This is a genomic window from Candidatus Binatia bacterium (assembly GCA_036493895.1).
Lineage (GTDB): Bacteria > Desulfobacterota > Binatia > UBA1149 > CAITLU01 > DATNBU01.
Window position 1 is genome coordinate 57546 of sequence record DASXOZ010000072.1, and the last position, 56276, is coordinate 113821.

Genomic DNA, 56276 nt, shown 5'->3' on the forward strand with positions numbered 1-56276 from the left:
TGCGCGTAGGGTAGTTCAGCTCGCCCGGCCCCGAGCCGCGGCGACCGAACGTCTGCAGCAACGAGCCGTCGCCGCCGGTCGCGAACACGGCATGTGCAAGAGTGTCGACGACGTAGAGACGGTGCGTGGCGCGGCTCCACGCGAGCCCGGTCGGGCGCTGCAGCGTGTGGTCGCCGATGCTGCGGCTCGCGGCGAGGAACTTGCCGGAAGCATCGAACGAGAACAGCGCGCCGCTGGAATCGGAAACCCAAAGCCGGCCGCCGTCATCGAATGCGACGTCGACCGGCGACTGCAGGTGCTCGCGCTCACTGCCCGTCAGGCGCACGTAAGCCGAGGAGGAGGACTTGCCGCCCGTGTCGGCGGCCAGCAGGTGCACGCAGCGGCAGCCGGTATCGGCCACCGCGATGCGGCCGTCGGCGGAAATGGACATTGCCACGGGCAGTACGAAAGAATCGTCGCCGGAGCGGGTGCCGAACGCCAGCGCTCCGAGGACGGTAGCGGCGTTGGCATCGCGCACGACGCCGGAGAGCGCGTGCAGGTAGCGGATTCGCGCTTGCTGCGGCGGCGCCGGCCACTGCAGCGGCACCGTCGGTGTCTTCGTCGTCGGAGTCCAGCTCGACTGGCAACCGGCAACGACGATCATGCCCGCGGCGGCGGCAAGCACGGCGAGCAGCGTGCCCGCCGTGCGGGCGCGAAGTTCGCGAAGCGGCGCTCCGGACGGGAACGGTCCCGGCGTGCCGCCTTGCGGCCGTTTGCCCGACATCCTGTTCACGCTCGCATCCATTTCACAGAAGCTGCCGCTTGATGTTGATCGAGATCAACTCGTGGTCGCGCCGGAAACTCTCGGGCAGCGACGATGGCGGGGCGGTCGACACGACGCCGGTATGGCTGTCGGAGCCGTAGGCGGTGGCCGTCAGGCTGAGATCGAGCTTGCCGATATGCCAGATGATCGAGGAATTGGCCGACCACGCGTTGCTGTCGGTCAGTCCCGAGATGTTCGAGTAGGAACCGCCGATGGCCAGCACGAGATTGCGGCTGAAGAGCTGCTTGGTGATCGTGCCCGAGACCGTGATGATTCTTTCGTAGTACCGCGGCGTCGTGTAGGGCGCCTCTCCTCCGAGGAAGTGACGGTCGAGGAATGTCGCCGTCGTGTACGTCGTGATCGTGCGGGTGATCGGGCCCACGTACTGCAGCTCGGCGCGCCACGCGTCGTACGGATTGCTCGCCCATTCCAGGCGCTGGTACTCGCCGCGGGCGCGCACGGGGCCGTACAGCAGGCGCACTCCGGTGGAATAACTGTCGGAGTCGATCGGGGTGCCCGGATAGACGCCGCTCAGCACGCTGGAGCGCACGGCGGTGTAGCGAAAATACGGCGTCACGAGCTGGTTGAACAGCTCGACGCTGGCACTGCCGGTGCCGTCGTCGGTCTGCAGCTCGTACTCGCCGGTGCTCTGCGAGTAGCTGAGGTAGAAATCGTAGCTGCCGGGTACGACGAATTCGACGGGCAGCGAGAGGATCTGGACCTCGAACGGCTCGACCAGCGTGTTGACGAAATAATGGACGCCCTCCACCAGCTGGATCGTCTCGAACGGAGGGATCGGCGAACGCAGCAGCACGACGATCGACGAGGGATCGACGTCCGTGCGCCGCAGCGTGAACGTTCCCGGCACCGCGGTGCCCGTGTAAGGGTCGGCCACGACGTCGGTCATGCCGTGGTTGTCGAAATCGCTGCGCTCGAAGCTGCCGCCGACGAGCACGCGCCCGTGCGGGACCTGCTTCGTGTACTGGACGTCCACGCCGTTCGACAGCTCGGTGGAGTTGCCTCCGCTGGTGTCGTGCACGTCGCGAAGGAAGCGGTAGGTGGTGTCGACGCTTTCGTAGAGCCGGTTGACGACGTCGAACCGCGCGCTGTTGCCGTCGTCGGAATAGTGGCGGTCCGGCAGCGTGATGGGACCTGGGTTGGCGATGTCGCTGGTGTCGTCGTGCATCCGCCATTCGAGGTCGGTGCGGAAGTTCCACGGCAGGTACAGCGAGAACAGCTCCCACCACGCAAGCTGCTTGGTGTCGTAGCTGTTCTGGTTGTCCTGCTTCTGGTCGAAGGTGTTGTCGGAGAAGTTCGACGACAGCGTCGCTTTCTTCAGGTCGATCACGTTGCCGACCAGTGATTCGAGGGAGCTGCCGTCCAGTCCGTTGGAGTCGGTGTACCACGACGGGTGGACCGAGCCGTTGAACGTGAGCTGCCGGCCGCTCTCCCAGCGCTTGAAGTACTCGCCGTCGACGAGCACGCGCTGGACGTCCGAGTTGCTGCCGGTCGTGTTCATCTGCGAATCGAGGAAGCCGGCATCGAAGAACCACGGTTTGCGCCGATAACGAAGGCTCACCCCGTAGTCGTCGGCGACGTTGTTGTGCGACGCCGCAGCCTGCTGCGGATACACGGGCTCGTAGCGCGTGGCGAACGTGAGGAGGTTGTACGGATGATCCGGCAGCAGCGTCACGCGCGCGTCGTATTCGAGGCCTTCGCCGATGTCCCATCCCGTCGAGCCGAGGACCGAGCTGTCGTAACGCTCCTGCTTGACGGCGCCGCCGAGCGACAGCCGGTAGCGAAGAAAGCGCGGGTCGTACGAATAGCCTTCGGTCGACAGCGTGAGCTTCTCGCGGATGAACGCGTCGTTCCAGGTGCTGTTCGGCGAGATGCCGTGGCTGTCGTCGTTTTCCCACGAGGCGAACGTCTCGAACCACGCGTGGTTCTCGATCGAGTGCGGCGCGAACAGGCTCCAGTCCCATTGCGCGAACGCGTCGCGAGGCGTGGCGGCGAGCAGCGCGCACGCTGTCGCTGCGGCGAGCGCGGCGACGGCAGGACGGCGTATCCTGTCGCGCGCCCGCGTCATCGCAGCAGGTTCTCCTTGTCGCTCTGGTGCGGGTCATGGCAATCGGTGCAGCGCTTGTCGGCGTCGGCGTGGGCAGGCTCGTCGGCAAGAGTTTCGGCTTCGTGACAGCCGTGGCAGATGTCGTTCAGCTTGCCGGCAAGGATCCCGGGATAGGGACCGCTGTGGGGATCATGGCAGTCGAGGCACTCGCCGGATTCGAACGGGTCGTGAAGGACCTTCTTGTCGGGCCCGAACGTGTGGCAGTTGCGGCACAGCTTGTCCTTCGGAAGCACCAGCGTGTTGGACGCGACCGACTGGTGGCACGCGCTGCAGAGCCTGGCCGCGTAGGGTCCGTGCTCGCGGTACGAAGCGCGCATCGGAACCGGCGCCGAAGCGTTCTTTGCGGCACCGGCCGGCGCCGGCGCTGCCGGCGGCGGCACGCCGTCGAAGAACGTGCTGAGGGTCCGGTAACGCGTCGCGGGATCGCACGCCGTGCAGGCGAGCAGCAGTGCCAGCACTGCGATACCCGCGAAGCGAAACGATGCCACGACGGACGCCCCGCGTCGCTACTTGCCGGCGGGCGCGGGTGCAGGCGCGGGTGCGGCGGCGGCCTTGGCGCGGCGTTCTTCGATCTGCCGGAGCAGATCCGCCTCCGTGGGATACTGTGCTCCTTCCTGGTGTCCGAACCCGTAGACGTTGACCCGGTGCGGCCCGAACTGGCTGGTGACGAGCACGAGATAGTCGACGTGAAATCCCGGCTGGACGTACTCGCGCAGCAGTCCCACGTCGTCGTAGTCGATCGCGACTTTGGCGGGAAGGTCGAGGTTTCCCGGTCCCTGGCCCGGGCCGCCGAAGAACGTCGCGAGATGTCCGCCGGGCATGAAGATCTGCACGTTGTTGAACGCCGCGTCGACGGCGTAGACGAGCCCGTCGCGGTCGACGGCGACGCCTTTCGGACGTGCGAAGTGCCCGAGGTTGTCGCCGAGCCGGCCGAACGCGGCGATGTACTTTCCGTCGCGGTCGAGCTTGACGACCTGGAAGCGCGCGACGTCGGTGACGTAGAGAAAGCCGCTGGTGTCGAACGCGAGGTTGGTCGGGCGCGACAGCCGTGCGTCGCCCTCCGACTTGTCACCGAAGCTGGAGACCTGGCTGCCCGAGGCGATGTCGAAGACGACGATGCGGCCGTGGTCGAAGTCCGCGACATAGAGACGGCCGCCGAATGCCGCGGCATCGACCGGCTTCCAGTCGCCAGGTTGGCCGTAGGCTCGGACGAACTGGTCACCCCGATCGAAGGCGACGACCTGGCCGCGCACCGGATCGGTGACGTACCTGGTGCCGTCCTGGCCGATGCTGATGTTGATCGGCTGCCGCAGCGCCCCCTGGCCCGTAGCGCCGGCCAGGTAGGAGAACGTTTTCGCCTTCAGGTCGAAGACGGCGACGGTCGAATTGGTGTCGCAGGCATAGATGCGGCCGTCGGCCATCGCGACGCCGTAAGGTTTGTCGACGATGAGATCCTGCTTTTCGCCGATGACGAAGCGGTTGAAGGCCGACTGCCTCTCGATGTCCTTCAGGCCGGTGAACGACGTCAGGTACTGAATGCGCGGCAGGTCCGGCGCCGGCGGAAAGAATACCGGCGCCTGTGTCGCAGGTCTGGTTGCGCTGCAGCCCGCCAGGACCAGGGCGCCGAGGAGGCTCGCTACCAACCGACTTCGCGCTGCACAACCCACGTCCGTCCCTCTCTTTCGTCCCGAGCCGCGTCGTCGCTGCGCGAGGCCTCGTGCCGGCGGTTGCCCGAAGTCGTCTGTGCCGTCGAGCCTTCGTGGCCCGGGACGCGAAACGACGCCGTTGCTTGGCGCGCCATTCATCTACAGACCGGCTATCGTATCCCAGGAAGCGCAGCCGCAACCATCGCCGGCCTGTGGGCGCGGCGGCGGCTGGTAGACGCAAAGCGGGTCTTCGGCCAGCGCATCGCCGGTGGCGGCATAGGCACGTCCGCGCGAGCCGCCGCAGACTTCGTTCCAGCAACAGACGCCGCAGCGGCCGCCGAACAACTCGGGACGGCGAAGATCGCGAAGCAATGGCGCGTTGCGATAAATGTCGAGGATGTCGCGTTCACGCACGCTTCCCGCGACGACCGGCAGGAAGCCCGACGGCATCACCTCGCCCTTCCACGACACGAACAGGATGCCGTTGCCGTCGCGCATGCCGGCTCCGGCCACGGCCGCATCGGGCCCCTGGCCCCGCATTTCGAGCATCACGCGACGGACCATCGGAGCCTCGGTTGCCGACGTCACCAGGCCCAGATCGTGGCGCTGTGCGGCAACCCAGTGCAGCAACTCTTCGGCCTGCGCTGGTTCGATCTGCGGCAGCGAAGAGCCGCGCCCCGTGGTCACGAGGAAGAACAGGCTCCAGCGCTTTGCCTTCATGTCGCGCACGCGCTCGGCAATCGCCGGCATGTCGGCGAGCGTGTCGGCCGTGACCAGCGTATTGACCTGCAGCGCAATGCCGGCCTCGGCGATGTGAGCGGCGGCTTTCATCGTCAGCTCGAAGCAGCCCGGAATGCCGCGAAGCGCGTCGTGGCGCGGCGGGTCCGAGCCGTCGAGGCTGAGCGACATCGCACCGACCCCGCGGCGGGCAAGCTCGAGGATGACTTCCCGCGTCAGCTTCGGCGTGGCGCTCGGCGCCACGTCGACGTGGAGGCCGAGGCTTTTCGCAAAATCGAGAATCTCCCAGAAGTCGGGCCGTTCGAGCGGATCACCACCGGTGAGCACCACGGCAGGAGTGGGACGCGCGGTCGCAAGCGACCGCAGCACGTCGAACGCTTCCTCGGTCGACAGCTCGCCGGGCAGGCGCTGGTGCAGGGCTTCTGCCCGGCAATGCTTGCAGGCAAGCGCGCAGGCCCTGGTCAGCTCCCAGTAGACTCGCCTCGGCGCGTCATCATAGCGGCGGATCCTGCCGTCCTCGGGATGAGAGCCGGGATGACCGGTCGCCGCGGCGGCCGGTCGCGAATGACCGGTCGCAGGGGCAGCCGGTCGCAAAGGTCGAGCGGAAATGTCCGTGGTGACAGCAGTCATGAGTCACCCGAAGCCAGAGTCGTGCCACCGAACGGCTGGCGCCGTTCCGCGATCTGGCAAAGCAGTGCAGGTCTGCGAATCCGCGAGGTCATCGGCTGTCGGCAGGTGTCGGCAGAAGGCTGCGCTCTGTTGCGTCTCTCCTAAATCAGAGAATCCGTGCCGCGCTTTTCCCATCCATGATAAGTTCCAGGATCGCGGGGGCGTCTAAGCCCTGACATTTCACGGACCTGCCTAAGGGCACGGATCTTGCGAATCCGGCGCCAGCCACGAAGCTGCAAACTCGGCCCCGGGTGTTCTGGGGCCACTTCAGATCGGCAAGGAGGAGCCGGCCATGACGAACCATAAATGCGCCATCGCGACCGCTCCTGCCTCTGCCGGTACAAAGAAGGTGGGTCCCATGACTCCACGACGCCGGTTCCTGCTGTCCCGCCGCACAGTCCTGTCGCTCGTCGCCGGTATCGCGATCCCGATGCTCGCCACCGGCCCGGCCGCTGCATTCTACCCGCCGGACGGGGCGAAGCCCGACGGCTCGGGCGGCTACATGATCCCCGCAGACGGGATGTGTGTGATCGGCATCAACGGCGACGGCACTGCCACCGGCGGCACGATGCAGGTCGACTGGTCGATCACCAATGCGCGCGACTGCGCGGCGTATACGAAGTCCGCCGACAGCTCGGTCGACCTCAAGTCGATGACGACGCAGGCCGCTTGCACGAACGCGGGCAGCGCGGGCAACGACGGCTACAAGCACGTATGGTCGACCAGCATCTGCTACGACACCGTCAACAGCCGCGGAATCTCCCGCGTCGACCTCGATAATACCGCCGGCATGTGCACGTCGCTCGGCGGCACCATCGTGACGACGGGCAAGTGCGTCGCCTACGGATGGATCTACCGTAATCGCAAGGCCGACGGCACGTTGCCGGTTTCCGGCAGCGGCATCAGCACCACCAGCGGCGTACAGTTCAGCGACGGCCTCGGCTTCTGCGCGACGACGATGCGCATGACGAGCGCGTCCTACAGTTCCACCGCCACCTGTCCGTCCTTCCACAACAGTGCGACGACGTCTCCGGGCGAGTGGCCGGCCTGCGCGAGCGTTGCCGCTCCTGGCGGCTGCCAGACGCAGACGGCGTACGACCTCGGCCTCGGCTGGACGTTCACTTCACCGAACTGCCTGTTCACGTACGGCGTCAAGGGTGCCATCAATGCGACGGCGACCAATGCCGATGGCTCGACACTGTCGGCCGGCACGGTCGTCGACCTCACGGCGTACACGAGCCAGGCCGGCTGTCTCGTGCACGGCTTCGTATGGGACAACTGGCTGCCGAACGCGACGACGACGCTCGAAGACAACTCGGGCAATTTCACCGGCATTCCGGTCGGCTCCAAGATCCGCCGCCTCGACGCCCACACGACGATCGCCAACGGCGGCGGCAACTACTACAGCGGCACCGGTGCGATCTGCACGAAGTGCCACACCGACCAGTCGCGCTCCTACGCCGAGCGCAACAAGCCCGGATACGTGAAGACCGGGCACCGCATGGCCGGTGACGCGACCGGCGAGCCGTTCCAGCCCTTCTTCACAGCGTCCAACTCGGATTGGGGACTTCAGGGTGTCGAGTGTGCGATGTGCCACAGCACCGCCAAGCCCGCCCGCGACGACCTGATCCAGGTCGTCACTGCCGGAATCGTCGGACCGCCGCCGGCAGGTGCGCCGAAGAGCGCCAGCGGTCACAACCAGACCGAAGAAGGCTCGCACGTGATGGACGTCTGCTACACGTGCCACGGGCAGGCCGCCTCGCCGAGCTCGGTCAATCCCGCGACCGTGATCCCTGTCTCGCACGGTGAGTTCAAGCTGACGGGCAAGGGTCTGAAACCCATCGTCAACATGTTCCTCAACAGCCCGCATGCGCAGTACTCGGGAAACAGCGACAAGGTCGATATCGGCAACAAGACCAAGTACCACAGCTTCTTCGTCGGTTACGTCTGCCGCGACGCGAACAGCATCGGCGGCGGCAACGAGCTGGGCACGATCGTCCGCAACGGCGTCAAGCAGTCGATTCCGCTCGTCGACACCGCCACCAACCCGGCTTGCACGAATCCCGCCGACGGCGGCGCGACCAGCGGCGCCGGAGGCTTCTGGGTTCCGGAAGGCGAAACCGTCGTTGCCGGCGGCTCTCCACCGGACACCGCGCAGGGCAACTGCTCCACCTGCCACGATGTGCACTGGAGCCTCAACGACACGAGCGCGAAGGCCGAGCCTCTGCGCCGCGAGTGCGACACCTGCCACGAGAAGAACCTCGCGATCATCAAGCACCCCGCGGGCACCGGAACTCCGCTCCAGGACGTGGCGACCGATCCGGCCGAGGCGTGCGTGTCGTGCCACATGCCGAACCGCGAGCACCTGTTCCGCATCAACGTGAATGCCGCCTACTCGGCGTTCCCGGACGCCTCGCTCGCCGACACGACGCTCAACACGTCGCCCGACGGCACCTACACCAACGCAGCGTGGGTCGACCTCGACCAGGCTTGCGGACAGTGCCACGGCGGCGGAACCAGCCAGGCTTCGACCACAGGCAGCAGCACGGCCGGCTCGCCGGTCGTCACGGTGGCCTCGATTTCCGGCTTCACGGCCGGCCAGAGAGTCGCCGTCGGCGGCACCTTCGAAAGCCACATCCTGTCGATCGGCGCGGGCAGCCTCACGCTTGCGACCAGTGCGACCGATACGCTCGCCGCCGCCACCGTCGTCCAGAACCCGACCAAGGGCGGCGGCTACATGACCAAGACGACGCTGGCGACCAAGGCTGCCGGCATGCACAACGACGCGCCGACGGTGTACTTCGGCTACACGTACGGGTCGTCGTCCATGATTCTCAAGGTCAACGCGACGCAGACGATCTGCCTCAACACCTGCGACGTCTACGATTGGGACTGGGGCGACGGCACCGCGCACGGCTCGGGCGTGACGTCCACCCATACGTACGCGGCCGGCGGAACCTTCGCGGTCACGCTGACAGTGACGGACTTCGGTGCCGGTCCGGGCTCGAAGACCAAGAACATCAAGATCACGCAGGTCGACAATCCGCCGACGGTGGCCGGAGTGTGCGCGTTCAACGCGAACACCTGGACCGAGATGGTGAGCGACCTGTCCAGCGACGACATCGGCCTTGCCAAGGTGACGGTGAACTGGGGCGACGGCAGCACGGTCGCATCCGATACGACTTCGCCGTACGGGCCTTTCACCCACGTCTACCTGGTTCCCGGAACGTTCACGGTGTCGCACACGGCGTACGACACGATCGGGCAGCAGAAGACGCAGGCGGCGGCATCCTGCCCGGCAGCGACGCCGTCACCGTTCAAGATCAGCGGCACGGTGTTCGCACCGAACGGCACCACTCCTCTGGCGTCCGCCGTGGTCCAGGCGATCCGCATGGGAGTCGTCGTCAAGGGTGTCTACACCGATGCGACCGGGGCGTACTCGATGACGGGTCTTACTCCCGGTGCCTACTCGCTGAAGGTGTCCAAGTCGCTTTACACCTTCGCGTTCCCGGCGGCTTCGAAGACCGTCGGACCCGACCAGCCCGGCACGAACATCACTGCGGTGACCGGCCCGTGAGCGCGCGGAGGGAACGGCGATGAAGTCGAACATGACGCATACGGACACAAGCGAAGCGAAGCGCGCGACAGGAATGGAGAGAGCGATGAGCGCAGCACGAGTGAAATTCGAAGCCCGCAGCGGCCAGGATCGAAATTCCGCAGCCCGCAGCGGCGAGGATCGAAATTCCGCAGCCCGACAGGGCGAGGATCCAAAGGGAGGACGAGCCATGACTAAAGTCACGAAAGGAATGCTGATCGCCGCCTTGGGGCTCGGCCTCGGATCGGGTGCTTCCACCGCGATGGCGTTCGACGGGTCCTACACTCCCGGAGCGGGCATCCTCAACACGGTGCACGACCTCGGACACGCGCACGACGGCATGAACTACACCGCGATGCCGGCCGACAGCCTCAATCGCGTGTGCATCTTCTGCCACGCGCCGCACAACACCTACCGCCTGAGCCCCGCCAACGGCGGCCCGGGCGTGGGCGGCGGACCGCAGGCTCCGGACGCGTTCGACTACCTGCCGCTGTGGAACCACGAGCCCACAGGGAATGCTGGATCGTACACGATGTACCAGAACGGTCCCGGAGCTCCGACCGTCGGAGCGAAGGCATCGCAGGCGATCCAGGAGGGAACGATGAATCCCGGCGGAGCCTCGCTGCTGTGCCTGAGCTGCCATGACGGCAGCGTGGCGGTGAACTCCTACGGCAACACCAGCCAGCTGACCAGGTCGCAGAGCAGCGGCGGCGCGACCATCGGTGTCCAGTACGTCATCGGCCAGGACAACTACCTCGGAAACCACCATCCGATCGGGTTCAACTACGACGACGTGCAGGCGGCCGACATCGGCATCCGCCAGGCCGACACGGCAACGCTCGGAAGTGCCGGCACGGTGCGCGACCACCTGCTCGGAACGGGCAACACGCAGATGGAATGCGCGACCTGCCATTCCGTGCACAACAAGGGCAACACCGGCGAGACGCTGCTGTGGAGAAGTGATACCGAGAGCCGCCTGTGCCTGACCTGCCACGACAAGGGCTCCGATCCGGGCGCGGTCACTCCGTAAGACCGCGCGCCGCAGCAGTCGCCGAGCGATGATGCACAAGGTCGTACTGATCGCCGGCGACGGAATCGGACCGGAAGTCAGCGAAGCGGTCGCGAGAATCCTCGCGGCCGCTTCTGCTCCTGTCGAATTCCTTCCCCATCTTGCGGGTTCCGCGGCTCTGGACGCCGGAAGCGAGGACGTCCTGCCGGCATCCACCGTCGCCGCGGTCCGCGAGCACGGAGTCGCGCTGAAGGGGCCCTGCACGACGCCGATCGGCAGCGGCTTCTCGTCCGTCAACGTCGCCCTGCGAAAGACGCTGAACACGTACGCGGCCGTGCGGCCGGTGCGCAACATGCCCGGCGTGCGCACCCGCTTCGACGGCGTCGACATCGTCATCGTGCGCGAGAACACCGAGGGCCTGTACAGCGGGCTCGAGAACACGATCAGCGAGGGCGTCGTCGTGTCGCTGAAAGTGGCGACTCACGCCGCCTGCTCGCGCATCGCACGCTGGGCTTTCGAGTACGCGGTCGCGCGCGGGCGCCGCAAGGTGACGTTGCTGCACAAGGCCAACATCATGAAGCTCACCGACGGGCTGTTCCTGCGCGAGACTCGCGCAGTGCGGGAGGACTTCCCGCAGGTCGGCTACGAGGAGCTGATCATCGACGCGGCGCTGATGAAGCTCGTGAGCAACCCGGAACGTTTCGACGTGATTCTTTGCGAGAACCTGTACGGGGACCTGGTCTCCGACCTCTGCGCGGGGCTCGTCGGCGGTCTCGGCGTCGCACCGGGCGCGAACATCGGCGACGACTGCGCGGTGTTCGAGTCGGTGCACGGATCGGCGCCCGACATCGCGGGCAAGAACCTCGCGAACCCGCTCGCGCTGCTGATGAGCGCCGTGATGATGCTCAACCATCTCGCGACGAGCCGCCACGACGACGCGTGCAGCGCAGCGGCCAGCCGCATCAAGGCTGCGTACGACCGTGCGCTCGGCGACGGGCAGACGACCGGGGACCTCGGCGGCAAGCTCGGCACACGCGAGTTTGCCGCGGCAGTGATCGAACGGCTCTGATCCGCACCGCTCGATCTACTCACGCGCGTTCGGTCAGTCCCGGCGCGCGGCGTGCGCAGTGGTTACAGGCTCGGTGCGATCTGCGTGGCCATGGCCTGCACCATCGCGGCCGACGAGCGCGCCGACAGCACGTAGTGCGTGACGCCCCACTCGCGTTTTCTGCGTCTGAGCTCGTCGGTACATTCCTCGATCGTGCCGATCAACATGATCGGCATGCGCTTCACCTCGGCAGCCTCGAGCCCGAAGAGGTTGCCGATCATCGCCGCGAAGTTGTCGCCGTCCGACGGCGAGTCGGCGAGCATCGCGGTAAACAGCGTCGAGGACAGCTCGATTGCGGCGGGGTCGCGACCGGCTGCGCGAGCCTCGCTGCGCAGGAACTCGGCCCGCTCGGCGAAGGCCGCGTCGGTGGTCTTGGCCACTTCGGCGCGGTCGACGGTGCCGGCCCGTCCGGTGTCGACACCGATGTTCACCTTGTCGGCGTGCCGGGCCGCGATCCGCAGCAGGCCTTTGCCTCCGCCGCCGAGCATGATCGGCGGATGCGGCTTCTGCACCGGCTTCGGAGTGTGGATCGCGTCGGTCAGGTTGTAGAACTCGCCTGCGCGGCTCGCGCGATCCTCGGTCCACAGCGCCTTGATCGCGACGATCGACTCTTCGAGCATTCGCAGCCGCGGCTTCACGTCGGGGAACGGCGCGCCCATCATTTCGAATTCCGAGCGAGTCCAGCCCGCGCCGAGGCCGAGCATCGCGCGCCCTCCGCTGATGTGGTCCAGGGTCGTGATCGCCTGCGCGGTGGTGCCGGGGTGGCGGAACAGGTTGCAATGCACGAGAGCGCCGATGCGCGCGGTGGACGTCACGGCACCGATGGCGCCGAGCATCGTCGTCGCTTCCCACGCGGGCGTATCGTCGTCGAGGCCGCTGCCGCCCTGGCGCTCGAGCGCCCAGTGGTCCGGCACGTAGATCGCGCGGTAGCCGAGCTGCTCGGCTTCGCGCGCCTTTGCCAGCATTTCCCCGGCGGGAAAGCCGACCAGCGAAAGACCCAAATCCATCAGGCGACGCCGAGGCTGCGGCGCGGGACGTCGCGCAGCAGCACCTCGACGGTGTTTTCCCCGAAGCTTCCCTTGTTCATCTTCTCGAGCCCTGCGCGCACCTCGCGCCGGGTCATCAGGATGCCGTAGGAGCCGAGGATCTGCTTGACGATGTCGTAGTGCGTGTCGATCGTCTGCGTCACCGACGAGTAGCCGTAGCGGCCGGCGCGCGGCCCGTCCCAAAGTGCCAGCGGATTCATCGAGAACATGTGGACGTCGGTCTCGGCGGGCTCGATCAGGATGATGTCGCCGCGGAACTTCGGGTCTTCCTGGTACTGGCGGATGCCGTACTGGAGGCGCGTGTGCAGCAGCGTGCGGAACACCTGGTTGATGATGCCGGTCATGCCGCTGTCGGCAATCGGCTTGCCCTCGGTGACCCATTGCCCGGTTTCCATGTCGAAACGCCGGCGCACGCGGTTGTTGAAAGGCCGGAACGGGTTGTAGCAGATGATGAGATCGGCGCCCTGCTCGATCGCGACGTCGATGTTCGCCGTGTGGCGCACGCCGCCGTCGACGTAATCGACGCCGCCGACGCGCGCCGGCTTGTAGAAGCCGGGCAGCGCGGTGGAAGCCTGGATTGCCTCCGAGATGGTCACCGACGTGTCGGCGTTGTGACCGAACACCGCGCGCTCGGCGGTATCCAGGTTCATCGCGCAGATGTAGAGCTCCTTGCCGATGCGCTCGTGGAAGCTCTTGAAGTCGTTGGGGATGCCGTTGCGCTCGAAGTTCTCGCGCAGGTACTGCTCGATCGTCGAGTTGTCGAACAGGCCCGACGGCACGTAGTCCTGCGGCATCGGGATGCGGTTGGCAAGGATCTCGCGGACGATCGGGCTGGCAACGTCCTGCAGCGTCGCCAGCGAGGGCTGGCGCTGGAACACGCGCAGCGCCGGTTTCAGCCGATCGACCAGATGCGGCGAGCGCGATATCATCTTCGACAACGTGCGCGGCATGAACATCGCGAGATCGGCGACGAACTCGGCGGGCTTGCGCAGCAGTTCCTCGTAGTTCGGGTGATAGAAGTGCCGCGGCATGAATTGCGAGACGATCGTCGAAGATCCGTCGAGCGCGCGCAGCGTTTCCGACGGCGGCACGCCGGCCGCAAGCGGCGCGGAAAGCAGCGCGCCGGCGCTCAGCCCGACGTAAAGGTCGAAGTCGGTCGTCTTGCGATTGATGAGGAAATCGTCGAGGGCCTTGAGGCCTCCGAGCTTGAACGCGCCGCCGGTAACGGCGCCGCCGGCGAGCACGAGAGCGACCTTGGGATTTTTCTTCCGGGTGCTCAGGTCACTCTTCTGGATGATCGTGATTCCCATGCGTGGCCCCCTCGCAGCCGTCGGGAGTCCGCACTTCCCGATGACCAGATGAGTCTAGCGTTCGACGCTTCGCGTTGTCCAGCGGCCGATTCATGCCCCTGCACGGGCTAGTGCGGCGTTCGCTTCGTCCAACTCCCCGGCTGTTCCAACCGTGATCCATGCTCCTTCGAAAGGCATTCCACAGACGGTTTCGCCGGCATCGAGCATCGCCGGATACGAGACCTTCGTGATCGAGAACGGGCCTGGCGCAGACAGGTAGTCGAACACCCGCGGCTCGAGCGCCTGCACACCGGTATACATGTACGGCGTCAGCGGCTCGCGACAACCGGGGCGCGCCAAGCCGAGGAAGCGACCGACTCGTCCGTCGGGTTCCGTCTCGATCACCCCGAAACTAACCATTCGAGGATCCTTGCGCAGAAGCATGGTCGCGATTGCACCGCTGCGACGATGGAAATCCGCAAGCTCGCGAAGATCCACGTCGACGATCGTATCGGCATTCATCGTGATGAACGGGACTCCATCGAGGTACTTTCGCGCGTCGCGAATTCCGCCGCCCGTGTCCTGCAAAATCGCTTCGTTGCTGTAGGCAACTTCGAGCCCGAAGCGCGAGCCGTCGCCGACGTGATCGCGTATGCGCTGTCCGAGATGATGAAGATTGATGACGACGCGGCGAATGCCGGCGTCCGCGACGCTGCGCAGCGCGTATTCGATGAGCGGTCGGCCGCCGACCTCGACCAGCGGTTTCGGAATCGTATCGGTCAGCGGCCTCAGGCGCTCTCCGCGCCCGGCGGCCAGGATCATCGCCCGCAGCTCGCCGGATGCCGCCACGTCAGGTTTTGCCGGCGGCCGCTGCGGGGCGTGCCTCGCGGGAGGGGTCTTTCCCCGCCGTATCGAAGAGCTCGGCGGTTGCGGCGACGCCGTCGCTGCTCGCAAGCAGTCGCCGCGCCGTGCGACACACCGCCGGAAGGAATCCGAGGTAATGCGGCTTGCCCTTGACCTCGGCGAGGTAATGGAAGCGGCCGACCACCTTGAGCACCCTCTGCAGCGCGAGCAGCCGGTAGGCGCTGCGCGTCGCATCGAGGCTCTCGAGCCGTCCCGCCTTCTGACGTGCGTAGTAGTGGACGAGCAGCGCCTCCTCGAGCGCAGGAGTGATTCTCTCCGGAGTGATGCGGTCGGTCAGCAGCGAGGCGACGTCATAGAGAGCGGGAGCCAGCAGCGCATCCTGGAAATCGATGATGCGAAGCCGGCCGTCGTGCACGTGGATGTTCCACGCATGGTAGTCGCGGTGGGCGAAGACTCGCGGGAGGGCGGCCAGGCGACCGGCGGCGGCCTTCAGCTCGACGCGGCTGGCCTCGACCAGCGCGGGAGGCGCAGCAGCGACGCCGTACTCGAGGAAATGCTCGAACTCCCAGGCGAACAGCTTTTCGTCGAAAGCCTGGCGAAAGGCGTAGCAGCCGCTGCCGTCGTCCTTGGCACGGGCCTGGAGGTCCGCGAGGAGGTCGAGGGCCCTTCCGAACGTCGCCTCGACCGCGGGGGCCGCTGCCTCCCAGACAGGCACGTCGCCGACGTCCTCGAGAAGGAGGAAGCGGGAGTCGGGAGAAACGGCGTGGATCGCCGGCACAGAGTCGGTGAGCCGGGCCAGGAAGCGGCCGACGTTGACGAACGCCAGCTCCTTCGGACCCTCGTTGCCGAAGACGTTCAGCTCTTCGGACGACATGGCCACCCCGGCGTCCTGCATCATCATGACGACGACGGTCGCAGGCGCCGCGCGACCGCCGCTCAGCTCGCCGCGAGCGTAGCTGCGCGTCGAGGCGTCGCCGCGCATCGCCGCCAGCGAGGCGACCTCGGCTCCGGGCCAGAGGTCGGCGGCGACGGATGCGCAGAATTCGCGGGCGGCGCGCAGCGGATCGGCGGCGCGCGTGGATCTTGGCGGCATGGTGCTTGCCGTCTCGTACACACCCGCTGGCCGCGCGGCAACCGGTGCCTCTGCGCAGCGCCGATCCGTCTCGGACGGCTCGCGAAAGGCAGCGAGCCCACCGACCCGGGGTACGTTGACATCGCCCGTGGCGCTGGAGATAAGACCCGGTCGACCGCAGCGGCGAGCCCTGCAGCGGCGACCCGATTCCTGACGATGTCCGACTACATTCCGGTACTGATCTCGCTGATCATCGGCGCCGTCATCGTCGGTGCGATGACCAACCTCAACCGGCTCCTCGGCCCGCGCCGTCCGAGCGAGATCAAGAGCCGCCCGTTCGAGTGCGGCAATGACCCCACCGGGCCGGGTTTCGGCCGCTTTTCGATCAAGTTCTACATGGTTGCCATCCTCTTCATCGTCTTCGATGTCGAGGTGGTGTTCATGTACCCGTGGGCCGTGATTTATCGGGACCTTGGCCTGTTCGGCTTCGTCGAGATGATGACCTTCGTCGCGATCCTGCTGGTCGGCTACGCGTACGCGTGGAAAAAAGGAGCGCTGGAATGGCGCTGACCGCCGTCGAGATCGCCGCGAAAGTGGCGGCCGCGGTGCCCGCCAGCGACGCCCGCGCCGTCGACGGGGCGCACATGCCGACGATCGAGGTCGGCTCGACCGAAATGCCCGACGTGCTCACCTTCCTGAGGGACGAGCCGGGGCTGCAGTGCCGCCTTTTCGTCGACGCCACCGCGGTCGACCGCGAGACGCCCCAGGGGCTGCTCCAGGTGGTCTACATCGTGCGCTCCAGCCTGGACTGGAGCCTGTTCGTCGTCGTCAAGACGATGCTCGACGTGGCCGACCCCGTGATGCCCACCAGCAGCGGCGTCTACAAGGGAGCCAACTGGGCCGAGCGCGAGATCTGGGACATGTTCGGCGTCGTCTTCGACGGCCATCCCGATCCTCGCCGCATCCTGATGTATCCCGAGTTCGTCGGGCACCCGCTTCGCAAGAGTTACCCGTACCAGAAGCGCCAGCCGCTGACGCCCGAGCGCGATCCGATCTCGGATCCGTGGCCGAAGCACAACTGAGCGACCGAGCCGCCCGGCAATGAGCACCGACGAATCCCGCAGGAACCTCGCCATGGCCGCCGACCCTCTGTCGGAGATCATGGAGCTGCAGATGGGCCCGTCGCATCCGGCCTGCCACGGCACCGTCAAGTTCGACCTGAGGCTGGACGGCGAGAACATCGTGTCGATGGACACGACGCTCGGCTACCTGCACCGCGGCTTCGAGAAAATGTGCGAGCAGGGCACCTGGACCCAGTGCATCCCGTACACCGACCGCCTCAACTACGCGTCGCCGAACATCAACAATTTCATTTTCTGCGACGGCGTCGAGCGGCTGTGCGGGATCGAGGCGCCCGAGCGCGCCCAGTACATCCGGCTGATCCTGTCGGAATGCTCGCGCATCGCCGACCACCTGACCTGCCTCGGCATGGCAGTGACGGAGCTCGGCGCGATCACCGCGGGCTTCTACATGAACGAAGCCCGCGAGCTGTTCTACAACCTCAATGCGCACGTCACCGGCGCGCGCGTGACCGTCAGCTACGGCCGTATCGGAGGCCTTACGCGGGACGTCCCGCCGAATTTCGAGCAGGAAGTGCGCGCGGCGATCAAGCGCACCGAGGAAGTGCTGCGCGACTGCGAGAAGCTGCTGGAGCGCAACCGCATCTTCGCCGATCGCATGGCCGGAATCGGCATCCTCACCCAGGAAGTCGCCCTGAGCTACGGTCTTACCGGCCCGCTGCTGCGCGCCACCGGCGTGTCGTACGACGTGCGCAAGGCCGCGCCGTACATGTTCTACGACCGCGTCGACTTCGAGGTCCCGATCGGGACCAAGGGCGACAACTTCGATCGCTTCTCGGTGCGATTCGAGGAGCTCAAGCAGTCGATCCGCATCATCGACCAGGCGTTCGGGCAGATGAAGCCGGGCCGCATCTGCATCGACGATCCTCGCTACGCGCTTCCCGACAAGAAGGACGTGTACGAGAACATCGAAGGCCTGATGAACCATTTCAAGATCATCATCGAGGGCGTGCGCGTGCCGGCCGGCGAGATCTACTTCTCGGGCGAAGGAGCCAACGGCGAACTGGGCTTCTACATCGTCAGCGACGGCAGCGGGCGGCCTTACCGCGTGCGCGTGCGGCCGCCGTGCTGGTACGGAATGGCGGCGCTCGAGGAGATGGTGCGCGGCCACATGGTCTCCGACCTCACGGCGATCTTCGGCCTGGTCAACATGATCGGAGGCGAGTGCGACCGCTAGGCGGTCGCACGTACAACCCATGTCGTCCCACGCCCACGAGCACGTCGCCGACACCGGCCCGGTCAACTTCAGCGCCGCGGCGATGAAGGAGTACGAGGCCATCCTGGCCCGCTATCCGGAGCGCCGCGCGGCGCTGATGCCGGTGCTGTGGCTCGCGCAGCGCGAGTTCGGCTGGATCAGCCCGTCGGCCCAGCATTACGTCTCCGGGCTGATGGACCTCCCGATGGCCTGGGTCGAGGGAGTCGTCAGCTTCTACACGATGTACTGGCGCCGCCCGATGGGCCGCTGCCACGTCGCCGTCTGCACGAACCTGTCGTGCTACCTGCGCGGCGCCGAGGAGATCTACGACGCCGTCTGCGAGCGCACCGGCGTGCGCGCGGGCGAAGTGTCGGCCGACGGCAAGTGGTCGGTCGAGAGGGCCGAGTGCCTCGGCTCCTGCGATACCGCGCCGATGCTGCAGGTCAGCAACGACGGCTACTTCGAGAACCTGACGGTCGAAAGCGTCTTGGCGCTGCTCGACCGGCTCGAGCGCGGCGAGAAGGCGTAGGCGATGTCGGACGCCATCCTCTTCGACTGGGTGATCCCCGGCCTCAAGTCCTTCATCGTGATCTTCATGGTGCTCAACCTCGCGGCGATGCTGCTGTGGATCGAGCGCAAGGGCAGCGCGCTGATCCAGAACCGCGTCGGCGCCAACCGCGCCGCGGTGTTCGGGATCCTCCCGATCAACCTCGGCTTCGTCAATACGCTGATCGCGGACCCGATGAAGCTGTTCACGAAGGAAGAGTTCGTGCCTGCCGGCGCCGACCGCTTCGTGCACGCGATCGCGCCGTTCCTCGCGCTGTTTCCCGCCGTCGTCACGATGGTCGCCGTGCCGTTCGGCGATTCGGTCCAGTTCATGGGCCACACCGTCGAGCTGCAGGCCGTGCGCCTGGACGTCGGCGTGCTCTACATCTCGGCCCTGATGGCGATGGGTGTCTACGGCGTCGCGCTTGCCGGCTGGTCGTCGAACAACCGCTGGGCGCTGCTCGGCAGCATCCGCGGCAGCGCGCAGATGATCAGCTACGAGCTGGCGATGGGCATCGCGCTCGTCAGCATGATTCTTCTCTTCGGCACCCTCGACATGCAGTCGATGGTGCGCCAGCAGGGCGGCCTGTTCCTCGGGGTGCTGCCGAACTGGGGCATTTTCTACCAGCCGGTCGCGTTCCTGATCATCTTCACGGCCGGCATCGCCGAGTCCAAGCGCGTTCCGTTCGACCTTCCCGAGTGCGAATCCGAGCTGATCGCCGGCTACTTCACGGAGTATTCGGGCGGCAAGCAGGCATCGTTCATGCTCTCCGATTTCGCCGAAGGCGTGATGGTTGCGGGTCTCGTCGTCACCATGTTCTTCGGCGGCTGGCAGGTCCCGTATCTTTCGAAAGAGGGTTTCGCGCTTCCCGGGATGCATCCTCTGGCGCTGCCGGCGCTGGCGATCACTTTGATGCAGGTCGGCTCGTTCATGGTGAAAGTCCTGTTCTTCTGCTGGCTGCAGATCCTGATCCGCTGGACCATTCCGCGCTTCCGCTATGACCAGCTCATGCGCCTCGGATGGAAGGGCATGATGCCGACGGCGATCCTCAACCTCATCGTCACCGCCCTGGTGATCCTGTTGCAAGAGGCTCACACGTGAGCCGTGTATGGAGGGGGGGCTCACACGTGAGCCGTGTATTGAGGGGGGGCTCATACGTGAGCCGTGTGTTGAGGGGGGCTCACACGTGAGCCGTTTAATGAGGGGGGCTCACACGTGAGCCCGATGCTGTTCTGGCCGATGGCCACCGCGTCGGTAATCTTCTCGCTGGCGGTGGTCCTCGCCAAGAGCCCCGTGCGAAGCGCGCTGGCCCTCGTCGGCGTGATGAGCCTGCTCGCCGTGTTCTTCGCGTTCCTGCAGGCGCACCTGCTGGCCGCGCTGCAGATCATCGTCTACGCGGGCGCCGTGATGGTTCTCTTCCTGTTCGTGATCACGCTGCTCAACCTCGAGAGCGACCATGGCGTGCGCGAGAAGCCCAAGCTGACGGCCATCGGCTTCGGCGCGGGTGCCGTCGTCGCGGCGGGGCTCGCGTTCGCGCTCGCCGGCATCGTCGCACCGGCGGCCCGCCACGGCGACCTGCCCGACGGCTTCGGCACGACGGTGATGCTCGCGCACCAGATGTTCAGCCGCTACCTCGTCGCGTTCGAGCTGACGTCCGTGCTGCTGCTGGTGGCGGTGGTCGGGGCCGTCGTGCTGGCCAAGCGTACCGCCGAAGAGAACGCGGAGGAGGTGACCGGCGCATGAGCGGCGAAGTCGGCCTCGTCCACTGGCTCGTGCTGAGCGCGATCCTGCTCGCCATCGGCGCCGTCGGCGTCGTCGTGCGCCGCAACGTGCTGATCATCTTCATGTCGGTCGAGCTGATGCTGAACGCGGCCAACCTCGCTTTCGTGGCGGCCGCCCGCAGCCTCGGCACGATGAACGGACAATCGATCGTGTTTTTCGTGATGACGGTCGCTGCCGCCGAAGCCGCGGTGGGCCTGGCGGTGATTCTTGCGCTGTTCCGCAACCGCCAGACAGTGGCAGCCGACGAGATCGCGCTGCTGAAGTGGTAGGCAGAGCCTAAGCGATGCACGCAGAAACGGTTTCGCAGGTGGCGCAGGCCGCGCCCTACCTCCGCTACATCCCGCTGGCGCCTCTACTGGGCGTGTTGTTCCACGTCGCTCTCGGCTACAGGCTCGGACGCACGGCCGTCGGCGTCGTCGCATGCGGATCGGTGCTGGCGAGCTTCGCGATGGCGACCTCGGCCTTCCTTGCCGTTTTCCACGGCCCTGCCGGCCTGGCGGTGGTCGATCCCGTCTATACGTGGCTGTCTTCCGGCAACTTCTCGGCGCAGGTCGCATTCCGTGTCGACGCGCTGTCGTCGGTGATGGTCATGATCGTCACCGGCGTCGGCCTGCTGATCCATGTCTACTCGACCGGCTACATGGGTCACGATGACGACTACGCGCGCTTCTTCGCGTACCTCAACCTGTTCATGGCGGCGATGCTCGTGCTGGTGCTGGCCGACAACCTGCCGCTGATGTTCGTCGGGTGGGAGGGGGTCGGGCTCTGCAGCTACCTGCTGATCGGATTCTGGTACACCGACCCCGCCAAGGCTTCGGCCGGCAAGAAGGCTTTCCTCGTCAACCGCATCGGTGACGCGGGCTTCATTCTCGGTGCGTTCACGATTTTCTGGGCCCTGGCCGATCTCGGTACGCCGTCGCTCGCGTTCGATGCGATCAACTCGGGGGCCGCGCATTTCGCTCCCGGTGTCGCGCTGGCCGCTGCGTTGCTGCTCTTCGTCGGAGCCACCGGAAAGTCGGCGCAGATTCCGCTGTACGTCTGGCTGCCGGACGCGATGGCAGGCCCCACTCCGGTCTCGGCACTGATCCACGCGGCGACGATGGTGACGGCCGGCGTCTACATGGTCGCGCGCCTGCACGGGCTCTTCGAGGCAGCCCCGGCGGCGATGGAGCTGATCGGGGGGATCGGCGCGGCCACGGCGCTGATGGCGGCAACCATCGGTGTCGCACAGACCGACATCAAGAAAGTGCTGGCGTACTCCACCGTTTCGCAGCTCGGCTACATGTTCCTCGCGCTCGGCTGCGGCGCCTTCGGCGCCGGCATCTTCCACGTGATGACGCACGCGTTCTTCAAGGCGCTGATGTTCCTCGGCGCCGGCAGCGTCATCCACGGCCTGCACGAGGAGCAGGACATCCGCCACATGGGCGGAGTGATGGAAAAGATGCCGGTCACGCACGCGACCTTCGCGATCGGCGTTCTGGCCATCTCGGGCGTGCCGGGTCTTGCCGGCTTCTTCTCGAAGGACGAAATCCTCGCCAGCGCGTTTGCGACCGGGCACACGGGCCTGTGGCTGTGCGGCGTCGTCGGCGCGATGGTCACGGCGTTCTACATGACGCGCCTCTACGTGCTGACGTTCCGCGGAGAGTTCCGCGGCAGCCACGAGACCTGGCACCACGCCCACGAGAGCCCGGCGTCGATGACGGTCCCTCTCATCATCCTCGCGGTGCTGTCGGTGGTCGGCGGTTACGTCGGTCTTCCGACGGTGCTCGGTGGCCACGACGCGTTCGCGAACTACCTCGCGCCGTCGGTCGGCCATCACGAGCTCCACATCGGCGAAGGCACCGAGCTTCTGCTGATGGCCGTGTCGGTCGGCGCAGCGTTCCTCGGCATCGGCGTCGCGTGGGTGCTGTATACGCGCGATCCGCGCGCCGACCGCGGACTTGCCCGCTCACTGCGCAGCGTCTACCCGCGCGTGCAGCGCGCTTACGACGTTGATGCGCTCTACGATACCGTCGTCGTGCAGCCGCTGATGCGCGGCAGCGACGCCCTGTGGAAGGACGTCGACGTCGCGATGATCGACGGTGCCGCCAACGGCACCGCGGCCGCGGCGATGGGCTTCGGCGGACTGCTCCGTCGCTGGTCGACCGGCAACGTGCAGCATTACATGCTGACGGTGCTGGTCGGCGTCGCCGTCGTCGTCTTCACGCTGACGCTGGCGAGGGGACTGTGATGACCCGCGGCCTCGTCACGCTGCTCGTGTTCGCGCCTACGGTGGCCGCACTGCTGGTCGCCATGGTGCCGCGTAGCGCCACGAAGCTGATGCAGATCCTCGCCGTCGTGCTGTCGCTGGTCCCGCTGGCGATCACCGGCCAGATCTGGCGCGCGTTCGATGCCGCCAACGGCGATTTCCAGCTCGTCGAGCGATTCGGGTGGCTTCCCGGCATCGGGGCCTCCTATTTCGTCGGCATCGACGGGATCTCGCTGCTGCTGATCGCGCTGACGGTGGTGCTTACCCCGCTCGTACTGCTGTCGTCGATGGATACGGTGCACCAGAAGATCAAGGGCTACCTCGTCTCGATGCTGATCCTCGAGACGACGATGCTCGGCGCGCTGGTCTCGCTCGACCTGCTGCTGTTCTACGTGTTCTGGGAGCTGATGCTGGTGCCGATGTTCCTGATCATCGGCGTCTGGGGCGGCGAGCGCCGCATGTACGCATCGATCAAGTTCCTGCTGTTCACGATGCTTGGTTCCCTGCCGATGCTGGCGGCGATCCTGTACGTGGTCTGGGCGCACACCCAGGCGGCCGGGACGCCGAGCTTCGCGATCACCGACCTGTACGGCACCGCGATGCCGACGACGAACGCGACGCTGTGTTTCCTCGCGTTCTTCCTCGCGTTCGCCGTCAAGGTGCCGATGTTCCCGCTGCACACGTGGCTGCCCGACGCGCACGTCGAGGCGCCCACCGGCGGCTCGGTGATCCTGGCCGGCGTGCTGCTGAAGATGGGCACTTACGGCTTCCTGCGCTTCGTGATCCCGCTGTTCCCGAACGTCATGGCGGCCTCCGCCGGATGGATCGGCGTGCTCGCGGTCATCGGCATCGTCTACGGCGCGCTGGTCGCGATGGTGCAGCCGGACATGAAGAAGCTCGTGGCGTACTCCTCGGTGAGCCACCTCGGCTTCGTGATGCTCGGAATCGTCTCGCTCAATTCGCAGGGCATGGAAGGCGCCGTCTACCAGATGCTCAACCACGGCGTTTCCACCGGCGCCCTGTTCCTCCTCGTCGGTGTCCTCTACGAGCGCCGCCACACGCGCCTGATCTCCGAGTACGGCGGCCTGTGGAAAACGCTGCCGGTCTACGCGACCTGCTTCATGGTGATCATGCTGTCGTCGATCGGCTTGCCCGGCCTCAACGGCTTCGTCGGCGAATTCCTGATCCTGCTCGGCGGCTTCCGTTTCGACCACGCACTGACCGCCGTCGCAGCCAGCGGCGTCGTTCTCGGGGCGGCGTACATGCTGTGGATGTACCAGCGCGTGATGTTCGGCGAGGTCACCAACGAGAAGAACCTCGCGATGAGCGACATGAGCCTGCGCGAGCTCGCCGTCGTTGTGCCTCTCATCGTCCTCGCCGTCGGCATGGGCGTCTATCCGAAGCCGTTCTTCGACATGATGCGGGCGTCGGTGGCCCACACGATCGCGCGGGTGCCGGCCTCGGCGATCGTCGCTGCCGGCCACGGGGTCGAGCTGCCCGGCGGTCTTAGCCTGCGCGGGATGGCCGTGCCTCACGCCGACTCCGGGGAGGCACGCTGAGATGCCGCAGGCACTGAACATCGGATCGATCCTGCCGATCCTGCCGCTGCTCGTCGGCAGCGTGTGGGCGATGCTCGTGCTGGTGGCCGAGATGTTCTCGTCCAGCCGCCGGTTTGCCGGCGTTGCATGGCTGTCGGTGATCGGTCTGGTCGGCGTCGCGGCGCTCGCGCTGCAGCCGGGACCGGCCGGCATCTACGTCGATGCGCTGGCCAACGACACCTACACGAGCTTCTTCACGGTGCTGACCTGCGCGATCGGCATCGGCTCGATGCTGCTGTCGATCGACTACCTGCCGGCCGCCGGCGTCCGCAAGGGTGAATACTACCCGCTGATGTTCTTCGCGGTGCTCGGCGTCATCGTGATGGCCGCCGCGACCGATCTCATCGTGATGTTCGTCGGCCTCGAGACGATGTCGATGGCCGTCTACGTCCTTGCGGGCATCCTTCGCAACGATGTGAGGTCGAACGAGGCTTCGCTCAAGTATTTCCTGCTGGGCGCGTTCGCCTCGGCGCTGCTGCTCTACGGGATTGCGACGCTGTTTGCGATGACGGGCTCGACCAATCTCGCGCAGGTGGCCGCCGCCATTTCGCGCCACGGCGTTGCACCGACCGACCACCTCGTGATGGTGCTCGGGGCAGGGCTCGTGCTGATCGGCCTCGGATTCAAGATCGCGGCCGTTCCCTTCCACCTGTGGGCGCCGGACGTCTACGAAGGCGCGCCTTCGTCGGTCACGGCATTCATGGCCACCGCGGTCAAGGCCGGTGGATTCGCGGCACTGATGCGCACGGCGGTCGTCGCGCTCGGCCCCCTGCACGCCGACCTGCAGATGGTCCTGTGGGCGGCCTCGGCAGTGACGATGACGGTCGGCAACCTCGTCGCGCTGCGCCAGCTGAGCCTCAAGCGCATGCTCGCGTACTCGTCGATCGCCCACACCGGCTACCTGCTGATGGGCGTCGTCGCGTGCACGCCGCAGGCCAGTGCCGCCGTGCTGTTCTACCTCGCGGGATACGCCGCGATGAATCTCGTTGCATTCGGCGTGCTGATCGCGATGGCGCGCGGCCCGCGCGATGGCGACCAGATTGCCGACTACGCAGGACTCGCACAGACCCGCCCGCTGCTGGCTGCCGCGATGACGATCTCGATGCTGTCGCTGACGGGCATGCCGCCGCTGGTCGGCTTCGTCGGAAAGCTCTACCTGTTCCAGACAGCGCTGCAGGCAGGTTACGTCGGGCTCGTCGTCATCGCGTGCTTCAACTCGGTGCTGTCGGCGGCGTACTACCTCGGCGTCGTTCGAACGATGTACTTCGAGCCTCCTTCGGCCGCGGCCGAGGTCGCGCCGGCGACCGGCGTCTACGCGGCGTTCGTCGTCGGCGTCTCGACGATCCTTACCGTCGTCCTTGGCATCGTGCCGGCGGCCGTGATCGGCGCGGCGACCCGGGCTTTCAAGGGCGTCCTGCTCGGCTGACGATTTCTTTGGAGGGGGGCGCCCGGAACGCCTTGGCATTTCCCGGCTTGCACGCTGGTATCCGATCGGATACCATCGGCGCATGACTCTCGCCGATCGTCAGACCGGGAGCCTGATGAGTTCCGCCCGCCGCCGCGCCGGCCTCACCCTGCGAAGCGCCGCCGCAAAGGCGGCAACCTCGCACGCCACGATCGCCGCCTACGAAGCCGGGCGCAAGTCTCCCACCCTTCCCACGTTGCTGCGCATCCTCGGCTCTTACGGCTTCGCGGCCAACATCGAGTTGTCGCTGCGCATCCGCGAGCGCGACGGCATTCCTCGCGGAGAGGAACTCGAGGAGGCTCTGGCGCTGGCCGAATCCTTCCCGGCGCGCGCGGGCAGGGCCCTCGCGTTCCCGAAGTTCCCGGCGCGTTGAGTTCCCTCGTTCGCAAGATCGTCGCGATCCATCGCGCGTTCGAGAAGGCAGCGCTTCCCCACGCCTTCGGTGGTGCGCTGGCTCTGGCCTGGTGCACCGAGCGAGCACGAGGCACCATCGATATCGACGTCAACGTCTTCGTCGATGCCGGCCACAGGCGCAGCGTAGTAGCGGCTCTGCCGCGCGGAGTTGCCCGCGACGAAACCCAATTTGCCGCACTCGAGCGCGACGGTCAGGTGCGTTTGTGGTGGGACCACACGCCAATCGATCTGTTTCTCGATACTACGCCGTTTCACCGCGAGGCTTTCGGTCGTTGTCGCGAGGAAAGCTTCGGCGGATCCGAGATCCCGTTCCTCTCCTGCCGCGACATCGCAGTCTTCAAGGCTTTCTTCAACCGGACCAGGGACTGGGCCGATCTCGAGGAAATGCAGACAGCCGGCACCCTCGAGGTCGAGAAAATCATCGGCGTTCTGGTCCAGTATCTCGGCGCGGACGATGAAAGGGTGAGCAAACTTGAAGCCCTGAGTCGACGCTGAGGCACGAACACCACGCGCTCCCTTCGGTGGACCAGCGCGCTTCGCCTTCGATTTTGGCGCGGATGGGTCCTTGCCGGGCCAAGGTGCGTGTAAAAAGTCACTTTCCTGCGATCGGGGTTTACCGATCCCGGGCAGTGTGGCAGAAGCACTCCGCACCGGCCGCACCTGGCGGCAGCGCAGCTTTGCCCGGGGAGGACACCATGGACCGTTTCCGTCCGATCGTGCCGGACCACGTCCTGCGCCGCTTCGCCGACGATCCGGATCTGGACGAGGACACGCGCGCAAACCTGCATCGCTCCATCGCGCTCGGGGCCCAGCTTCGCCGCATACGTACCGAGACTGCTCGGCTGACCCTGCTTGCCAGCCCCGCTCCCGAGCCGCGGCCATCGCGGCCCCCGGCGATCGAAGTCTTCTCGTGCAATCACCACACGACGCTTCCCGGCGCGCGCATCGAAGACCCTTCGTCCGCCGACGAAGCCGCGCGCCAGGCGTTCGTCGAAACCACCGGCGTCGCCGAATTCTACCGCAAGGTCTTCGGCCGCAACTCCGTCGACGGCGCAGGCATGGCGCTGCTGTCGTCGGTCCACTACGACCGCCGTTTCAACAACGCGTTCTGGAACGGCACGCAGATGGTCTACGGCGACGGCGACGGCCAGATCTTCGTCGATTTCACCAAGGCGAACGACGTGATCGCCCACGAGCTGACCCACGGCGTGACCGAGCACAGCCTTCGGCTCGGCTACAGCGACGAAGCCGGCGGCCTCAACGAGAGCATGTCGGACGTATTCGGATCGATGTTCCGCCAGTGGCAGGCGGGCCAGGACGCCGCCGGCGGTGACTGGCTGATCGGTCACGACATCCTCGGACCCAAGGCGCTCGCGCGCGGCTACACCTGCCTGCGCGACATGAGCGATCCGGCCGCGAAGCACTGCCTGTCGCCGCAGCCCGTCCACTACCGGCAGTACCGCAGCGGCATGGATCCTCACGACAGCAGCGGCATCCCGAACCGGGCCTTCGCGACGATCGCAAAAGCGGTCGGGGGACCGAGCTGGGATCCGGTCGGCAAACTCTGGTACGAGGCGTTGACGGGCTCCCGTGCGCATCCGACGATGTCGATGGCGCAGTTCGCCGGTGCGACGCGCGCGGCGGCGGCCCGCTTGTTTCCCGGCAATTCCTCGCTGCACGCGGCGGTGGATTCGGGATGGAAGGCGGTGGGTCTCTAGCTCGGCGCGCCGGCAAGTCCGTCGCACCGTTGAAAAAGCCGCAGTTGCACGAATGAAGAAGATCCAGGTCGAGCGTCTCGGCGGCGTTGCAGGATTCGGAACCCGCGCCGGTCATCTGAGGAGCCGCGGCGAAATCCATGAAGCGTCGCTCTGCGATGCCGACCGTGCGGCAGTCGATGCACTCTTCGAGAGCGCCGGTCAGGCGGCGCCGGCTCGCAGCGGGGCACGCGGGATCGACGAGCTGAGATACCGCCTCACGCGCGAAGGCCCGCGTGGCGACGAGAGCGTCGAAGCGAGCGAGTCCGCAGTGCCCCAGGTGCTGCGGGAATCCGTCAAGGACGAGATCGTCTGACTCGAAGCGCTCTACAGCAAACCGCCCCGCAATGAGCACGCCGGCGGCTGACCAACGTCAGGCGGCAGAGCTTGCCGGCTCGGCTGCCTGACGCAGGTGATCGCTGGATTTTCACTGGCACAGCGGCGGGCGGTTGCCGCACGTCGAGGCTGCGGCGTCGGATCGAATCGTATCCGCCTGGTCGCTCGTCATCAGGCCGAGCAGCCGCATGCGGAACACTTCGTCGCTGACGCAGCGCCGGTACTTGGAGTGGCTCGCCCACGGCTTGCCGTCCTCGTCTGCGTCGCAGGGACAGTGCTGCGCAACGCTGCAGCCGTCGCGATCGACGATGTCGCCGCTCGTCGTGCCGGAGCACACATCGCAGGCATCGCCGACGCCGTCGGAATCCGCGTCTGCAGACTGGCCGTCCGCGTTGGCGACCAGCGGGCAGTTGTCGTTGGCATTGAGCACGCCGTCGTTGTCCTTGTCGCTGTCGCAAGCGTCACCGAACGAATCGCCGTCGGTATTGCGCTGCCCGGGATTGGACGTGGACGGGCAATTGTCGCTCGCATCGGGCACTCCGTCGCCGTCGTTGTCTCCAGCGACCGGGGTGAGCACGCCGCAGCTGTTGGTGACGGCATCGTCGACGATCGTGTGCCTCTGGTCGCTCGTGATCAGGTCGTGGATCGCGAAATTGCGCGCCGCTTTCTTCACGCAGCGGATGTAGGCGTCGTGGTCGTGCCACAGCGTCTGGTCGTCGGGCCCGCTGCAGGGGCAGACCTGCGCGATGCTGCAACCGTGGCGGTTGACGACGTCGCCGCCCGGCGCGACCGGGCATTCGTCGCACGCGTCGCCGACGCCGTCGCCGTCCGAGTCGGTCTGGTCGACGTTGGCGTCTTTCGGGCAGTTGTCACTGGCGTTGGCGATCGTGTCGCCGTCCTTGTCGGAATCGCAACGATCCCCGATGTGGTCCCCATCGATGTCGCTCTGGTCCGGATTGAACTTGGTGGGACAGTTGTCGACGCTGTCGTCGACCCCGTCGCAGTCGCTGTCGACGGCCCACGCCCTGGGAGCGGCGGCCAGGGGAACCGTACACAGCGCAACAACGAACAGGGCGCTCGCAAAGAAGCCGCTGAGGTTTCGCATGATCTCTCCTTTCGCAGGCCAGCTCCGCAGGCCAGTTGCGCAGTCGACTCAGGGGAGCGACCTTTCCCGCTCCACGTTGGGCGCGCCTGAGAACCAATGACAAGAGGATGACGGGAGCGACCGATCGCAGGATGACACTTCGCGCTTCACGGCGAGACGCCCGGTAACGCATCGCGCAGCGCGAAGCTCCCCCGGTTGGGACCGCGCTGCAGGGAATTCGCAGACAGTGTTGCGTTGTCGGGCGCAGTCCTGTCCAGATGATTGCCGCGCGCGTCTCGCTCGAGGGGAGGCGACTGTCCGCACGCGTCGCTGCCGAAGGAGGCGAACATGTTCCTGCAGTCCGCAGCGTCCGGCACAGCCCTTGGCCTGCTGCTCCTCGTCGCCGGCGACGCATCCGCCGGATCATCGCCTTATCTCGGGCCAATTCCCTATCTCAGTGCCGCGGACAGTCCTTTCGACACGAAGACGTTCGGATTCTGCATCGAAACGTTCGAGGACGGCACGTTCGACGTTCCAGGCGCGTCGGGGGACGGCAGCGTCGTCGGGCCGAGCACGTTGACGGATTCCGTTGACGCCGACGACGGTTCGATCGACGGCTCCGGCCAGCAGGGGCATTCGTATTTCAACGGCGGTGGTACCATCACCATCACGTTCGACAGCAACCGCACCGGCGGTCTTCCGACCGAAGTCGGCATCGTCTGGACCGACGGCGGCCTCGCGGCCCCCGTTACATTCGAGGCATTCGGGCCGACCGGAACCAGCCTCGGACTGTACGGGCCTTTCGAGCACGCCGATCTCAGCAACAACGGCGAGACTGCCGAAGACCGTTTCTACGGCGTCACCGACGGCTCCGGCGTCTCCAAGATCGTGGTCTCCAATACGGGTGGTGGCATCGAGGTCGACCATCTCCAGCTCGATCGCTGCATCGTCTGCGGGGACACCAACTTCGACCTCGACGTGACGGCTTCGGATGCACTGTTCGCACTGAAGACCTCCGTCGGAAGCCAGACGTGCATGCTCTGCGTCTGCGATGCGAACGACAATGCGACGGTCTCGGTGAGTGATGCACTTGCGATCCTGCGAAAATCGGTCGGCATCGACGTCACGCTGAATTGTCCGAGCTGCTTCCTGTGAGCCAGCGGATTCGTCTCTGCATGCGATCCGCAGTAGCTGTGGCGCGTGCCGCAGCTTCTTCAACCGGGTGATGCGCTCGCGCGCGTTGCGCTCGAGGACCAGAACGGAATTCCTCGATTGGTCGACTCCTCGACCAGGATCGTCGTGTTCACGCGGGACATGAGCGGCGGCGAGATCGTCAAGCAGGCCTTTGCGGGCTTGCGAAGCGCGGCCCTCGAAGCGAACCATGTCGCGTGCGTCTGCGACGTCAGCGGCATGCCCTGGCTCGTCCGCTCGATGTTCGCGCTGCCGGGCCTGCGCAAGCGACTCTACCCGGTGATGCTCGATGAAAGCGGCGAAGCGACGCGCGCCTTTCCGTATCGCGAAGGCAAGGCATCCATTCTCGTCCTCGACTCCGGAATCATCGCATCGGTCGCGTATGCCGGGACGGGCGATGAGGTGACGGCGGCCCTTCGCCTCTGACGCGTCGATCCGGGCGTCCGCAGCGCCGACGTTTCCATCCTTGTCGGGCGGGCGGGATCGTCGCAGACTCCCGGCCGCCCGCTCGACGGCCGGCCCCCCGTATGAGACAAGGAAAGTCGCGGCGGCGACGATGAAGCTTCGTGAAGCAGCGCCGGCGCTTGCCGTTTTCGTCCTGGCTCTGGCCTATCTCCTGCTTCTTCGTCCGTACGGCTTCCAGCTCGAAGACGAGGGAACGCTGCTGTTCTGGTTCTCGCGGGTTGCCGACGGGCAGCGTCCGTACGTCGACTTTCACACCGGCTATACGCCGGGATTCTTTGCATTCGGCAGCACCGTCTTCGCGCTGTTCGGCGCGTCGGCCACCTCGCTGCGCGGCGTCCTTGCACTGATCAATGCGACGACGGCTGCCGGGCTCGCCGAGATCACGCGGCGTGTGGCGGGAGAGCGCTTCGCATGGATCGCGCCGCTCATCTGGCTGCTGTTCGTGCCGGTCTACCCCGGGGAGTTCGCAGCGTTCAACGTTCCGTATCCCACCTGGCCGGTGACGCTGGCCTGGGTAGTGCTCGCGCTGGCGATGCTGTCCTGGGTCGAGAGGCGACGCGCATCGACGCTGGTCGTTGCGGGAGCGGCGGCTGCGGCTATGATGTGGTTTCGTCCGAACTCCGGAGCGTTCGCGCTCGCGGCGGCAACGTGGATCGTCGCCGCCACTGCTGCGCGCCGCAGCGTTCTCGACCGTATCGCCGCGCCGCTTGCGGCGGCAGCGATGGCGCTCGGGGTCTGGTACACGTTCGAGTTCCGCGTTGCCGGCATGGACGCGTTCGTGCATCTGGTCCCGGCAATGGCCGTAGCGGTGCTGTGCGCCGGGCCCCTTTCTGCGCGGTTCTCCGACAACGATGCGCCCGGTGCGACGATTGCGATGGCGATGCTCGGCGCTGCGTTCCTTGCACCGACCTTGTCGTGGACCTTGCCGCTTCTGGCGGAGCTCGGGCGTGACCGGTTCCTCTACGAAGTGTTCCTGGTCGGTGCCGGCTACCAGTCGCTCTACTACAAACCGCATCCGGCTCCCGAGATCTATGCGCTTGCCGTCACGGCCGCGGCTCTCGCGTTCGCGATTGCCGGTCGCCTGGTGGCGGCGCGCAGGCTGAATCCGCTGGTCGCCATCGCGCTGTTTGGCGCGTGCGCGATCGGCGGCGGCGCGTGGCTGCTGCATTCCGAGGTCATGCCCGAGGGGTTCCTGCAGTCGGTTTCGCTGCAGCTGGAAAATGCGTCGTTCTGGCTCGCCATTGTCGCGAACTTCGGCGCGGTGTCGTGGCTTGCGCAAGTGTCCCGGCAAGCTTCCGGACAAGTGTCCCGAAAGCAACTCGCGCTTTCGTCGCGCGCACGGGCACTGGCGGTGCTCACTCCGCTGTCCGTCGCGATGTACCTGCAGATGTTCCCGCGCAGCGACTTCATGCACCAGGTGACGTCGGTCCCGCTTACGGCAGTCGTCGCGTGCGCGCTCCTGTGGCGAGTCGTCTCGTGGTGGGCCGGCGGCGATTGGCCGGAAGGATGGAACGGGCGAAACATCGTCGGAGGTGCTGCCGCTTGCGTCGCTGCATCCGTACTCGTCGTTGCAGCCGTCGAAAAAACCTGCGGTCCGCTGGAGGCGTGGTCATCGCAATCGCCATCCGGAACGATCTCGTCGCAGCTGGACGTACACGTGGAGGCCGCTGCCGGCGACGAGTTGCAGGCGATCGCGCAGACGGTCGATTTCCTGCGCCGCCACAGTGACGGCGGGGAAGCACTGTGGTCGTTTCCTGCAACCAGCGGCCTGCTGTTCGCTGCCGGTCGTCGCAACGCTGCGCCTCACGATTACTGGTATCCCGGCCGCCCCGACCACGCCGAGGAGGGGCGCGTTCTCGGCCTGCTTCGCGAAAAAAAGCCGCGCCTGGTCGTCACGCTCAATCGCGGATGGGATTTTTTCGCCGACTCGCCGCTGTGGTTCGAAGACCTGAGGGCGTGGACGGTTTTCCGCTACCGCCTGGTCGCGCGCTTCGGGCGCTACGATGTGCTCGCAAGGCGGGAGTTGCCGGGATTCGACGAGATCGCGACGAGCGCGCAGGGCGTCGGGGATTCGAAGACGGCCGAGGCCGAAGCGATCGAGCCCAACCTGGAGCGGCGCCGCCAGGCCGCGGCGCGCTGGATGGACGTGCTGACACCTGCGGACGCTGCGGCCGCGAGCCTTCCCTCGTCGCGCCGCGACTGCCTGCTGCTGCTGAGAGCGCTGCGCGACGGCGGAGATCTGCGCGCGGCGGCATGGGCAATCCAGGGCTACGAGTCTTCCGATCCGCGCGTCCGCAGCGAAGCGGTCGACGCGATGAACGCGATGGTGCGCGACGTACGCGCCCGGCGCAGGCGTTTCGCGAACGATTTCGACGGCTCGGCATGGAAGCCGTACGTCGCAGCGCTGACGGATGGCGCCAACACGCTGAAACGCAGCGAGGATGCTCGCGCATTCGCCGACGAGGTACTGGCGATCGCAGGCACACCGCAGGACCGCTGATCCTGCGGCAGGCCGTCGCGGCTCAGGCGTTGCGCACGAGCACGCCGCCGTCGACGACGAGCACCGCGCCGGTCACGAACGTCATCGCCGGAAGACAGAAGTTCAGCGTCGCGTGCGCGACCTCCTCGGGCTCGCCGTAGCGGCCGAGCACGGTGCGCCTTTTGGCGAAGACCGTCTTGTGCTCTTCGGGAATCGCGTCTGTCATTCCCGTGCGAATCGGCCCCGGCGCGACGCAATTGACGGTAATCCCTTCGCCGCCGAGCTCGACGGCAAGCGAGCGCGTAAGGCCGATCACCCCGTGCTTGGCTGCCGTGTACGCCGAGCCGAAGCGCGTGGCGCCGAATCCTTCGGTCGAGGCGATGTTGACGATGCGCGGCGACTGCGACTTTCGCAGGTGAGGCAGCGCGGCACGCACGACGCGAGTCTGGCCGGTGAGCAGCACGTCGAGCGATTTCGCCCACAGCTCTTCGTAGTCGTCCGCGTCGATCGGCGTCATCCAGACGATCCCCGCGTTGTTGACGACAATGTCGATGCCGCCGAAGTGACTGGCCGCTTCGGCGATCACGCGCCGGACGGCGTTGGTGTCGGTGACGCTCATGTCCCAGCCGCGGGCGCTGCCGCCGGCCTCGCGGATCTCGCCGACGACGGTCTCGACGCGGTCGGCGCCGAGGTCGGTGACGATGACGTGGGCACCCTCGTCGGCGAAAAGGTGCGCGGTCGCGCGACCCATGCCCGAGGCCGCACCCGTCACGAGCGCGACTTTTCCCTCGACCGAACGACTCAGCTTGGACAGGCGCTTGCCCATGGTTCCGGTTCCCTCCGCGCCCGCTCATAGCGCCGGAGCGCGGGACCTCCAAGCGCGGCACCGAGGTCGCAACGTTACCGCGTTGCCCCTACGTTCGGCCGCATGTCGCAGCAACGCCGCCGCGTGTACTCCGGAACTCCGTGGGAGCCCAAGGTCGCCTACTGCCGGGCCAGCAGGGCCGGCAATTTCATCGCGGTCTCCGGAACCGTGGCCGCAGGCGACGACGGCAAGCCGGTCGCGCCGGGCGATGCGTACGCGCAGACCCTCTTCGCGCTTCGCAAGATCGAGAAGGCACTCGAGGGCCTGGGCTCCTGCCTGGCCGACGTCGTGCGCACGCGCGTGTTCCTCGTCGACTTCGTGGATTTCGACGAATTTGCACGCGCGCACCGCGAGGTTTTCGCCGGCATCGATCCTGCCGCGACGGCCGTCCAGGTCTCGGCGCTGGTGGCACCGCAGTACGTCGTCGAGATCGAAGCCGACGCGGTCGTGACGGACGATCGTTAGCTTCGCTGCCGGAGCAGCCGTGGCCGCGCCGGCGTTCCGGCGATCGCACGCGCCCGCACGTGAGACGTGCACCACGCGCTGGCGGTCGCGAGCGCGACCGGGTAAAGGGCCACGCAGGCAATGTCGCTTCGAACGTCCATCCAGCGCCGCGTGACCAGTGTCCTGACCAGCGCGAAGACCCGTGACCTTCGTCGTCGCACTCTCGAAGGCGCGCGCAAGATCGGTGGCTCGCCGCACCGCGTCCACTATTTCCACCAAGTCGATGACCCGTACAGCCACCTCGCGTCGCAGCTCCTGGAGCCTCTCGTCGAGCGCTACGACATCGAGTTGCACACGCACCTGGTCGGCCCGCCGCCGGATTCGGCTGCTCCCGAGCGCGAAAAGCTCGTCGCGTGGTCGCGCGTGGATGCCGAACGCGTCGCCGAGGGCCGCGGAGGACTTTCGTTCCAGGACCCTGGAAACCAGCCGTCGCCCGATCTCGTTGCGAGGGCGACGCGGATCCTGGCGTCGACCAGCTCGTCGCGCGCATTTGCCGCGCTGGCGCCGCGTGTCGGCGAGGCGATGTGGGACGACGACATCGAAGCGCTCGGCGGCATGGCGCGCGACCAGAGCGGCGCGCCGAACAACGTTGCCGACGCAATCGGACGAGGCGACGCGCTGCGCGCGAAGTGCCATCACTACCTTGGCGCGATTTTCCACTATGCCGGCGAGAATTACTGGGGCGTCGATCGCCTGAGTCATCTCGAGCGCCGTCTCATCCACCTCGGCGCGAGCCGCCAGGTCTCGGCACCCCTTCTTGCGCCGCGCTACGACGTCAGCGACGAGCGCATCGATGCCGGCAGGCTCGGCCTCACGCTCGAAGTGTTCGTCTCGCTGCGCAGTCCGTACAGTTACATCTCGATGCCGCGCGCGTTCGATCTCGCGACGCGCGCCGGCATCGCAATGAAGCTGAGGCCGGTGCTTCCGATGGTCATGCGCGGGCTTCCGGTGCCCGCGAGCAAGCGCATGTACATCACGCTCGATACCAAGCGCGAAGCCGACGCGGTCGGCATGCCGTTCGGCCGCATCTGCGATCCGGTGGGCAAGCCGGTCGAGCGCGGGTTTTCCCTGTATCCGTTCGCCGTATCCAAGGGACGCGCCGGCGATTACCTGCTGTCGTTCTGTCGCGCGGTATTTGCCGAGGGCATCGATGCAGGAACGGACGAAGGGCTCCGTCACATCGTCGAGGCCGCGGGACTTTCGTGGAACGACGCGGCCCGCAATCGCGACATCGATGGATGGCGTCCCGAGCTCGAAGCAAACCGCGAAGACATGATGGCGATGGGACTGTGGGGAGTGCCGAGCTTTCGGCTGAGCGGCGCCGGCGCTTCAGACTTCTGCGTGTGGGGACAAGACAGGATCTGGATGGTCGAGGACGAAATCCGCCGAAGGGTGGACACCGCGCCTTCCTGACCGATCGGCCGCCCCCGAATGCTCCCGGAAAAGGCCAAAAAAAGCCGGGCAGCCATTGGGGGGAGATGGCTGCCCGGCGGGGTAGGACCGGAGGTCGCGGGTTAAGGGGGAGGGACCCTCCCGCGAGCCTTTCGTCCGGTTCCAAAGAACGGCATGCGGGGACACCGTTCTTTCGTGCCGGCGGTGGAAGATAAAGGAGGGGAAACTTCCACTCTTTCCGGCTTCGTGTACGTAGACGGCAGTGCCTCCCCTTCATTCGACGACCCCCTGGATTTTTTGCACCCACCTTCGCCGTCGGGCCTGTGGGCTGCTGTTTGTGGCGGGCCTCACGCTGGTGACGCCGGCCGGAGCCACCGACTTCACGCAATCGTCAGAAAAACGGCCGCAGCGCATCGTGTCGCTGGCGCCGGCGATCACCGAAACGCTGTTCGCACTCGGCCTCGGCTCCCGCGTCGTCGGCGTCTCGACGTACTGCGACTTCCCCGCGCAGGCGCGCGCACTTCCGAAGGTCGGCAGCTTCAGCGAGCCGGTCGCCGAAGCGATCGTCGCGCTGAAACCCGATCTCGTGCTGACGTCGCCTAGCCCCGGGAACGAGACGACGGTGCGCGCGATCCAGGCGACGGGCATCGAGGTCGAAGTCGTAAAGAGCGAGGGAGGAATTGCAGAGGCGAGGGCGGCGATGCTGGATGCGGCGCGGTTTGCGGGCGCCGAGGCGGCGGGCGCGGCTCTCGTCAGTCGCATCGACTCGCGTCTTTCCGCGGTGAAAACCGCGGCCCGTTCGCTGCCGCATCCGTCGGTTGCAGTCGTCATCGGTCGCGAGCCGCTCGTCCTTGCGGGGCCCGACAGTTATCTCGGCGAGCTCGTCGCGCTCGCCGGTGGCAGCAACATCGCAGAACCTGTCGGTGGGCGCTGGCCGAGGGTATCGATGGAATTTCTCGTCGCCGCCGCACCCGACGTGCTCGTCGACCTGGCCGCGGCGATGGGCGACGGCGACGGTCCGCAGGGCAGCAGTGATGCCGGCGGCCCGGCAGCAAAACATGGGTCGGGCGGATCGGGCACCGGGGCGGAAAAGGGCGCCGCTCCTGGCGGATCGGGCAAGGCGGCGGGGGGAAAGGCCGCAATTGCCGCCGGATCCGGCCCCGGACAGACGGACGGCCCCTGGGCGCGGCTGACGTCGATTCCGGCCGTTGCCAACGGCCGCATCGTGGCTCCCGACTCGGCCTTGATGCTCAGGCCCGGGCCGCGCCTGGCCGATGCCGCCGAGGCGCTGTTCGCGGCCCTGCACCCCGGGGCTTCCCTGCCGCGTCCGGCAATGGCCGAATAGGCGGACGTGGCAGCAATGGCGACTTCGCGACTGACCACGTCCCGGCTCCTGGCCGCGCTTGCGGCAACGGCTGCCGTCGCGCTGCTGGCCATCCTGGTCGCGTTGCGGATCGGCAGCGTGCCGCTGGATTTCGGCGCACTGCTGGCCGGGGATCCCGGTACCCGCACCATCTTCTTTGACCTGAGGCTTCCTCGCGTACTGCTGGCCGCGGTGGTCGGGGCGGCGCTGGCGGTCTCCGGAGCCGCGCTCCAGCCGACGCTGCGAAATCCGCTGGCCAGCCCCGAGATCATCGGTGTCTCCGGCGGCGCCGCGGTTTCGGCGGTGCTCGCGCTGGCATTCCTGCCCGAAGGAGCGCTCGGGGCCGGACTCGTCCCCGTCGTCGCGTTCGCCGGCGCGACGGCCTCGAGCCTCATCGTCTACCAGCTCGCCCACGTTCGCGGGCGCCTCGATCCGTACACGCAGGTGCTCATCGGAGTCACGTTCAACACGTTCGCGGCTGCTCTGATCCTGCTCGTGCACGCGCTCGTCGACCTGCGCCGTTCTCACTCGATCGTGTTCTGGATGATGGGAGGCATCTCGAGCGAGCCGTACCCGGTCGTCGCGCTGGCCGCGCTGCTGGTGATCGCGGCAACGGCGGTGCTCGTGCGCGATGCGCGCTCGCTGGACCTGCTCGCGCTCGGCGACGAAGCCGCGCGCGCTCTCGGCACCGATGCCGACGCGGTGCGGCGCCGCGTGTTTCTCGCTTCGTCGCTTCTCGTCGGTGCGGTCGTTTCGCTTTGCGGCATCATTACGTTTGCCGGGCTCGTCGTGCCTCACGTGCTGCGTCGCATCGTCGGCAGCGACAACCGCCTGCTCGTGCCGGCGTCGTTCTTCGGCGGCGCTGCATTCCTCGTCGCATGTGATGCGCTCGCGCGCTGGATCGCTGCGCCGGCCGAGCTTCCGGTCGGCGCGATCACGGCACTGGCCGGTGCGCCGTTCTTCGTCTACCTGCTGAGGCGCGGCCGCTCGCGGCAAGGAGCGCTGGCATGAGCGGCGGTCTTCGTTTCGCTCGCGTTGCGTTTCGCCACGATGGCGCCGTACCGGGCCGAGGAGGAATTCTCGAGGACATCGACCTCGTCGTCCAGCCCGGGCGGACGCTGGCGATCGTCGGCCCCAACGGCTCCGGCAAGACGACGCTGCTTCGCCTGGCCGCCGGCGAGCTGGTGGCAGAACGCGGAACGATCGAGATCTGCGGACTGGATCCGGCAAGGGCGCCGCGCCGCGAGCTTGCGCGCCGCGTGGCCGTCGTCGCAGCCCATGCGCCGGTCGGCTTCGGCTACACGGTCGAGGAAATCGTGCTGATGGGAAGGGCGCCGTGGGTCGAGGGGTATCGCCTCGAGTCTGCGGAGGACCTGCGAGTCGCGCACGAAGCGATGGACGCGCTCGACGTCACGCACCTGGCAGGTCGGGTCTTCGACAGTCTCTCCAGCGGAGAGCGCCAGAGGGCATCGGTCGCCCGCGCCCTTGCGCAGCAGCCCGAGCTCGTCCTGCTCGACGAGCCGGCCGCCTTCCTCGACATCAAGCACCAGGTGGAGCTTTACGACGTGCTGCTGTCACGAAGCCGCACGACTGGCATGACGGTCGTCTCGGTGCTCCACGACCTCAACCTGGCGGCTCTGTACTTCGACGAAGTCGCGATGATCGGCGGCGGCAGGATTTTCGTGCAGGGAGCGCCCGACGACGTCATCACGTACGCGAACGTGCGCGCAGTGTTCGACACCGACGTCTACGTCGACCGCAACCACTTGACGGGACATCTGAACGTGCTGCCGCTGCCGCGCGGCCTCGTCGCGCGCGAAGCTTCGAGCGATGCATCTCCTGCTGCGCCGGCGCGCAAGGAATCGACGCCGTGAGCGCGAGCGAGCTGCTGTTCCACGGTCTGGCGGCTGCGGCACTGGCGTGTGCGCTCGCGACGATCGCATTGCGCAAGCCCGGGTGGATCGCGCGGGCGCTTCTTGCCGGCCAGGTCGCGACATCGGCCCTGATGGCGCTGGCCGGTGCGCGCCTGCCGGCTGCTTGTTCGGCTGCGTGCGCGATCGCGCTGGCCGCATGGGTGTGGCGCAACGGTACGGACAACGCGGCGGAGGCGGATGCTGCCGACGACAGCGCGCCGCGGCGCAGCGAACCGGAAAACGCGACGAACGCAGCCGAGATACAGACCGCGCCTCGAAGCGGCGTCCTGCGCGCCGTGCCGATGGTCATCGCGCTTGCGGCCTTGTTGCTGCGATCGCTGCTGATGGCGAACTGGCCGCGCGCTGCACTGGTGCCGTCGCAGCTCGCGGCGCGAGCGCCCGGTCTGCCGCCGGTAGGTATCGGCCACTACCTCGTCGTTGCGATGCTGCTCGTGTGCGCGGGCCTGCTCTGCGGGATGACGAGGCGCAGCGCGCTTGGTGCCTGCGCTGCGGCGTCGTGGATGGCCACAGGCTCGGCCCTTGCGATCGCCGCGGCATCGTCGATGGTGATCGGCCGCGGCCAGGGGCCGATGCTCGCGACGTTCGCCGTGCTGTTCGCATCGATGCCGGCGCTCGTCGCGGCGGTTCTCATTGCCGAAGGCCGCGTGATCGCGCCGGCCGGTGCCTCTTCCGGTCGCATCGCCGATGGGTTCTCTGCAGTGGCCGCTGCGGTCACTCTCGCGTTGCTCGCGGGGCTTACGTGATCGGCTGGCTTCCCGAGAACGCGCATCCGTGGATTGCCGAGGCCACGACGGCGGCGGGGAGCATCGTGCTGCTCGCGATGTCGCGCGTCGGCTCTCTCGAGCGCAAGGCCGGGGACGTCGCGCTGCTGGTCGTTGCGATGTCTGCCCTGGCTTCGGTGATCGCGCTCGATGCGCCGCAGGGATACGTCCTCGAGCGCGTCACGGTGGCCGATCCGTTCGCGGGATTTTTCCGCTTCGTGCTGGCGATGTGCGCGCTGGCAACCACGTGGCTCTCGACGCGTTCGCGCGAGGGGACCGGTCCGGCCGCCGCGCTGTCGTGGTCGCTGTTGCTCGTCGCGCTGCTCGGCATGGACCTGATGGTCAGCTCGATCAGCATCCTTTCGGCGTGGTGCGGCTTCGCGATAAGCGGCCTTGCGAGCGCGCTCTGGATTGCGTCCAGGCACGAAGGCAGCGGCGGCGAGCATCCGGCACTGCCGCTGCTCGTGCAGTCGGCGATCGGATGCGCGCTGCTTCTGGCCGGATTCACGCTGCTGTTCGCGCTTACCGGAGCGAGCGATTTTCCCGGCATCGGCTCGCACCGCTCCGTTGCGCTGGCTGCACCGGGCGGCGCCGCGGTGTGGTACGTCGCCGCCGTGCTGGTGCTCGCGGCGCTCGGGCAGCGCATCGGCGCTGCACCGCTGCACGCCTGGCGCGTCGATGCGGCCGGGACGTCGTCGATCGCGGCGGCCGCATGGCTGGAGATTGCGTCCTCCATCGCGGCCCTGGCCCTGCTCACGCGTGTGCTGCGCTTTGCGCTTTGCAGCGGCGTTTCTCCGGAGGGTGCGTGGGCAGTGTCTCCTCTCGAGCGCTGGCCGGACCTTCTTTCGGTGCTGGCGATGCTGGCGATGGTGGTCGGCAATTTCGGTGCGCTGCGGGCCGCGGATCTGCGGCGCATGACCGCATACCTTGCCACTGCCCAGGCCGGTGCGCTGCTGATGGGCCTGGTTTCGCTCAGCGACGATGCGCTTCGTGCCTGCCTGTTCCACGCGGTTGCCTTTGCGCTGTCGCTGGCAGGAATGCTCGCGGTGCTCGCGCCGGTGGTCGAGCAGGCGGGATCCAGCGATTTCGAGGCGCTGCGGGGCCTTGCGCGCAGGCGAGGTGGCGCACGATGGAGCGCGGCCGCGCTCGCGTGTTTCGTGCTTTCGCTGGCCGCGGTGCCTCCGTTTGGCGGGTTCTCCGGCAAAGTGGCGCTGATCACCGCGGCCTACGGCGGCGGTCGCAGCGTTCTCGTTGCAGCCTCGGCGCTGGCGAGCGTGCTCGCGCTGCTGCTTGGCGTCCGCATCCTGGCCACCCTTCTCGACCGACCCGCCGATCCGGACGAGCCTGTCCATGTCGATTTCGAGGCGGCCCTGCTGGCCGGCCTGCTGCTGGCCGGCACCATCGTCATCGGAATGCTGCCCGAGGCGCTCGCGTCGTTCGCGTCGCGATCGGTGGTGTTCTTCGGCGGATGAGGCAGACTGACACGATTCCGGGATGAGGTGACTTAGTGAACTACCGACGACAGGGGCTCTCCCTCGTGGCCGCCACCGCAATGTCCGTTCTGGTGCTGTCCTGCGGCCCCAGCGACAAGATCCAGACGGTCTCGTTCGTGCTGACCGCCCCTGCGCACATCAGCGGAGTCGATCTGGTCATCGCTTACGACAATGGCAGGTTCATCCCGCCGGACGGCGGGTGCAGGGCCGGCGGCGCAGTGAGTAGCGCATCCGACGCGACTCTCTCGGTCGCGGTCGGCCTCGACGACTCGGTCGTGCAGACCACGACCACTTCAACGTCCTCGTCCTCGTCCTCCATGCCGCCGCAGACGACGACGACAACGCATCCGACGACCACGACGCACACCACGACCACGACCGTGGCCACGAACGGGACATGCGGGAACGCGAAAATTGACCGTCTCTCGACGACCATATGCTGTGAAGACGTCGGCACGCCCGTGGGGCAGTGCAGCGATGGCAACACAGTCAAGGGGGAAGAGTGCGACGACGGCAACACTGAAAATGGAGACGGTTGCGATCACTGTTGCCAGATCGAAACGCCGGAATTTTCCTCGGTGGATAATGGGGTGAGCGCCCTCCGGATTCACATCGTCGATGGTGGCGGGATCGCCTCGGGCACGACGCTGGCGGTTTGCAAGTTCCAGGGCGACATCTCGGGGGCCAATCTGCAGATCACGGCGACCAAGTGCCAGTTTCCGGACGGCAAGGTCTGCGCGCCCGAGATCATTTCTGTGACAACTGTCACGACGACCACGACCACGACAAGCTCCACGTCGTCGACGACGACAACGACGACGCCCGGGCAGACGACGACGACTTGATGCGCCGCTGCTGCGGCGAAATTCGTTTCTAGGCGCGCCTGCGCGCGTGCTCGTCGAGCACGTCGGCGAAGGTGCGCGCAAACGTGTGCGTGTCGCCGGGCCATCGCGCCGAGACATAGCTGCCGTCGCGCACGACGAAGGCGGCCGACGGATCGTCGAAGCAGTCGCGGCTCATGCCGCTGGTCTTTCGTCGATGCTCCGGGTCGTCGGCGGCAACGTCGAGGAAATGTCGCGGGCTGACCAGCGCCCTCGTCACTTCCGACTGCACGCTGCGGTAGCCCGCGGTCTCCCCGGCATTTTCGGTGTACGTGCGGTAGTACGACGGATCCCAGAAGCGCGTGAAGCGCGCGATGCTCCAGCCCGCTTTTTCCAGCGACCAGGTAAGCGCCGTCGTCCTTCGCCCGTGCAGTACGGACCTTCCGGTGGCGGGATCGATGCTGCGCGCAGCCAGCACGACGCCGTGACAGATCGCTGCCACCGGCTTGTCTGCCGCAAAAAACGCGACGACCAGGCGCTGGAGGATCTCGCTTTCGAGGTACTCGCGCATGCCGCGGGCGCGATGCCCGCCGGGCAGCAGCAGGCCGTCGAAACCTTCGACACGCACGTCGTCCCAGCGAAGCGGGCAGCGATATGCCGTATCGGCGATCATCTCGTCGTACGCCGCACGTCCTGCGGGATCGGCACGCAGCAGCGCGCCGACGAGCTTGATGCGCGACAATCCCGGAACCTGGCTCCACGGGTCGAGCCCTTCGCCGGTGACCATGATGTCGTCGGCGACGGCCGGCCTGGCATCGGGCGTCGCGAACGCGACGTGGTGCCCGAGGCGACGCAGGACGTTCCAGCTCACCGCGGCTTCGGTCGGGTCGAAGTCGCGGCTCGGCAGCGGAATGAGAACGCGGGGCATCAGGCGCCCGTGATGATCTCGACCCTGTAGCCGGTCACCGTCGTCACCAGCTCCATGAACGCATCGAAGCTGACCGGCTTGCTGATGAAGGAGCTGCCGCCGAGCTCGTACGTCTGGTGCACGTCTTCTTCGGCGCGCGACGTGGTCAGCACGAAGACCGGAATGTCGCGGAAGACCGGATCTGCCTTGATTTCGGCGAGGCACTCGCGGCCGTCCTTCTTCGGCATGTTGAGATCGAGCAGGATCAATCCCGGCCGCGGTGACGTCCAGGGCTCGGCGAACTTCCCCTGGCGGCGAAGGTAGTCCATCACTTCCTCGCCGTTCTTGACGAAGCGAAGCTCGTTGGCGAGGCGCCGGTCCTCGAATGTTTCACGGGTGAGCATCTGGTCTTCGTCGTCGTCGTCGGCGACGAGGATGACGATGGGCTGGCGATCGACGTTCAAAGGGCGTCTCCTTCGATTCGAGGCGGGCGGGAGAACGAAGAACCACGCATCCGGGCGGCGCCGAAGCGCTTCCCGGTCCTCCGAACGCCGCGGCTATTACCACATGAGCGTACGTGAGGGTAGAAGACCGGGGTCGGCAGCACGAGGTACGGCAGGCAAGCCGCAGCCGCCGCCGTCCAGAATCCCCGGGGCAGCCGCCGAAGGAAGGAACCGATGCTCGAAGGGATCCGGGTCGTCGAGATGGGGGTCTGGGTGGCCGGGCCGGCCGTAGGCGGGATCCTGGCCGACTGGGGCGCCGACGTCGTCAAGGTCGAGTCGCCGGCCGGCGACCCGATGCGCGGCTTTTTCCGCGCCTCGATCGGCAGCGAGATACCCCACAACCCGCCGTTCGACCTCGACAACCGGGGCAAGAGGAGCATCGTCCTCGACCTCCGGACCGACGCTGCCCGCGCCGCGCTCGAGAAGATCCTGGCCGGCGCCGACGTCTTCGTCTCCAACATGAGGCCGGCTGCCCTGGCCCGCCTCGGACTCGCGCACGACGATCTGATGGTCCGCCATCCCCGACTCATCGTTGCCAGCATCACGGGCTACGGGCTGGAGGGCGAGGAGTCGGACAGGGCAGGCTACGACATCGGTGCGTTCTGGGCGCGATCGGGGGTGGCGGATTTGTTCCGCACCCCGAACCAGCCGCCGCTGGCGCTGCGCGGCGGGTTCGGTGACCACATCACCGGCATCTCGACCGTCGCCGGCATTCTCGGAGCGCTGATCGAACGGGGCCGCACCGGACGCGGTCGCCTCGTCGAGACCTCGCTACTTCGCACTGGGATGTACTGTATCGGCTGGGACCTCGGCATCCAGCTCGTCTACGACAAGCTGCGCGGCACTCCGGCCCGCACCGAAAACGACAACCCGATGGTCAATTGCTACCAGGCCTCCGACGGATCGTGGTTCTGGCTGATCGGGCTGGAAGGCGACCGCCACTTCCCGCTGCTGTGCAACGCGATGCAGCGCAAGGAGCTTGCCGTCGTTCCTCGATTCGCGACACCGGTGGACAGGCGCATCAACCGCCGCGAGCTGATCGCGCTGCTCGACGGCATCCTCGGCGGCAAGACGCGCGAGGAGTGGGCCGAAAGATTCGATCGCGAAGGCGTGTGGTGGGTGCCGGTGCAGTCGGCCGCCGAAGCGGTGCGCGATCCGCAGGCGCTCGCCAATGGGGCGATCTGCGAAGTGGACGGAGAAGGCGGACGTGACGCGTACCGCGCGATCGCCTCTCCGGTCGGTTTTCGCGACCAGGGGCACAGGACTCCGCCTTCGCACCTGCGCGCGGTGCCTGCTCTCGGCGCCGATACTCGCGAAGTGCTGCGCGAAGCAGGTCTTTCGGACACCGAAATCGACGCGCTCGGCCGTTCGTAACGACATCGATCACGACCGGTCCCTGGGAATAGCGCTGCGCGCCTCGGGAAAAGCGCCGCGTCCTCGGGAATCGTGCTGCGTGCCGCGGGAACAGCGCTGCGCGCGCCGGTGATGGCGCTGCGCGCCTCGGCGCGCTAACCTTGCGGTGGATGTGGTGGTGGTGGAGCAGGGGGCGGCCCGGGGCCGCGTCTTTCGCGAGCGCGCGTCGCTGCGTGCCTGTTCTTTTATTTCTCGTCGCGTCGTGTTCCGCGACGCAGCCACCGGCGCGCATCGACGACGCCTGCTCGATCTTTCGCGAGAAGAAGGAATGGTACGTCGAAGCGGAGCGCGCGCGCGAACGCTGGGGAGTACCGATCCCGATCCAGCTCGCGTTCATCCGCCAGGAGTCTTCGTTCGACGGTGACGCGCGTCCTGCGCGGCATTTCTTTCTCGGCTTCATTCCGGGTTCGCGTCCATCCAACGCGCGCGGCTATGCGCAGGCGCTGCAATCGACGTGGGACGAGTATCGCCGCGCCACGGGCAGCCACGGCGCCGACCGCGACGAATTCGGCGACGCGGTCGACTTCATCGGGTGGTACAACGCGCGCAGCGCCGAGGTCTGCGGAATTCCCAAGGACGACGCATACCGCCTCTACCTCGCGTATCACGAAGGACCGATCGGCTATCAGCGCGGGACCCACCGCGACAAGGCGTGGCTGCTCGTCACCGCGCGGCGAGTGGCCGGACGCGCGGCGCGCTACCAGACCCAGCTCACCAACTGCGAAGACGAGCTGAAGCCGAAGAAGCGCGGCTGGCTGTTCTGACGAATCCGGGACCGCCACGCACGTTCGTGTGATCCCTTTCGGAAAGCGGCACTCGGCGCGGGGACACACGCACCTGTGCCGGATTTTTGCTCCCGTTTCCGTCGCGGGCCGTGGCTGCCTATACTCGCGCCGCTGAGACGACGCCGCGGCGCTCCCCTTCCGGTGGTGCCGCTTTTCTCGCGAGTCGAGCTGGAAATCTATGGCACCATCTTTGGTCCAGACCATCCAGAACCAGGTCGTTACGTTTCTGATCGGCATGCCCGATGCCGTCGTCACGGTGCTGGCGGGGCGTCCCGAAGTGCGCGACGGACAGACTCTCGACCCCCAGCTCCAGCTTCTGCTGCGGTTGATGGCTGCCGCCGGATTGCCGCGGCTGGAAACGATGAGCGCGCCGGATGCGCGGCAACTGTTCCGCGATTCGGCAAGGCTGCTGGCTTGCGAAGCGGCGCCGCTCGCGCGGGTGTTCGACCGCTCGCTGCCCGGACCTCACGGCGACATTCCGGTGCGCGTTTACGTGCCGACTTCCGGCACGTCGCCGCAACCGGTGCTCCTCTACTACCATGGCGGGGGATGGACGATCGGCGACCTCGACACGCACGACAGCGTTGCACGGTCGTTCGCCGCCTTGTCCGACTGCATCGTCGTGTCCGTCGACTATCGTCTCGGGCCCGAGCATCGCCTTCCGGCGGCCTTCGACGATGCGCTGGCGGCGTTCACGTGGGTGGCCACCCATGCAGCCGAGATCGGCGGTGATCCGACGCGGCTTGCGGTCGGCGGCGACAGTGCCGGAGGCAACCTTGCAGCTGCCGTTTCGCAGTACACGGTCGCGAGCGGAACGCGCGCACCGGACTTCCAGCTGTTGATCTATCCCGTCACCGATCTCGGCGCGGAGACCGAGTCCTACGAAACCTTCGCCGAGGGTTTCTACCTGACGCGCGGCGCGATGCGCTGGTTCCGCGCGAACTATCTCGGTGAGGCGGGCACGGGCAAGGACTGGCGCTGCTCGCCGCTGCGGGCCGAGAGCGTGGCGGGGCTGCCGCCGACGTTCCTGATGACGGCCGGTTTCGACGTGCTGCGCGACGAAGGCAAAGCCTACGCGGCCAGGCTGATGGAAGCGGGAGTCGACGTCGACTACCGCAACTACGAAAGCCTGATCCACGGCTTCATCTCGATGACCGGTGTCGTGCGCGAGGCGCGTCGTGCCTTCGACGATGCGGCTGCGGCGCTTCGCACCGGCCTCGGCGTGGACCACTGATCGATGACGGATCTCGAAGGGTTTCGCGCCGACGCGCGCTCCTGGCTCGCGCGCAGCTGCCCCGCTTCGCTCCTCGGTCGTGCGACGACTCCGTTCGACGGCTGCTGGGGCGGGCGGCACTACGCGTGGACGCCCGACGAGAAGCTGTGGCTGGAGCGCATGCTCGAGCGCGGCTGGACCGCGCCGTCGTGGCCGGTCGAGTATGGCGGCGCCGGTCTCGATGACGATCATGCGCGCATCATCCGCCACGAGATGGCCGCCGCGAGGATTCCGCCTCCACTGGTCGGCTTCGGGCTGACGATGATCGGGCCGGCGCTGCTCGCGTTCGGAAGCGAGCAGCAGAAGCGCGAGCACCTTGCGCCGATCACGTCGGGACGCGTCCGCTGGTGCCAGGGTTACAGCGAGCCGGGCGCCGGCAGCGATCTTGCCGGTCTTCGCACCGCGGCGGTGCGCGACGGCGATGAGTTCGTCGTCAACGGGCAGAAATGCTGGACCTCGCACGCCGACGAGTCCGACTGGATGTTCCTGCTGGCACGCACCGATCCGGGCGCGAAGAAACAGGCGGGAATCAGCTTCTTCCTGTTCGATCTTGCGACGCCGGGAGTCACCATCCGGCCTACGATGCTGATCAGCGGGAAGTCGCCGTTCTGCGAAACCTTTCTCGACGGCGTGCGCGTCGCGTCGCGAAACCTCGTCGGCGGGCTGAACAACGGATGGACCGTCGGCAAGGCGGTGCTCGAATTCGAGCGGTCCACGCATGGCGAAGTGTTCAGCACGGCGGGTGACGGCGAGCCCGCACTGGTGGCGGCGGCGCGGCGCCACGTCGGCATGAGCGAGGGACGCATCGGCTCGGCCGCCGTGCGCAGCGATGTCGCACAGAGCGAGATGGATCGTCGCTGTTTCGAGCTGCTCATCCAGCGCTACCGCGACGAAAGAAAGCCGGGCGACAAGCCCGGTGCGGAAAGCTCGCTGCTCAAGTGGTACGCCTCCGAATTCAACATGCGCCGCAACCACCTGATGACGGCGATCGCGGGGCCCGAAGCGCTGGGCTGGGACGGCGACAGCTTCGATGCCGCGGAGCTCGAGAAGACGCGCGACTGGCTGCGCTCGCGCGGCAACTCGATCGAAGGCGGCACCAGCGAGATCCAGCTAGGCGTCATCGCCAAGCGAATGCTCGCGTTGCCGGACTGAAGCTATGCCACAGTCGTAATGGGGTCAGGCACCAGAGGAATGGGGTCAGGCACCAGGGGAATGGGGTCAGGCACCAGGGGAATGGTGCCTGACCCCAGCTAGATCCGCTTCAGCGTTGCCAGCGCCTCGTCGATGTGGCGCGTGGCCTGCATCTGGGAATCGAAGACGTGCTGCACGACTCCGGCCTTGTCGATGACGTACGTCACGCGGCCCGGCAGGATCCACAGCGTGGCCGGCACGCCGTAAGCCTTGCGCAGCGCATTGCCTTCGTCGGCGAGCAGCGTGAACGGCAGACGATGGTGCTCGGCGAACGACTTGTGCTTGGCGACCGAGTCCCCGCTGACCCCGATCACCTCGGCGCCGGCCGAGACGAAATCCTCGTACGAATCGCGAAAACTGCACGCTTCCTTCGTGCAGCCCGGTGTCTCGTCCTTCGGGTAGAAGTACAGCACGACGGCCTTTTTCCCGCGGAATTCGCCAAGCGAGACCGGCTTGCCGTTCTGGTCGCGCAGGTTGAACTCGGGCGCCTTGTCTCCGACAGCGATGCTCATGGGTATTCTCCGAGGCGGGATCAGGCCTTGGTGGCGCTGCCCCAGTAAGTGTAGGTCAGTGGTCGCGGACCCGGCAGGTACATCGTGTCGAGGTCGCGAAGGGCGAGGCCCGCCCGCTCGAGCATTTCGGGGACGTTGCGGTTGACGTTGCAGCCGCCGGAGATCTTTCCCCAGACACCGTTGATGCGGTCCTGCCATTTGCGCACGGTCGGATCCGGAGCCGCACCGTGCTCGCTGAAGTACATCGACGCCCCCGGCTTCATCACGCGTCGCATCTCGAGCAGCGCCGAGTGGACGTCGGGGATCGTGCACATCGTGTAGGTGATCACGATGTTGTCGACGCTGTCGTCGGCAAGCGGAATCGTCTCGCTCGACAGCGACAGCCAGTCGACCTCGATGCCGGCCTCGTCCGCGCGGCGCCTGGCCATGACCTGCAATTCCGGCGAAGGGTCCAGGCCCAGCACTTTCTCGACCTTGGTCTTGTCGTAGAAGGACAGGTTCAGGCCCGATCCGATTCCGATTTCGAGCACGCGGCCGCTCGCAAGCGGCACGACCTTGGCGCGCTGGCGCATGATGGGCCGCTGGCGCATTGCGAAATCCAGCAGGCGAGGCAGCACGTAGCGGTCGTAAAGGCCCATCGGCAATCACTCATGTCTGCGAAGCTTCGTTCTGGCAAGCGGGGTTGGACCCGTCCAGAGGAGCTCACTCAGGAGCGTGAATGGGCCCGGTGCGGCTGATTGTTACGCATGGGCGCGCTGAGGCGAGGGCGGGGTCAGGCACCAGTTTCCCGACAGGGCTGGTGCCTATTCGGCTGGTGCCTGACCCCATTACAACAATGGCATAGTGGCTGTCCCCAACTCCCCCAACTCAGTGCTTTGCGGTTACCTGGACGCACTGCTGGAAGGTCGGGCGATTGATCCACGGCATGCCGGGCACGGTGGCCAGTCCGAATGGACGGAACTCGATCTCCTCTCCGGCGGAATCCACGGTCCATGTCGAGGGATCGGACGATGAGAACTGCGTCGTCAGGTCGTTGACCGCCGCCTGCAGGCTGTTGACCAGCGCCGTGCGACAGCCGGCCTGGGTGCCGTCGGCGCAGTGCAGCACCTCGTACGGCGCGCCGACGCTCTGGCCGAGCGCCATCCTCAGCACCTTCTTGAGGATGCCGTAGTAGCCGTCCTGGTAGGCGGAGCCGATCGCGCCCGGCTTGTTGTCGAACTCGAGCGGAATGTCCGAGTAGAACGACGAAAGCTGGGGTCCCACGGTCTGGTCGATCATGTGCGGGAACCATGCGTCCATGATCGCGACGGCGTGGTCGTTGTCGTAAACGCCGTTGTGATCGCGGTCGCGTCGCTGCGTGCCCGCCGTCACCCAGTCATTGAGAAGCGTCAGCTCCGGGGCCAGTGAAGGCTCGCTGCCGATGATCTGCAATGCGTACGGCAGCACCTGCTCGCCGCGCAGGTCGGTGAAGCCGGCGTTGCCCATCGCTTCGACGACGTTGCCCGGTGTCACCGGGCCGCCGGCCAGTGCCGCGGTGATCTGCGTATTGAGCATGGCCGAGCGGTACGTCGAGGTGTAACCGAAATTGCTGTCCGAGGAGCGCCAGCCGTGAGCCGGCTTGTTGTTCCACGACGTCGCGTAGCCCTTGGCAGGATTGAGCTCCTGCGGATGCTGGGCCGTGGTGATGAAGCCTTTCCATTCCCACTGGCCCGTTCCCCAGCTCGGCTTGTCGTAGTCGACGCCGTCGGCCCGGATCGGAAGCAGTCCGGAGTGGAAATAGAACAGGTCGTCCTGGTTGACGTAGAGCCAGTTGAAGCTGCCCGGAGCCTTGCTGATCGACTTGAGGAAGCTCTTGGCCGTCGGCGTGTTCTTGTTGATCTTCTGGAACGCGAGCGCGTTCTCGCCTTCACGCTCGAAGCTGGCCCTCTGGTGTACCAGCGCGATCGGCTGACCGCCGACCGTTGCGCGGGCGAACACGTTTCCGTGTCGGGTCCGCTGCACGACCGCCTGCACGTTGTCGGGGTGGCTGCTGCAGAACGTCGGATCGGCCGAGCCGCCGCCGGCGCACCACGTGTCGGTCCTCTGCGTCATCGCCGTGCAGGTGCCGTTGAACATGTAGCTCGTCGAGCTGGTCGTCGGCGGCGAGTGGTCAAGGTTGCACAGCAGCTCGGCGCGCACGTCGGTGTCATCCGAGCCGCCGGCGGTTGCGGTGAACGCGTAGTTGAGGCCGCGCCCGAGCACGACGTACGGCGAACCGATCGGCGCGACGCCGCGGGTCTTCAGGCCGCCGGAGTCGACGCTGAACTCGTAGAGCAGCTCGGGAATGAGGTAGGACGTCTGCGGTCCACCGACGAGGATCGGGTGTCCGCCGACCGCCTTGGCAGCGGTGACGGCGAGGAAGTTGCTCATCGACGGCTGCGTGGCGTGCTTCAGCAACGCGGCCACCTGCGAAGTGGAAGGAGAGCGCGCCGAAGGAATGGCGCCGACCACTTCGACTGCCGGATGCTGCACCTCGCTGCCCGTGTCGGGAACGGCGACGGCATTGGGATCGATCGTTCCCTGCGTCATGTACTGGAACGGAAGGTCGGTCGTCACCGGTGCGTCGGGATCGTCGAGGCTGCGAAGGTCGCGGTACAGCGCGGCGCCCTGCGAGGCCCCGAGGGAAGTCTGCAGCTCGCCGAGCAGCGCGACGTCGTGGTCCTCGGCGCCGCCGCCGGCGCCGAACAGGTATTCGAGGAATACCGCGACGGCCAGCACGTCGGTCTTCTTGAATTCCTGCACCGGAAGCTCGTCGAGCGCCCCGTATTCGACCGGGGGCTGGATCTGTCCGAGGTTCACCTTGAGGATGAACGCGTTGATGCCGGCGACGAAGTTGGTGATGTCGCTGTCGGTGCGCTTGCCCAGGCCGCCGTTGTTGGCGAGCATCGCATCGTACTGGTCCTGGAAATCCGCCTCGTCGTACCCGGCGAACGCGTAGACGCCGCGATCCTCGTCGATCAGCGCCGGGTCGTATCCGACGAACTCGGAGATGCGGCCGCGACCGGCGTGACGCGCGACGTCCATCGAGAACAGGCGATCGGCAGCCGAAGCCCAGCCGATTCCGTACATCACGTCGGCGCGATTGCTGGCCTGGATGTTCGGAACTCCGAAATCGTCGCGCGTGATGGACAGGCCCGGCAGCGTCGGCTTCGGAGAGTCGGGAGGATTTCCCGACGGCGTGAGGGGAGCGGGCTTGAAATAGCTCGTCAGGTGGTCGTCGGTGATTCCGGGCGCCGCGTATGTCAGCGCTGCGTAAATCGGAGTCTGGTCGTTGAAGTTCGCCGGCACCGTGCCGTCGTTGAGGAACGCAAGCGCCTCGCCGGTCGTCATGTAGCCGTTGTTGCCCGGCGGCAGGATGTTCAGGAACAGGCCGTTGTCGTCGGCGGATGCGACGACCGCGGCAGCCATGGCGAGCACGGCCGCAACGGGTGCGGCAAGTCGAAGTGTTTTCACGTTGGTCCCTCCCCAGGGATGGTCTGGCAGCTGGCCCCGGTTATACGACCGCGCGCCGCTACATCCAATCCGGAATCAGAACCGGCCCCGTTCAGGTCACGCCGGCATCCAGTTGCCGTGGAATCCGAACGGGATGCGGCAGGGCAGGTGGATTTCGGCCACCGAAGGCCCCGCGAAGTCCCGGGCATCGAGGATCACGAGATCGGACCGGTCGGTTGCTGCGTCGTAGACGTATGCGAGCAGCCAGCCGGCGTCCTCTTCGCCGGAGGACGGATCGGGCGCGAACACCGCCTCGCCGGGAAACCGCGAAGAACCGAAGTCGTGCTCGACCGAGACGCCGCCGGCAAGATCGTACTTGAGCAGCGACGTTGCGGCGGAGTCGCGCGACGAGAGGTTGCGCACCGCATAGCCGTAGCGGTGCTTCGAGCCGCACAGCCGGTCGTCGATGCGCGGGAACTCGATCGGCCGGTCGTCGAGCGCCGATTCGGTGACACTGCCGCGCCCGAGATCGATTTCCCAGCGATGAAGATACGCAAGATCGAAGCGGGCCGTGCCCTCGCGCCACAGCTCCGGATAGCGCGCGACGTCGATCGTGATGCGGTCGCCGGTTTCGAACGCGTTCATCGGATGAAAAACGTAACAGGGGGCGACGTCGAACCAGCGCACGGCGCCGCTGTCGTCGCCGCGCTTCATCACGCCGATGCGCGCGCCGTAGGCGTCGTCCCAGCGGTACGGCATCTGGCCGCGCATCGCGCGCTCGAAATCGAAGACCACCGGCAGGTCCATGAACAGCACGTGGCCCGACGTGATCGCGAAGTCGTGCATCATCGTCGGTCCCGGCACGTCGATCGGCACGCTTCGCACGAGCGCGCCGCTCGCGTCCGTGCAGTGGTACGTGAGGAACGGCGAAAACCAGTTGTAGTCGAAGAAGTGCATCTCGCCGGTCTGCGGACAGATCTTCGGATGCGCGGTCATGCCGGTTGTCAGGCGGCCTCCGAAGTCAAAGTTCCCGACGGTTTCCAGGCCCGGCGAGATCTCCCACGGCCTCGTCGTTTCTGCGAGTGCGAGGATGCGGCCGGCGTGACGAACGATATTGGTGTTGGCCGGCCCCGCGGCCAGGTCGCGGCTTCCGTCTGCCTGGACGACTCGCGCGCGGTCGGTGAGCTGCTTCGTGCGAATCCAGCGGTTCCGGTACCAGAGTGCCTTTCCGCTCTCGAGGGCAACTCCGTGCAGCATGCCGTCGCCGAAGAACCAGTGGGGCGGCGTCGTGCCCTTCGGATTCGGGCCGTTTCGAAGATAGGTGCCCACGAGCGCCGTCGGGATCGCGCCGTCGACGCTGAGAGACGTCGAACTCGTTTCGGTCTCGACCGGCGCGTAGTTGCCGCGAAGGAAGAACGGGAGTTTTTCCAGGCTGGCGGAGGTTTCTTCCGCAACGGTTGCCGTGCTCATGCCCGGATCCTGCTGCGGTCGGCTGCCGGCGTCAACGACTCCGACTGGCGGCAGAGGCGCCCCCCGGCATAGTCTTGGGCGCCGCCATGCCGTCGTTTTCGCTCCACGCTCGCGCCCCTCTCGCGCTCGTCCTGCTGATCGGCTGCGGCCACGGCGCGCCGACCGCTCCTCCCGCCGCCAGCGCCCAGGGTTTCGCCGACCAGCTCGCCGAGTTTCCCCGCAAGGTGATCGAAGCCGCTCCCGGCGTGCACGTCGCCGTCGGCTACGGGCTCGCCAACTCGGTGCTGATCACCGGCGAAGGCGCCAACGTCATCGTCGATACGATGGAAAGCGCCGAAGCTGCGGCGCCCGTGCGCGATGAATTTCGCAAGATCAGTACGGCGCCGGTCGCGGCGATCGTCTACACGCACAACCACGCCGACCACATCTTCGGAGCCGGCGTGATGGCCGGCAGCGACCACCCCGAAGTGATCGCGCACGCGAGCTTCGCGCCGGAGCTGCGCCGCATCATCACCGCGACGCGCGAGATCACGTACAAGCGCGCGATGCGCCAGTTCGGGACTCTTCTTGCCGACGCCGACCGTATCCACTGCGGAGTGGGGCCGAAGCTCGTGAGCGACGCGACGACGACGCTGTCGTTCCTGCCTCCGACGAAGACTTTCGACGGCGAGAGCCTCGATCTCACGATTGCCGGCATCCACATGCTGCTGCTGCACGTTCCCGGCGAGACTCCGGACCACATCGCCGTGTGGCTGCCCGAAAAACGCGTGCTTCTTTGCGGCGACGACTACTATCACTCGTTCCCGAATCTCTACGCGATCCGAGGCACTCCGTACCGCGACGTGCTGGGCTGGGTTGCCAGCATCGACCGCATGCGCGCGCTTCGTCCGGCGGTGCTCGTGCCCGGCCATACGCTGCCGGTCAGCGGCGAGGCCGAGATCCAGGCCCGCCTCGGCGACTATCGTGATGCGATCCAGTTCGTCCACGACCAGACGCTGCACGCGATGAACGACGGGCAAACCGCCGACGACATCGCGTCAACGCTGCGCCTGCCGTCGTCGCTGGCGGCAAAGCCGTGGCTTGCCGAGCGCTACGGCCGCGTGGACTGGTCGGTGCGCGCGATCTTCGACGGGTATCTCGGATGGTTCTCCGGCGATGCGGCCGATCTTTCGCCGCTGACCCGGCGCGAGCGCGCCGACCGAATGGCGGCAATGGCCGGCGGAAGCGACAAGCTGAGGGACCAGGCCAGCGCCGCGCTCGAGCGCGGCGACGCGCGGTGGGCGCTGGAGTTGTCGGGCGACCTTGCGGCGCTCGGCGAATTCACCACCGTCGCGCGAAGCATCCGCGCCGCGGCGCTGCGCCTTCTCGCGCAATCCGAGCCGAGCGCCAACGGTCGCAACTACGAACTGACCGAAGCGCTGGAAGCCGAAGAAAAAGTCACCGTCGAAGCTCCCGATCCCTCGCGCACTCCCGAATCGCTGATCGCTGCCATTCCCGTCGGCGATTTTCTTCGCGCAATGACCGTGCGGCTCGACGCGGCCAAGGCCGAAGGCAAGAGCTACTCGGTGGGCCTGGTCTTTCCCGACATCGGTGAAAAGTGGGGAATGCGCGTGCACAACTCGGTGGCCGAGCTCGTCGCGCAGGTTCCCGACGATGCGACGATGACGGTGACTTGCGACTCGAAAGTCTGGAAGGAAATCCTGACGCGCCGCCGCAACGCCACCGCCGCCTTCGCCAGCGGCGCGGTAAGCGTCGACCGCAATCGCCTCGAGCTCGTCCGCTTCCTGTTCCTGTTTCGATGAGCCGAGTTGGGGTCAGGCACCAGAGTGCCGGTGCCTGTCCCCGATCCGCATAGGGCGGCGCAGCCGCCCGCGAATTGGCAGCCGCGCTTGACCATCGGCGCCGCCCGACGAGAATCTCCCGTCATGTCTGGCTGCGACCCATCCGGCGGCGAGCGC

The 56276-nt window shown here is 66.8% G+C and carries 50 protein-coding genes (1 of these 50 only partly in view); 33 read left to right on the top strand and 17 right to left on the bottom strand.

Going from position 1 to position 56276, the window contains the following annotated elements; translation table 11 throughout:
• The 5 genes from VGK20_17275 to VGK20_17295 all read right to left on the bottom strand — a co-directional run.
• On the bottom strand, window positions 1-772 hold the 5' portion of the coding sequence (locus tag VGK20_17275; protein ID HEY2775797.1) for a hypothetical protein. The gene continues 383 nt to the left of window position 1, outside the view; the window shows 772 of its 1155 coding nt (coding positions 1-772); it begins with the start codon at window positions 770-772; its stop codon lies off the left edge, out of view.
• A 13-nt stretch (window positions 773-785) separates the two neighbouring features.
• Window positions 786-2888 (bottom strand): hypothetical protein, encoded by a 2103-nt coding sequence (locus tag VGK20_17280; GenBank protein HEY2775798.1) that lies wholly within the window; start codon window positions 2886-2888, stop codon window positions 786-788.
• Window positions 2885-3415 carry a cytochrome c3 family protein gene (locus VGK20_17285; protein HEY2775799.1) on the bottom strand — a complete coding sequence of 177 codons (531 nt, stop codon included), beginning with the start codon at window positions 3413-3415 and terminating at the stop codon, window positions 2885-2887. Before VGK20_17285 ends, VGK20_17280 begins: the two co-directional genes overlap by 4 nt.
• 18 nt (window positions 3416-3433) lie before the next feature.
• On the bottom strand, window positions 3434-4570 hold the full coding sequence (locus VGK20_17290; protein ID HEY2775800.1) for a hypothetical protein: 1137 nt from the start codon (window positions 4568-4570) through the stop codon (window positions 3434-3436).
• 162 nt (window positions 4571-4732) lie between these two features.
• A complete protein-coding gene (locus VGK20_17295) occupies window positions 4733-5941 on the bottom strand; it encodes a radical SAM protein (GenBank protein HEY2775801.1) in 1209 nt (402 codons plus the stop codon).
• A 397-nt stretch (window positions 5942-6338) separates the two neighbouring features.
• Between VGK20_17295 and VGK20_17300 the strand changes: the two genes are divergently transcribed.
• From VGK20_17300 to VGK20_17310, 3 genes are all read left to right on the top strand, one after another.
• On the top strand, window positions 6339-9557 hold the full coding sequence (locus VGK20_17300; GenBank protein ID HEY2775802.1) for a PKD domain-containing protein: 3219 nt from the start codon (window positions 6339-6341) through the stop codon (window positions 9555-9557).
• Window positions 9558-9765: 208 nt separating this feature from the next.
• On the top strand, window positions 9766-10605 hold the full coding sequence (locus VGK20_17305) for a cytochrome c3 family protein (protein HEY2775803.1): 840 nt from the start codon (window positions 9766-9768) through the stop codon (window positions 10603-10605).
• A gap of 28 nt (window positions 10606-10633) precedes the next feature.
• A complete protein-coding gene (locus VGK20_17310; protein HEY2775804.1) occupies window positions 10634-11653 on the top strand; it encodes an isocitrate/isopropylmalate dehydrogenase family protein in 1020 nt (339 codons plus the stop codon).
• Between the two features lie 62 nt (window positions 11654-11715).
• Here VGK20_17310 and VGK20_17315 read toward each other — a convergent pair whose 3' ends face one another.
• The 4 genes from VGK20_17315 to VGK20_17330 all read right to left on the bottom strand — a co-directional run bounded on the left by VGK20_17315 (window position 11716) and on the right by VGK20_17330 (window position 15984).
• Window positions 11716-12699, bottom strand: coding sequence for an LLM class flavin-dependent oxidoreductase (locus tag VGK20_17315; protein HEY2775805.1), 984 nt, complete (start codon window positions 12697-12699; stop codon window positions 11716-11718).
• Window positions 12699-14048: a patatin-like phospholipase family protein gene (locus VGK20_17320; protein HEY2775806.1), complete on the bottom strand. Its 1350-nt coding sequence runs from the start codon at window positions 14046-14048 to the stop codon at window positions 12699-12701. Before VGK20_17320 ends, VGK20_17315 begins: the two co-directional genes overlap by 1 nt.
• A 90-nt stretch (window positions 14049-14138) precedes the next feature.
• Window positions 14139-14876 (bottom strand): NDP-sugar synthase, encoded by a 738-nt coding sequence (locus VGK20_17325; protein ID HEY2775807.1) that lies wholly within the window; start codon window positions 14874-14876, stop codon window positions 14139-14141.
• Between the two features lies 1 nt (window position 14877).
• Entirely contained in the window at window positions 14878-15984 is a 1107-nt protein-coding gene (locus VGK20_17330) for a phosphotransferase (GenBank protein ID HEY2775808.1), read from the bottom strand.
• A 255-nt stretch (window positions 15985-16239) separates the two neighbouring features.
• Here VGK20_17330 and VGK20_17335 point away from each other — a divergent pair, with 255 nt between their 5' ends.
• The 14 genes from VGK20_17335 (at window position 16240) to VGK20_17400 (ending at window position 28421) form a co-directional block, all read left to right on the top strand.
• Complete coding sequence (locus VGK20_17335) at window positions 16240-16533, top strand: NADH-quinone oxidoreductase subunit A (GenBank protein HEY2775809.1); 294 nt, start codon at window positions 16240-16242, stop codon at window positions 16531-16533.
• Window positions 16524-17045: an NADH-quinone oxidoreductase subunit C gene (locus VGK20_17340; protein ID HEY2775810.1), complete on the top strand. Its 522-nt coding sequence runs from the start codon at window positions 16524-16526 to the stop codon at window positions 17043-17045. The genes VGK20_17335 and VGK20_17340 overlap by 10 nt, the downstream gene beginning before the upstream one ends.
• A gap of 52 nt (window positions 17046-17097) precedes the next feature.
• Window positions 17098-18279, top strand: coding sequence for an NADH-quinone oxidoreductase subunit D (locus VGK20_17345; protein HEY2775811.1), 1182 nt, complete (start codon window positions 17098-17100; stop codon window positions 18277-18279).
• A gap of 19 nt (window positions 18280-18298) precedes the next feature.
• Window positions 18299-18826 (top strand): NAD(P)H-dependent oxidoreductase subunit E, encoded by a 528-nt coding sequence (locus VGK20_17350; protein ID HEY2775812.1) that lies wholly within the window; start codon window positions 18299-18301, stop codon window positions 18824-18826.
• Window positions 18827-18829: 3 nt separating this feature from the next.
• The gene (locus VGK20_17355) at window positions 18830-19945 is read left to right on the top strand and encodes a complex I subunit 1 family protein (protein ID HEY2775813.1); all 1116 of its coding nucleotides are present in this window, start codon (window positions 18830-18832) and stop codon (window positions 19943-19945) included.
• Window positions 19946-20068: 123 nt separating this feature from the next.
• The gene (locus VGK20_17360; protein ID HEY2775814.1) at window positions 20069-20587 is read left to right on the top strand and encodes an NADH-quinone oxidoreductase subunit J; all 519 of its coding nucleotides are present in this window, start codon (window positions 20069-20071) and stop codon (window positions 20585-20587) included.
• The gene (nuoK, locus tag VGK20_17365) at window positions 20584-20895 is read left to right on the top strand and encodes an NADH-quinone oxidoreductase subunit NuoK (GenBank protein HEY2775815.1); all 312 of its coding nucleotides are present in this window, start codon (window positions 20584-20586) and stop codon (window positions 20893-20895) included. The genes VGK20_17360 and nuoK overlap by 4 nt, the downstream gene beginning before the upstream one ends.
• Before the next feature lie 14 nt (window positions 20896-20909).
• Complete coding sequence (gene nuoL / locus VGK20_17370) at window positions 20910-22856, top strand: NADH-quinone oxidoreductase subunit L (protein HEY2775816.1); 1947 nt, start codon at window positions 20910-20912, stop codon at window positions 22854-22856.
• Entirely contained in the window at window positions 22856-24433 is a 1578-nt protein-coding gene (locus VGK20_17375) for an NADH-quinone oxidoreductase subunit M (protein ID HEY2775817.1), read from the top strand. The genes nuoL and VGK20_17375 overlap by 1 nt, the downstream gene beginning before the upstream one ends.
• A gap of 1 nt (window position 24434) precedes the next feature.
• A complete protein-coding gene (locus VGK20_17380) occupies window positions 24435-25898 on the top strand; it encodes an NADH-quinone oxidoreductase subunit N (GenBank protein HEY2775818.1) in 1464 nt (487 codons plus the stop codon).
• 115 nt (window positions 25899-26013) lie between these two features.
• The gene (locus VGK20_17385; GenBank protein ID HEY2775819.1) at window positions 26014-26310 is read left to right on the top strand and encodes a helix-turn-helix domain-containing protein; all 297 of its coding nucleotides are present in this window, start codon (window positions 26014-26016) and stop codon (window positions 26308-26310) included.
• On the top strand, window positions 26307-26846 hold the full coding sequence (locus tag VGK20_17390; protein ID HEY2775820.1) for a hypothetical protein: 540 nt from the start codon (window positions 26307-26309) through the stop codon (window positions 26844-26846). Before VGK20_17385 ends, VGK20_17390 begins: the two co-directional genes overlap by 4 nt.
• 200 nt (window positions 26847-27046) lie before the next feature.
• Window positions 27047-28069: a M4 family metallopeptidase gene (locus VGK20_17395; protein ID HEY2775821.1), complete on the top strand. Its 1023-nt coding sequence runs from the start codon at window positions 27047-27049 to the stop codon at window positions 28067-28069.
• 52 nt (window positions 28070-28121) lie between these two features.
• Complete coding sequence (locus VGK20_17400; GenBank protein HEY2775822.1) at window positions 28122-28421, top strand: protealysin inhibitor emfourin; 300 nt, start codon at window positions 28122-28124, stop codon at window positions 28419-28421.
• 111 nt (window positions 28422-28532) lie between these two features.
• Here the strand turns inward: VGK20_17400 and VGK20_17405 are convergent, their stop codons facing one another.
• Window positions 28533-29546: a thrombospondin type 3 repeat-containing protein gene (locus tag VGK20_17405; protein HEY2775823.1), complete on the bottom strand. Its 1014-nt coding sequence runs from the start codon at window positions 29544-29546 to the stop codon at window positions 28533-28535.
• A 327-nt stretch (window positions 29547-29873) separates the two neighbouring features.
• Between VGK20_17405 and VGK20_17410 the strand changes: the two genes are divergently transcribed.
• From VGK20_17410 to VGK20_17420, 3 genes are all read left to right on the top strand, one after another.
• Complete coding sequence (locus VGK20_17410; GenBank protein ID HEY2775824.1) at window positions 29874-30680, top strand: hypothetical protein; 807 nt, start codon at window positions 29874-29876, stop codon at window positions 30678-30680.
• Window positions 30681-30725: 45 nt separating this feature from the next.
• On the top strand, window positions 30726-31142 hold the full coding sequence (locus tag VGK20_17415; GenBank protein ID HEY2775825.1) for a hypothetical protein: 417 nt from the start codon (window positions 30726-30728) through the stop codon (window positions 31140-31142).
• A gap of 130 nt (window positions 31143-31272) precedes the next feature.
• A complete protein-coding gene (locus VGK20_17420) occupies window positions 31273-33681 on the top strand; it encodes a glycosyltransferase family 39 protein (GenBank protein ID HEY2775826.1) in 2409 nt (802 codons plus the stop codon).
• A 22-nt stretch (window positions 33682-33703) separates the two neighbouring features.
• On the opposite strand, the gene VGK20_17425 is transcribed toward VGK20_17420, so the two are convergent.
• Window positions 33704-34486, bottom strand: a complete 783-nt coding sequence (locus tag VGK20_17425; protein HEY2775827.1) for an SDR family NAD(P)-dependent oxidoreductase — start codon at window positions 34484-34486, stop codon at window positions 33704-33706.
• Window positions 34487-34588: 102 nt separating this feature from the next.
• Between VGK20_17425 and VGK20_17430 the strand changes: the two genes are divergently transcribed.
• The 8 genes from VGK20_17430 to VGK20_17465 all read left to right on the top strand — a co-directional run bounded on the left by VGK20_17430 (window position 34589) and on the right by VGK20_17465 (window position 42817).
• Window positions 34589-34990, top strand: a complete 402-nt coding sequence (locus tag VGK20_17430; GenBank protein HEY2775828.1) for a RidA family protein — start codon at window positions 34589-34591, stop codon at window positions 34988-34990.
• Between the two features lie 120 nt (window positions 34991-35110).
• The gene (locus VGK20_17435) at window positions 35111-36442 is read left to right on the top strand and encodes a DsbA family protein (protein HEY2775829.1); all 1332 of its coding nucleotides are present in this window, start codon (window positions 35111-35113) and stop codon (window positions 36440-36442) included.
• Between the two features lie 316 nt (window positions 36443-36758).
• A complete protein-coding gene (locus tag VGK20_17440; protein HEY2775830.1) occupies window positions 36759-37766 on the top strand; it encodes an ABC transporter substrate-binding protein in 1008 nt (335 codons plus the stop codon).
• 15 nt (window positions 37767-37781) lie between these two features.
• Window positions 37782-38795 (top strand): iron ABC transporter permease, encoded by a 1014-nt coding sequence (locus tag VGK20_17445; protein ID HEY2775831.1) that lies wholly within the window; start codon window positions 37782-37784, stop codon window positions 38793-38795.
• The gene (locus VGK20_17450) at window positions 38792-39658 is read left to right on the top strand and encodes an ABC transporter ATP-binding protein (GenBank protein ID HEY2775832.1); all 867 of its coding nucleotides are present in this window, start codon (window positions 38792-38794) and stop codon (window positions 39656-39658) included. The genes VGK20_17445 and VGK20_17450 overlap by 4 nt, the downstream gene beginning before the upstream one ends.
• Window positions 39655-40461, top strand: a complete 807-nt coding sequence (locus tag VGK20_17455) for a hypothetical protein (protein HEY2775833.1) — start codon at window positions 39655-39657, stop codon at window positions 40459-40461. The genes VGK20_17450 and VGK20_17455 overlap by 4 nt, the downstream gene beginning before the upstream one ends.
• A complete protein-coding gene (locus tag VGK20_17460) occupies window positions 40458-41951 on the top strand; it encodes a proton-conducting transporter membrane subunit (GenBank protein ID HEY2775834.1) in 1494 nt (497 codons plus the stop codon). Before VGK20_17455 ends, VGK20_17460 begins: the two co-directional genes overlap by 4 nt.
• A gap of 35 nt (window positions 41952-41986) precedes the next feature.
• A complete protein-coding gene (locus tag VGK20_17465) occupies window positions 41987-42817 on the top strand; it encodes a hypothetical protein (protein HEY2775835.1) in 831 nt (276 codons plus the stop codon).
• A gap of 28 nt (window positions 42818-42845) precedes the next feature.
• Here VGK20_17465 and VGK20_17470 read toward each other — a convergent pair whose 3' ends face one another.
• Both VGK20_17470 and VGK20_17475 read right to left on the bottom strand, forming a co-directional pair.
• Window positions 42846-43721: a type 1 glutamine amidotransferase domain-containing protein gene (locus VGK20_17470; GenBank protein HEY2775836.1), complete on the bottom strand. Its 876-nt coding sequence runs from the start codon at window positions 43719-43721 to the stop codon at window positions 42846-42848.
• A complete protein-coding gene (locus VGK20_17475) occupies window positions 43721-44164 on the bottom strand; it encodes a response regulator (GenBank protein HEY2775837.1) in 444 nt (147 codons plus the stop codon). The genes VGK20_17470 and VGK20_17475 overlap by 1 nt, the downstream gene beginning before the upstream one ends.
• A gap of 213 nt (window positions 44165-44377) precedes the next feature.
• Here VGK20_17475 and VGK20_17480 point away from each other — a divergent pair, with 213 nt between their 5' ends.
• The 4 genes from VGK20_17480 (at window position 44378) to VGK20_17495 (ending at window position 48826) form a co-directional block, all read left to right on the top strand.
• The gene (locus VGK20_17480; protein ID HEY2775838.1) at window positions 44378-45577 is read left to right on the top strand and encodes a CoA transferase; all 1200 of its coding nucleotides are present in this window, start codon (window positions 44378-44380) and stop codon (window positions 45575-45577) included.
• Between the two features lie 212 nt (window positions 45578-45789).
• Entirely contained in the window at window positions 45790-46380 is a 591-nt protein-coding gene (locus VGK20_17485; protein HEY2775839.1) for a hypothetical protein, read from the top strand.
• A 199-nt stretch (window positions 46381-46579) separates the two neighbouring features.
• Window positions 46580-47635, top strand: coding sequence for an alpha/beta hydrolase (locus tag VGK20_17490; GenBank protein HEY2775840.1), 1056 nt, complete (start codon window positions 46580-46582; stop codon window positions 47633-47635).
• A gap of 3 nt (window positions 47636-47638) precedes the next feature.
• On the top strand, window positions 47639-48826 hold the full coding sequence (locus VGK20_17495; GenBank protein ID HEY2775841.1) for an acyl-CoA dehydrogenase family protein: 1188 nt from the start codon (window positions 47639-47641) through the stop codon (window positions 48824-48826).
• Window positions 48827-48924: 98 nt separating this feature from the next.
• Here VGK20_17495 and VGK20_17500 read toward each other — a convergent pair whose 3' ends face one another.
• The 4 genes from VGK20_17500 to VGK20_17515 all read right to left on the bottom strand — a co-directional run bounded on the left by VGK20_17500 (window position 48925) and on the right by VGK20_17515 (window position 54318).
• Window positions 48925-49377 carry a peroxiredoxin gene (locus tag VGK20_17500; GenBank protein HEY2775842.1) on the bottom strand — a complete coding sequence of 151 codons (453 nt, stop codon included), beginning with the start codon at window positions 49375-49377 and terminating at the stop codon, window positions 48925-48927.
• Window positions 49378-49397: 20 nt separating this feature from the next.
• On the bottom strand, window positions 49398-50015 hold the full coding sequence (locus VGK20_17505) for a class I SAM-dependent methyltransferase (protein HEY2775843.1): 618 nt from the start codon (window positions 50013-50015) through the stop codon (window positions 49398-49400).
• A 229-nt stretch (window positions 50016-50244) separates the two neighbouring features.
• On the bottom strand, window positions 50245-52869 hold the full coding sequence (locus VGK20_17510; protein HEY2775844.1) for a penicillin acylase family protein: 2625 nt from the start codon (window positions 52867-52869) through the stop codon (window positions 50245-50247).
• Between the two features lie 96 nt (window positions 52870-52965).
• Window positions 52966-54318 (bottom strand): carotenoid oxygenase family protein, encoded by a 1353-nt coding sequence (locus VGK20_17515; protein ID HEY2775845.1) that lies wholly within the window; start codon window positions 54316-54318, stop codon window positions 52966-52968.
• Window positions 54319-54404: 86 nt separating this feature from the next.
• On the opposite strand from VGK20_17515, the gene VGK20_17520 reads away from it, so the two are divergent.
• Window positions 54405-56120 carry an alkyl sulfatase dimerization domain-containing protein gene (locus VGK20_17520; protein ID HEY2775846.1) on the top strand — a complete coding sequence of 572 codons (1716 nt, stop codon included), beginning with the start codon at window positions 54405-54407 and terminating at the stop codon, window positions 56118-56120.
• The last annotated feature ends 156 nt before the right edge of the window (window positions 56121-56276 follow it).

Bases quoted from the DNA above. Each gene is read 5' to 3' on its own strand.
- VGK20_17315 (HEY2775805.1), bottom strand. From the start codon at position 12,699: ATGGATTTGGGTCTTTCGCTGGTCGGCTTTCCCGCCGGGGAAATGCTG.
- VGK20_17295 (HEY2775801.1), bottom strand. From the start codon at position 5,941: ATGACTGCTGTCACCACGGACATTTCCGCTCGACCTTTGCGACCGGCT.
- VGK20_17355 (HEY2775813.1), top strand. From the start codon at position 18,830: ATGTCGGACGCCATCCTCTTCGACTGGGTGATCCCCGGCCTCAAGTCC.
- VGK20_17400 (HEY2775822.1), top strand. From the start codon at position 28,122: ATGAAGAAGATCCAGGTCGAGCGTCTCGGCGGCGTTGCAGGATTCGGA.
- VGK20_17330 (HEY2775808.1), bottom strand. From the start codon at position 15,984: ATGCCGCCAAGATCCACGCGCGCCGCCGATCCGCTGCGCGCCGCCCGC.
- VGK20_17280 (HEY2775798.1), bottom strand. From the start codon at position 2,888: ATGACGCGGGCGCGCGACAGGATACGCCGTCCTGCCGTCGCCGCGCTC.
- VGK20_17405 (HEY2775823.1), bottom strand. From the start codon at position 29,546: ATGCGAAACCTCAGCGGCTTCTTTGCGAGCGCCCTGTTCGTTGTTGCG.
- VGK20_17480 (HEY2775838.1), top strand. From the start codon at position 44,378: ATGCTCGAAGGGATCCGGGTCGTCGAGATGGGGGTCTGGGTGGCCGGG.
- VGK20_17500 (HEY2775842.1), bottom strand. From the start codon at position 49,377: ATGAGCATCGCTGTCGGAGACAAGGCGCCCGAGTTCAACCTGCGCGAC.
- VGK20_17360 (HEY2775814.1), top strand. From the start codon at position 20,069: ATGCTGTTCTGGCCGATGGCCACCGCGTCGGTAATCTTCTCGCTGGCG.
- VGK20_17375 (HEY2775817.1), top strand. From the start codon at position 22,856: ATGACCCGCGGCCTCGTCACGCTGCTCGTGTTCGCGCCTACGGTGGCC.
- VGK20_17420 (HEY2775826.1), top strand. From the start codon at position 31,273: ATGAAGCTTCGTGAAGCAGCGCCGGCGCTTGCCGTTTTCGTCCTGGCT.
- VGK20_17305 (HEY2775803.1), top strand. From the start codon at position 9,766: ATGACTAAAGTCACGAAAGGAATGCTGATCGCCGCCTTGGGGCTCGGC.
- VGK20_17445 (HEY2775831.1), top strand. From the start codon at position 37,782: ATGGCGACTTCGCGACTGACCACGTCCCGGCTCCTGGCCGCGCTTGCG.
- VGK20_17515 (HEY2775845.1), bottom strand. From the start codon at position 54,318: ATGAGCACGGCAACCGTTGCGGAAGAAACCTCCGCCAGCCTGGAAAAA.
- VGK20_17395 (HEY2775821.1), top strand. From the start codon at position 27,047: ATGGACCGTTTCCGTCCGATCGTGCCGGACCACGTCCTGCGCCGCTTC.
- VGK20_17340 (HEY2775810.1), top strand. From the start codon at position 16,524: ATGGCGCTGACCGCCGTCGAGATCGCCGCGAAAGTGGCGGCCGCGGTG.
- VGK20_17505 (HEY2775843.1), bottom strand. From the start codon at position 50,015: ATGGGCCTTTACGACCGCTACGTGCTGCCTCGCCTGCTGGATTTCGCA.
- nuoK (HEY2775815.1), top strand. From the start codon at position 20,584: ATGAGCGGCGAAGTCGGCCTCGTCCACTGGCTCGTGCTGAGCGCGATC.
- VGK20_17410 (HEY2775824.1), top strand. From the start codon at position 29,874: ATGTTCCTGCAGTCCGCAGCGTCCGGCACAGCCCTTGGCCTGCTGCTC.
- VGK20_17490 (HEY2775840.1), top strand. From the start codon at position 46,580: ATGGCACCATCTTTGGTCCAGACCATCCAGAACCAGGTCGTTACGTTT.
- VGK20_17345 (HEY2775811.1), top strand. From the start codon at position 17,098: ATGGCCGCCGACCCTCTGTCGGAGATCATGGAGCTGCAGATGGGCCCG.
- VGK20_17430 (HEY2775828.1), top strand. From the start codon at position 34,589: ATGTCGCAGCAACGCCGCCGCGTGTACTCCGGAACTCCGTGGGAGCCC.
- VGK20_17300 (HEY2775802.1), top strand. From the start codon at position 6,339: ATGACTCCACGACGCCGGTTCCTGCTGTCCCGCCGCACAGTCCTGTCG.
- nuoL (HEY2775816.1), top strand. From the start codon at position 20,910: ATGCACGCAGAAACGGTTTCGCAGGTGGCGCAGGCCGCGCCCTACCTC.
- VGK20_17450 (HEY2775832.1), top strand. From the start codon at position 38,792: ATGAGCGGCGGTCTTCGTTTCGCTCGCGTTGCGTTTCGCCACGATGGC.
- VGK20_17320 (HEY2775806.1), bottom strand. From the start codon at position 14,048: ATGGGAATCACGATCATCCAGAAGAGTGACCTGAGCACCCGGAAGAAA.
- VGK20_17350 (HEY2775812.1), top strand. From the start codon at position 18,299: ATGTCGTCCCACGCCCACGAGCACGTCGCCGACACCGGCCCGGTCAAC.
- VGK20_17435 (HEY2775829.1), top strand. From the start codon at position 35,111: ATGTCGCTTCGAACGTCCATCCAGCGCCGCGTGACCAGTGTCCTGACC.
- VGK20_17470 (HEY2775836.1), bottom strand. From the start codon at position 43,721: ATGCCCCGCGTTCTCATTCCGCTGCCGAGCCGCGACTTCGACCCGACC.
- VGK20_17495 (HEY2775841.1), top strand. From the start codon at position 47,639: ATGACGGATCTCGAAGGGTTTCGCGCCGACGCGCGCTCCTGGCTCGCG.
- VGK20_17380 (HEY2775818.1), top strand. From the start codon at position 24,435: ATGCCGCAGGCACTGAACATCGGATCGATCCTGCCGATCCTGCCGCTG.
- VGK20_17425 (HEY2775827.1), bottom strand. From the start codon at position 34,486: ATGGGCAAGCGCCTGTCCAAGCTGAGTCGTTCGGTCGAGGGAAAAGTC.
- VGK20_17310 (HEY2775804.1), top strand. From the start codon at position 10,634: ATGATGCACAAGGTCGTACTGATCGCCGGCGACGGAATCGGACCGGAA.
- VGK20_17385 (HEY2775819.1), top strand. From the start codon at position 26,014: ATGAGTTCCGCCCGCCGCCGCGCCGGCCTCACCCTGCGAAGCGCCGCC.
- VGK20_17520 (HEY2775846.1), top strand. From the start codon at position 54,405: ATGCCGTCGTTTTCGCTCCACGCTCGCGCCCCTCTCGCGCTCGTCCTG.
- VGK20_17335 (HEY2775809.1), top strand. From the start codon at position 16,240: ATGACCAACCTCAACCGGCTCCTCGGCCCGCGCCGTCCGAGCGAGATC.